Source organism: Actinoplanes teichomyceticus ATCC 31121 (assembly GCF_003711105.1).
In the GTDB taxonomy this organism is placed as follows: Bacteria; Actinomycetota; Actinomycetes; order Mycobacteriales; family Micromonosporaceae; genus Actinoplanes; species Actinoplanes teichomyceticus.
Window position 1 is genome coordinate 5,823,904 of record NZ_CP023865.1, and the last position, 57,671, is coordinate 5,881,574.

Annotated in this window: 48 protein-coding genes (2 of these 48 only partly in view); 26 read left to right on the forward strand and 22 right to left on the reverse strand. The window is 71.0% G+C overall.

What is annotated here, in order from left to right; translation table 11 throughout:
- The 5 genes in view from ACTEI_RS25490 to ACTEI_RS25510 are tightly spaced (at most 41 nt apart) and all read right to left on the reverse strand, a layout consistent with a single transcriptional unit that may run on beyond the window.
- Positions 1–439, reverse strand: the 5' portion of a protein-coding gene (locus ACTEI_RS25490; protein WP_122979975.1) for a GMC family oxidoreductase. The gene continues 1,139 nt to the left of window position 1, outside the view; the window shows 439 of its 1,578 coding nt (coding positions 1–439); it begins with the start codon at positions 437–439; its stop codon lies beyond the left edge, outside the window.
- Between the two features lie 19 nt (positions 440–458).
- On the reverse strand, positions 459–932 hold the full coding sequence (locus tag ACTEI_RS25495) for an SgcJ/EcaC family oxidoreductase (RefSeq protein ID WP_122982408.1): 474 nt from the start codon (positions 930–932) through the stop codon (positions 459–461).
- A 17-nt stretch (positions 933–949) separates the two neighbouring features.
- A complete protein-coding gene (locus ACTEI_RS25500) occupies positions 950–1,402 on the reverse strand; it encodes an SgcJ/EcaC family oxidoreductase (RefSeq protein ID WP_122979976.1) in 453 nt (150 codons plus the stop codon).
- 41 nt (positions 1,403–1,443) lie between these two features.
- Entirely contained in the window at positions 1,444–1,920 is a 477-nt protein-coding gene (locus ACTEI_RS25505) for an SgcJ/EcaC family oxidoreductase (RefSeq protein WP_122982409.1), read from the reverse strand.
- A gap of 26 nt (positions 1,921–1,946) precedes the next feature.
- Positions 1,947–7,184: a type I polyketide synthase gene (locus ACTEI_RS25510; RefSeq protein WP_122979977.1), complete on the reverse strand. Its 5,238-nt coding sequence runs from the start codon at positions 7,182–7,184 to the stop codon at positions 1,947–1,949.
- 227 nt (positions 7,185–7,411) lie between these two features.
- Here ACTEI_RS25510 and ACTEI_RS25515 point away from each other — a divergent pair, with 227 nt between their 5' ends.
- Genes ACTEI_RS25515 through ACTEI_RS25535 form a run of 5 tightly spaced genes read left to right on the forward strand, consistent with a single transcriptional unit; the run spans position 7,412 to position 12,801 of the window.
- The gene (locus tag ACTEI_RS25515) at positions 7,412–9,067 is read left to right on the forward strand and encodes a (2,3-dihydroxybenzoyl)adenylate synthase (RefSeq protein WP_122979978.1); all 1,656 of its coding nucleotides are present in this window, start codon (positions 7,412–7,414) and stop codon (positions 9,065–9,067) included.
- A 28-nt stretch (positions 9,068–9,095) separates the two neighbouring features.
- Positions 9,096–9,530, forward strand: a complete 435-nt coding sequence (locus tag ACTEI_RS25520) for an SCP2 sterol-binding domain-containing protein (RefSeq protein ID WP_244940647.1) — start codon at positions 9,096–9,098, stop codon at positions 9,528–9,530.
- 30 nt (positions 9,531–9,560) lie between these two features.
- Positions 9,561–10,574: a dTDP-glucose 4,6-dehydratase gene (gene rfbB, locus ACTEI_RS25525; protein ID WP_122979980.1), complete on the forward strand. Its 1,014-nt coding sequence runs from the start codon at positions 9,561–9,563 to the stop codon at positions 10,572–10,574.
- Positions 10,575–10,594: 20 nt separating this feature from the next.
- Positions 10,595–11,878: a class I SAM-dependent methyltransferase gene (locus ACTEI_RS25530; protein WP_122979981.1), complete on the forward strand. Its 1,284-nt coding sequence runs from the start codon at positions 10,595–10,597 to the stop codon at positions 11,876–11,878.
- The gene (locus ACTEI_RS25535) at positions 11,875–12,801 is read left to right on the forward strand and encodes a hypothetical protein (RefSeq protein ID WP_122979982.1); all 927 of its coding nucleotides are present in this window, start codon (positions 11,875–11,877) and stop codon (positions 12,799–12,801) included. Before ACTEI_RS25530 ends, ACTEI_RS25535 begins: the two co-directional genes overlap by 4 nt.
- 443 nt (positions 12,802–13,244) lie before the next feature.
- Here the strand turns inward: ACTEI_RS25535 and ACTEI_RS25540 are convergent, their stop codons facing one another.
- Positions 13,245–15,833, reverse strand: a complete 2,589-nt coding sequence (locus ACTEI_RS25540; protein WP_239082675.1) for a tetratricopeptide repeat protein — start codon at positions 15,831–15,833, stop codon at positions 13,245–13,247.
- Positions 15,834–16,018: 185 nt separating this feature from the next.
- Here ACTEI_RS25540 and ACTEI_RS25545 point away from each other — a divergent pair, with 185 nt between their 5' ends.
- The gene (locus tag ACTEI_RS25545; RefSeq protein WP_145830936.1) at positions 16,019–16,336 is read left to right on the forward strand and encodes a hypothetical protein; all 318 of its coding nucleotides are present in this window, start codon (positions 16,019–16,021) and stop codon (positions 16,334–16,336) included.
- Between the two features lie 41 nt (positions 16,337–16,377).
- Positions 16,378–16,563, forward strand: a complete 186-nt coding sequence (locus ACTEI_RS25550; protein ID WP_122979985.1) for a hypothetical protein — start codon at positions 16,378–16,380, stop codon at positions 16,561–16,563.
- A 213-nt stretch (positions 16,564–16,776) separates the two neighbouring features.
- Here ACTEI_RS25550 and ACTEI_RS25555 read toward each other — a convergent pair whose 3' ends face one another.
- Positions 16,777–18,210 (reverse strand): MFS transporter, encoded by a 1,434-nt coding sequence (locus ACTEI_RS25555; protein WP_122979986.1) that lies wholly within the window; start codon positions 18,208–18,210, stop codon positions 16,777–16,779.
- 145 nt (positions 18,211–18,355) lie between these two features.
- On the opposite strand from ACTEI_RS25555, the gene ACTEI_RS25560 reads away from it, so the two are divergent.
- On the forward strand, positions 18,356–19,261 hold the full coding sequence (locus ACTEI_RS25560; RefSeq protein WP_122982410.1) for a helix-turn-helix transcriptional regulator: 906 nt from the start codon (positions 18,356–18,358) through the stop codon (positions 19,259–19,261).
- A 288-nt stretch (positions 19,262–19,549) separates the two neighbouring features.
- Here the strand turns inward: ACTEI_RS25560 and ACTEI_RS25565 are convergent, their stop codons facing one another.
- Entirely contained in the window at positions 19,550–20,305 is a 756-nt protein-coding gene (locus ACTEI_RS25565; RefSeq protein WP_122979987.1) for a GbsR/MarR family transcriptional regulator, read from the reverse strand.
- A gap of 260 nt (positions 20,306–20,565) precedes the next feature.
- Here ACTEI_RS25565 and ACTEI_RS25570 point away from each other — a divergent pair, with 260 nt between their 5' ends.
- On the forward strand, positions 20,566–21,759 hold the full coding sequence (locus tag ACTEI_RS25570; RefSeq protein WP_122979988.1) for a serine hydrolase domain-containing protein: 1,194 nt from the start codon (positions 20,566–20,568) through the stop codon (positions 21,757–21,759).
- A 523-nt stretch (positions 21,760–22,282) separates the two neighbouring features.
- On the opposite strand, the gene ACTEI_RS25580 is transcribed toward ACTEI_RS25570, so the two are convergent.
- The gene (locus ACTEI_RS25580) at positions 22,283–23,311 is read right to left on the reverse strand and encodes an aldo/keto reductase family protein (protein ID WP_122979989.1); all 1,029 of its coding nucleotides are present in this window, start codon (positions 23,309–23,311) and stop codon (positions 22,283–22,285) included.
- A 187-nt stretch (positions 23,312–23,498) separates the two neighbouring features.
- Between ACTEI_RS25580 and ACTEI_RS37370 the strand changes: the two genes are divergently transcribed.
- The 5 genes from ACTEI_RS37370 (at position 23,499) to ACTEI_RS25610 (ending at position 28,469) form a co-directional block, all read left to right on the forward strand.
- Entirely contained in the window at positions 23,499–23,663 is a 165-nt protein-coding gene (locus ACTEI_RS37370; RefSeq protein WP_170292267.1) for a hypothetical protein, read from the forward strand.
- Between the two features lie 519 nt (positions 23,664–24,182).
- Entirely contained in the window at positions 24,183–24,356 is a 174-nt protein-coding gene (locus ACTEI_RS25590) for an ATP-binding cassette domain-containing protein (protein ID WP_372443306.1), read from the forward strand.
- Between the two features lie 138 nt (positions 24,357–24,494).
- Entirely contained in the window at positions 24,495–26,225 is a 1,731-nt protein-coding gene (locus tag ACTEI_RS25595) for an endo-1,4-beta-xylanase (RefSeq protein ID WP_239082676.1), read from the forward strand.
- Positions 26,226–26,741: 516 nt separating this feature from the next.
- Positions 26,742–27,224: a hypothetical protein gene (locus tag ACTEI_RS25605; RefSeq protein ID WP_145830938.1), complete on the forward strand. Its 483-nt coding sequence runs from the start codon at positions 26,742–26,744 to the stop codon at positions 27,222–27,224.
- A 591-nt stretch (positions 27,225–27,815) separates the two neighbouring features.
- Positions 27,816–28,469, forward strand: a complete 654-nt coding sequence (locus tag ACTEI_RS25610; RefSeq protein ID WP_122979994.1) for a LysE family translocator — start codon at positions 27,816–27,818, stop codon at positions 28,467–28,469.
- Between the two features lie 195 nt (positions 28,470–28,664).
- On the opposite strand, the gene ACTEI_RS25615 is transcribed toward ACTEI_RS25610, so the two are convergent.
- The 3 genes from ACTEI_RS25615 to ACTEI_RS25635 form a co-directional block, all read right to left on the reverse strand.
- A complete protein-coding gene (locus ACTEI_RS25615; protein WP_239082677.1) occupies positions 28,665–29,039 on the reverse strand; it encodes a DUF4326 domain-containing protein in 375 nt (124 codons plus the stop codon).
- A 296-nt stretch (positions 29,040–29,335) separates the two neighbouring features.
- Complete coding sequence (locus ACTEI_RS25620) at positions 29,336–29,575, reverse strand: hypothetical protein (RefSeq protein WP_122979996.1); 240 nt, start codon at positions 29,573–29,575, stop codon at positions 29,336–29,338.
- A gap of 1,323 nt (positions 29,576–30,898) precedes the next feature.
- Positions 30,899–31,495 (reverse strand): TetR/AcrR family transcriptional regulator, encoded by a 597-nt coding sequence (locus ACTEI_RS25635; RefSeq protein WP_164466106.1) that lies wholly within the window; start codon positions 31,493–31,495, stop codon positions 30,899–30,901.
- A gap of 49 nt (positions 31,496–31,544) precedes the next feature.
- On the opposite strand from ACTEI_RS25635, the gene ACTEI_RS25640 reads away from it, so the two are divergent.
- Positions 31,545–32,528: a DUF2867 domain-containing protein gene (locus ACTEI_RS25640; protein ID WP_122982411.1), complete on the forward strand. Its 984-nt coding sequence runs from the start codon at positions 31,545–31,547 to the stop codon at positions 32,526–32,528.
- Between the two features lie 414 nt (positions 32,529–32,942).
- Here ACTEI_RS25640 and ACTEI_RS25645 read toward each other — a convergent pair whose 3' ends face one another.
- The 6 genes from ACTEI_RS25645 to ACTEI_RS25670 form a co-directional block, all read right to left on the reverse strand.
- The gene (locus ACTEI_RS25645; RefSeq protein ID WP_122979999.1) at positions 32,943–34,046 is read right to left on the reverse strand and encodes a phosphotransferase; all 1,104 of its coding nucleotides are present in this window, start codon (positions 34,044–34,046) and stop codon (positions 32,943–32,945) included.
- A gap of 1,453 nt (positions 34,047–35,499) precedes the next feature.
- Positions 35,500–36,021 (reverse strand): SMI1/KNR4 family protein, encoded by a 522-nt coding sequence (locus ACTEI_RS25650; protein WP_122980000.1) that lies wholly within the window; start codon positions 36,019–36,021, stop codon positions 35,500–35,502.
- Positions 36,022–36,240: 219 nt separating this feature from the next.
- Positions 36,241–36,726, reverse strand: coding sequence for a hypothetical protein (locus ACTEI_RS25655; protein ID WP_145830939.1), 486 nt, complete (start codon positions 36,724–36,726; stop codon positions 36,241–36,243).
- Positions 36,723–37,697 (reverse strand): tyrosine-type recombinase/integrase, encoded by a 975-nt coding sequence (locus tag ACTEI_RS25660; RefSeq protein WP_122980002.1) that lies wholly within the window; start codon positions 37,695–37,697, stop codon positions 36,723–36,725. Before ACTEI_RS25660 ends, ACTEI_RS25655 begins: the two co-directional genes overlap by 4 nt.
- A gap of 275 nt (positions 37,698–37,972) precedes the next feature.
- Positions 37,973–38,293 carry a hypothetical protein gene (locus tag ACTEI_RS25665; RefSeq protein WP_122980003.1) on the reverse strand — a complete coding sequence of 107 codons (321 nt, stop codon included), beginning with the start codon at positions 38,291–38,293 and terminating at the stop codon, positions 37,973–37,975.
- Positions 38,248–41,439: a hypothetical protein gene (locus ACTEI_RS25670; RefSeq protein WP_211344341.1), complete on the reverse strand. Its 3,192-nt coding sequence runs from the start codon at positions 41,437–41,439 to the stop codon at positions 38,248–38,250. The genes ACTEI_RS25665 and ACTEI_RS25670 overlap by 46 nt, the downstream gene beginning before the upstream one ends.
- A gap of 147 nt (positions 41,440–41,586) precedes the next feature.
- On the opposite strand from ACTEI_RS25670, the gene ACTEI_RS37375 reads away from it, so the two are divergent.
- The 4 genes from ACTEI_RS37375 (at position 41,587) to ACTEI_RS25690 (ending at position 46,911) form a co-directional block, all read left to right on the forward strand.
- Entirely contained in the window at positions 41,587–41,727 is a 141-nt protein-coding gene (locus ACTEI_RS37375) for a hypothetical protein (protein WP_164466108.1), read from the forward strand.
- A 704-nt stretch (positions 41,728–42,431) separates the two neighbouring features.
- Positions 42,432–45,527, forward strand: a complete 3,096-nt coding sequence (locus tag ACTEI_RS25680; protein WP_122980006.1) for a GAF domain-containing protein — start codon at positions 42,432–42,434, stop codon at positions 45,525–45,527.
- 15 nt (positions 45,528–45,542) lie between these two features.
- On the forward strand, positions 45,543–45,968 hold the full coding sequence (locus tag ACTEI_RS25685; protein ID WP_122980007.1) for a response regulator transcription factor: 426 nt from the start codon (positions 45,543–45,545) through the stop codon (positions 45,966–45,968).
- A gap of 229 nt (positions 45,969–46,197) precedes the next feature.
- Positions 46,198–46,911, forward strand: coding sequence for a GAF and ANTAR domain-containing protein (locus ACTEI_RS25690; RefSeq protein ID WP_239082754.1), 714 nt, complete (start codon positions 46,198–46,200; stop codon positions 46,909–46,911).
- A gap of 396 nt (positions 46,912–47,307) precedes the next feature.
- Here ACTEI_RS25690 and ACTEI_RS25695 read toward each other — a convergent pair whose 3' ends face one another.
- The gene (locus ACTEI_RS25695; RefSeq protein ID WP_239082755.1) at positions 47,308–48,024 is read right to left on the reverse strand and encodes a hypothetical protein; all 717 of its coding nucleotides are present in this window, start codon (positions 48,022–48,024) and stop codon (positions 47,308–47,310) included.
- A 316-nt stretch (positions 48,025–48,340) separates the two neighbouring features.
- Here ACTEI_RS25695 and ACTEI_RS25700 point away from each other — a divergent pair, with 316 nt between their 5' ends.
- Complete coding sequence (locus ACTEI_RS25700) at positions 48,341–48,751, forward strand: hypothetical protein (protein ID WP_145830941.1); 411 nt, start codon at positions 48,341–48,343, stop codon at positions 48,749–48,751.
- A 47-nt stretch (positions 48,752–48,798) separates the two neighbouring features.
- Here the strand turns inward: ACTEI_RS25700 and ACTEI_RS25705 are convergent, their stop codons facing one another.
- Positions 48,799–49,197 (reverse strand): hypothetical protein, encoded by a 399-nt coding sequence (locus ACTEI_RS25705; RefSeq protein ID WP_145830942.1) that lies wholly within the window; start codon positions 49,195–49,197, stop codon positions 48,799–48,801.
- A gap of 833 nt (positions 49,198–50,030) precedes the next feature.
- Between ACTEI_RS25705 and ACTEI_RS25710 the strand changes: the two genes are divergently transcribed.
- From ACTEI_RS25710 to ACTEI_RS25720, 3 genes are all read left to right on the forward strand, one after another.
- Entirely contained in the window at positions 50,031–50,273 is a 243-nt protein-coding gene (locus ACTEI_RS25710) for a hypothetical protein (RefSeq protein WP_145830943.1), read from the forward strand.
- Positions 50,274–50,347: 74 nt separating this feature from the next.
- Positions 50,348–51,442: a helix-turn-helix domain-containing protein gene (locus tag ACTEI_RS38590; protein ID WP_122980012.1), complete on the forward strand. Its 1,095-nt coding sequence runs from the start codon at positions 50,348–50,350 to the stop codon at positions 51,440–51,442.
- Between the two features lie 185 nt (positions 51,443–51,627).
- The gene (locus ACTEI_RS25720; RefSeq protein WP_239082757.1) at positions 51,628–52,392 is read left to right on the forward strand and encodes an alpha/beta hydrolase; all 765 of its coding nucleotides are present in this window, start codon (positions 51,628–51,630) and stop codon (positions 52,390–52,392) included.
- 82 nt (positions 52,393–52,474) lie between these two features.
- On the opposite strand, the gene ACTEI_RS25725 is transcribed toward ACTEI_RS25720, so the two are convergent.
- Both ACTEI_RS25725 and ACTEI_RS25730 read right to left on the reverse strand, forming a co-directional pair.
- The gene (locus tag ACTEI_RS25725; RefSeq protein ID WP_122980014.1) at positions 52,475–52,699 is read right to left on the reverse strand and encodes a hypothetical protein; all 225 of its coding nucleotides are present in this window, start codon (positions 52,697–52,699) and stop codon (positions 52,475–52,477) included.
- Between the two features lie 220 nt (positions 52,700–52,919).
- On the reverse strand, positions 52,920–53,366 hold the full coding sequence (locus ACTEI_RS25730; protein ID WP_164466110.1) for a hypothetical protein: 447 nt from the start codon (positions 53,364–53,366) through the stop codon (positions 52,920–52,922).
- A gap of 464 nt (positions 53,367–53,830) precedes the next feature.
- Here ACTEI_RS25730 and ACTEI_RS25735 point away from each other — a divergent pair, with 464 nt between their 5' ends.
- From ACTEI_RS25735 to ACTEI_RS25745, 3 genes are all read left to right on the forward strand, one after another.
- Entirely contained in the window at positions 53,831–54,523 is a 693-nt protein-coding gene (locus tag ACTEI_RS25735) for a hypothetical protein (RefSeq protein ID WP_203723872.1), read from the forward strand.
- Between the two features lie 49 nt (positions 54,524–54,572).
- Positions 54,573–54,935, forward strand: coding sequence for a hypothetical protein (locus ACTEI_RS25740; RefSeq protein WP_122980016.1), 363 nt, complete (start codon positions 54,573–54,575; stop codon positions 54,933–54,935).
- A gap of 484 nt (positions 54,936–55,419) precedes the next feature.
- On the forward strand, positions 55,420–57,671 hold the 5' portion of the coding sequence (locus ACTEI_RS25745) for an ATP-binding protein (RefSeq protein WP_164466112.1). The gene runs 406 nt beyond the window's last position; 2,252 of the gene's 2,658 nt are visible here — the first part of the coding sequence; its start codon is at positions 55,420–55,422; its stop codon lies off the right edge, out of view.

The window sequence follows — 57,671 nt, forward strand, 5'->3', positions numbered from 1 at the left end:
GATTGCGGGTGCGCGGGTCGGACACCGCGAGCGGGCCGCCGGTGCCGTGGTACGCCGATGCGCCGCGCTCGTTGTCCTCCGAGCGTTTGAAGTAGGGCAGCATCTCGTCGAAGCTCCAGCCGGGCTGCTGCCAGCCGTCGAAGTCGTTGCGCGCACCCCGGATGTAGATCATGGTGTTGGTGGAACTGGTGCCGCCGAGGACCCGGCCGCGGGGCAGGTAGACGCGGCGGCGGTCGAGGGCGGGTTCCTCGTGGGTGTCGTAGTCCCAGTCGAGCTCGGTGCGGAACAGTTGCCCGAAGGCGACCGGGACGTGGATGTTGTCGGCGGTGTCGGCGGGGCCGGCTTCGACGAGGCAGACGCGGACGCCGGGGTCCTCGGACAGCCGGGCGGCGAGCACGCAGCCCGCCGAGCCGGCGCCGACGATGATGTAGTCGTACACGCGAGGTCTCCTTGGATCGTCAGCCGTGGACCGGGCTGCTCTGGTGCGAGACCAGGGCCGGGGTACCGCCGCGGCGGGTGATCACCCAGGTGGCGCGGATCTGATCGGCGGGGGCGACCGCCCGCTCGCCGGGGCGGACGATGCCGCCCTCGGTGATGACCATGGCCACCTCGGGGGTGAGGAAGCTGACGTGCACCGGGCCGCCGAGCACGCGGGCGCCCTTGAGGCCGCCGGCGAAGCCCCGGGCCATGTGGTCACGGATCTGCTCGCGCGAGGTGAGCTGGGTGTCCTGCAGCAGCAGGCTGCCGTCGTCGGTGAACACGTCGGCGAACGCGTCGGCGTCGTTGGCGGCCCAGGCGGCCTGGATGCGCATGGCGACCGTGAGCGCCGCCTTCTCGTCGGGGGCGGTGAAGCCGCGGTAGTAGCCGGTGTCCTCGGCGACTCCGGCCGCGGTCAGCAGCGCGGTGGCGTCACCCCAGCTGGTGGACGTCATGGCGGTCTCCTTCCGGGTCATCCGGTGACGGGGCTGCTCTGCCAGGACGCGACGCGCCAGTCGCCGTCCCGTTTGACCACGACCCACATGGTGCGCAGCGCCGCGCCCGGCTCGGGTTCGTCGCGCCCGGCGGGCACGATCGCGCCCTCGCCCACCGCGAGGGCGACGGTGCCGGACAGCTCGGTGATGTCGCGGATGTCCTCGACCAGGCGCGAGCCGCGGTAGTCGCCGGCGAACGCTTCGGTGAGATAGTCGCGGATCTCGTCGCGGCTGGTCAGTTGCCGGTCGCCGAGCAGCATGCTGCCGTTGTCGACGAACATCGCGGCCAGCGCCTCGGCGTCGCCGGTGTCCCAGGCGGCGCGCACGCGCAGCGGAGCGGTGAGCACGGCGCCGGCGCGCCCGTTGGCGTGCTCGCCGTAGTAGGTGGCCCATTTCTTGGCGCTCGAAACCAGAGCGGCGGCGTCACTCACGGCCGTTTCCCTTTCTGCCTTTGATTCGGTACGGGCACAGGTCACCAGCGCAACGTGGCGCCGGCGCCACGCGGGCTGTTCTGGTAGCCGGCGAGCTGCCACTGGCCCTCCCGGCGCACGCAGACCCAGGTGGAGCGGACCGCAAGCTCGGGTTCGATCTCGGTCTGCCCGGGGGCGAGGATGCCGCCGTGGGTGCGGATCAGGGCGACGTCGTCGGCGACGAAGCGAAGGTCGACGGGGCTGCCGGTGACGCCGGTGCCCTTGAACGGCCCGGCGTAGGCGGCGGCCATGAACGAGCGGATCTCGTCGCGGCCCTTCTTGTAGACGTCGCCGGGCAGGATCATCGTGGCGTCCTCGGTGAAGACCTGCGCGACCCCGTCGGCGTCGTTGCGGGCCCACGCCTGCACGAGCCGGAGCGGTACGGACAGCACGGCTTTCTCGCGGTCGCTGGTGAACGGCCCGTAGTAGGCGTCGAGGCCTTTGCCCTCGGCGACGACGGGCGCGGGGGTGGTGGACATGTGCGGCTCCTTCACAGGGGTTGCGGTCAGGCCGGGGTGCCGAGTGCTTCGGTGATGTGATCGGTGAGCGCGGCGATGTGCGGCCGGCTCCAGAGGATGTTGGGTGGCAGGTCGAGACCGAAGGTGCGTTGCAGCCGGACCCGCAGCGCAACGGTCATCACGGAGTCGACGCCGAGCTCGACCAGGGGCCGGCGTACGTCAACGTCGCCCGCGGCCAGGTTGAGTTCGGCGGCGACCTGCTCGCCGACGGCGATGGCGACGCGCTCGCGCAGCTCGTCCGGTGTCAGCGCGGTCCAGTCGACGGCCTGCGGTCCGTTGTCCGGCGTGGACTCGTTGCGGGTGGCGTCCAGCTCGCGCAACATCGGCACCCGGGCTCCGGGGGTCGGCAGCACCCGCAGCACCGCCTGATAGGGGCTGGCGTAGCGGTCCGCGAACGCCCAGCAGCGCAGCGCCTCGGGTACCGACACGGCGTCCAGGCCGCGCGCGTTGGCCTCCAGCATGGTCATGGTGATGGACTCGGACATGCCGACGCCGCGCCACGCGGTCCAGCCGATGCTGCGGGTGCCCGTGTCGCCGGCGGCGTGCCGGTGCCGGGCGAGCGCGTCGAGGAACGAGTTCGCGGCGGCATAGGTGGCCTGGCCGGTGAGCCGGGCGAACTGCCCGCACGAGGAGAACAGCACGAAGAAGTCGAGCGTGCCGGGCGGGAACAACTCGTGCAGCACCATCGCACCGCGGGCCTTCGGGTCGAGCACGTCGCGCAGCTGGTCGCGATCGGTCTTGTCGACCATGGCGTCGCGGACCACCCCGGCGGCGTGCACGACCCCGCGGATCGGGGGCATGCCGTGCACGGCCGGGTCCAGCGCGCGGGCCACCGCGGACGCGTCGGTGATGTCGACGGCGACCGTGCGCACGGTCACGCCGAGCGCCTCGAGTTCGAGCAGGCCGTCGATCTGGCGGCGCACCCGCGGCTCGGTGACCTGGTCCCAGGCGGCCCGCGGGGGCAGGCTGCGCCGCCCGGCGAGCAGGATGCGCCGGGCGCCACGGTCGGCCAGCCAGCGGGCGACGAGCAGGCCGAGTGCGCCGAGCCCGCCGGTGATCAGGTAGGTGTCGGCGGGGCGGCACTGCAGCCCGGCGGACTCGGCGGGCCGGTCGATGCGGGCGAGCCGGGGTACGGCGGCGCCGTCCGCGGACAGGGCGATGACGTCCTCCTGCCCGGCGGCGCCGGCGAGCACTGCCGCCAGCGTGGTGCCGTCGAGGGTGTCGCCGTCGAGGTCGGTCAGGCCGCCCCAGATCTCGGGGTGCTCCCCGGCGATGATCCGGGCGGCCCCCCACAGCGGTGCGTGCGCCAGCGCGGCCGGGTCGGCAGCCTCGCGTACGCCGCGGGTGAGGCACCACAGCCGAGCCGGCGCGGCGGCGTCACCGGCCTGCTGGCGTTCGCTGAGGCATTGCGCGGCACGGATCAGCGTCCAGGCGGCCTCCTCCCCCGCGTCGGCCGGATCGCTCGCGCCGACCGGGCCGGCCGGGCCGGCGGTGGGGGCGACCACGACCAGCAGCGGGGTGCCGGCCGGCAGGGTGGTCAGTTCGTCGGGGGTGGTGAGACGGTGGCAGGGCAGGCCGGTGGCGGCGAGCCGGGCGGCGGTCGCGTCGTCGCCGAGCAGGGCGATCTCGGTGCCCTCGGGGTGGCCGCCGGCGGTCAGCTCCAGGGGCCGCCAGGTGATCTCGTGCACCAGGTCGTGGGGCGGGGCGGCAGCGGTGTGCTCGTGTTCGATGGCGGAGAACGTGAGGCCCCGCACGAGCCCGACGATGTCGCCGTGCTCGTCGCCGATGAGCACGTCCACGGTGTCGTGCGGGGACCTGGGCGAGCGCACCGAGTGCACGGTGATGCGGGCCGGTGGTTCGCCGCGGAACGCCACGGCGTCGATGTGCGAGGACATCCACTGGTGCTCGGAGTACTCCGGGGTGACCAGCACGGCGCTGATGGTCAGGGCGCCGTCGATGACGTGCGCCCAGCTGGCCGCATGCTGGGCGGGCGGCGCCACGATGGTGAGGTCGGCGAACTGCTCCTGGTCGTTGCGCAGCAGCTCGTTGACATCCCAGGGGAACGCGTACCCGCCGACGCCCATGCGGCGGAACATCGCGTCGACGCGCTGCCAGTCCCACTCCTGCGGGCAGCGCCCGCGGATCGCGCTCAGGTCCAGTTCGCCGGGTTCGACCTCGGTGACCCGGTCGATGGTGGCGGTGGAATGGGTGATCCACTCGTCGGGGTCACCGCTCGCGTCGTCGTCGTGCACGACGCGGGTGGACAGGCGGGCGGTGTTCTCGGCGAGCACGGTCTGCACGATGCGCGGCGGGGTGACGGCGAGCGGGGTACGCAGCACCACGTCGGACAGCGCGGGCAGCCGCCCGTCGTCGCCGGCCGCGGCGTGCACGAAGCTGTTGATCAGCACGGCGGCCGGGGTGATCTCGACGCCCACGACCTCGTGGTCCAGCGGGTACGGCCGGCACGACATGTCGAGGTAGGTCTGCCACACCTGCCGGGGCGGGGCGCCGCTGACCGTGGTGCGGCCACCGAGCAGGGTGTGCTGCCGGGGATCGTGGCCGCCGCCGGTGCCCGCGTCGGGCCCGCCCGCACCGAAGATCCAGTACGGGCGGTGCTGCCACGCCGCGGTGGGCAGGTCGGCGAGCTCGCCGCCGGGCTGACCGGCGAGATGCGCGCCGGCGCAGTACAGGGCGGCGCGGGCGGCCAGCAGGGTGCTCACCTCGTCGCGGTCGCGGCGCAGTGATCCGGTGACCACGGTGTCGTCGATGCCGAGCCCGGTGAGCGTCTCGGTGATGGAGTGCGTCACCACGGGATGGCTGGAGACCTCCAGGAAGATCCGGTGGCCGTCCTCGGCGGCGGCGCGCACGGCGGCGGCGAAGCGTACCGGGGCGCGCAGGTTGGTGGCCCAGTAGCGGCCGTCGCGAGGCGCCGGGTCGCGGGGGTCGTCCAGCGCGGTGCTGTAGAGCGTGCTGCGGGCGGGCCGAGGATGCAGGGCGTCGGCGGCCTCGGTCACCGCGGGCACGGCCGGATCAGCGTGCGGGCTGTGGAACGCGATGTCGGTGTCGACGCTCCAGACGGGCACCTGAGGGCTGCGCCACCGCTCGGCGAGCGCGGTCACCGCGTCACGGTCGCCGGACACGACGGTCGAGCGGGGGCCGGCGGCGATGGCGGCGACCACGTCGACGCGGCCGGCGAGCCGGTCACTCACCTCGTCGAAGGGCAGCCCGACCAGAACCATCGCGCCGTGCCCGGCGAGCGGGGCGAGGGCCTTGGCGCGGCGGCAGGCGAAGCGGGCGGCCTCGACCGGGTCGAGCACGCCGGCGCACACCGCGGCGGCGATCTCCCCTACCGAGTGGCCGATGACGGCTGCCGGCCGGCAGCCGTGCTCGCGCCACACCGCGATCAGCCCGATCTGGACCGCGACGGTGAGGGCTTGCACTTCGACGCTGGTCCAGGGTCCGCCGGCGGTGAGCGCGGCGCGCGGGGTCCAGCCCAGTTCGTCGTCGAACACAGCGTCGAGCGCGTCGATCGCGGCGCCGAACGCCGGTGCGTCGCGCAGCAGGTCGCGGCCCATGCCCGGCCATTGCGCGCCGTGCCCGGAGAAGACCCAGACGACGCCGTTCCCGGCGCCGGGCAGGGCGCGTCCGGCGGTGACCCCGGCGACTGTCTCCCCCGCCGCGAAGGCGCGCATCTTCTCGGCGGCTTCGGCGGTGCCGGCGGCCACGACGGCGGCGCGTTGCGGCAGGTGCGAGCGGCGCTCGGTGAGAGTGTGCGCCACCGCCGCGGGCGCGGCGTCGGGGTGCTCGGTGAGCCAGTCGGCGGTGCGGGCGGCGAGCGCGCGCAGCCCGGGCTCCGACATCGCCGACAGCGGATAGGTGCGCACGGCGGCGTCCGTGTCCGGCGCTGTGTGGGCGGTGGGGGCGGGTGCTTCTTCGAGGATGACGTGGGAGATCGAGCCGCCGACGCCGTAGCTGGACACCCCGGCGCGGCGGGGATGCCCGCCGGTGTCCCAGGCCGTCAGCTCGCCAACCAGCCGCAGGCCTGAGGCGGCCCAGTCGAATTCCGGGTTCGGCTCGGTGTGCAGGCTCGGCGGCAGCTGGCCGTGCTGCAGCGCCAGGACCGTCTTGATGACCCCGGCGATGCCCGAGCCCGCCTCGACGTGGCCGATGTTCGGCTTGAGCGAGCCGATCAGGCACGGGTCCCCGGGAGCGCGCCCGGCGCCGAACACCCCGGCGAGCGCCTGGGCCTCCTCGCGGTCACCCACGGGGGTGCCGGTGCCGTGCGCCTCGACGTAGTCCACGGTCGCCGGGTCGATGCCGGCCCGCTGGTACGTCTGCGCCAGCATGTGGATCTGAGCGTCGCCGCGAGGGGCCATCATGCCGTCGGAGCGGCCGTCCTGGAAGGCGCCGGAGCCACGGATCAGGGCCAGGACCCGGTCGCCGTCGCGGCGGGCGTCGGCAAGCCGCTTGAGCACGAGCACCCCGGCGCCCTCACCGCGGCCGTAGCCGTCGGCGGTCCTGTCGAAGGCCTTGCTGCGCCCGTCGGGGGCGGTCGCGCCGGCCGCATCGAGCGCGACCATCAGCGCGGGGGTGGCCATGATGTTGACGCCGCCGACCAGCGCGACCGGGGTCTCGCCGGTGCACAGGCTCCGGCAGGCCAGGTGCAACGCGGTCAGCGAGCCGGCACAGGCGGTGTCGACGGCCATGCTGGCTCCGCGCAGGTCCAGGAAGTAGGAGATGCGGTTGGCGATGCCGTAGTAGGTGGTGCCGTTGACCGCCCACGCGCCGGTGCGGGTGAGGTCTTCGAGCAGGCGGCGGCCGTAGTCGTTGGAGTTCGCGGCGACGTACACGCCGGCGTCGGTGCCGCGCAGCGACAGCGGGGGCAGCCCCGCGTGGTGCAGCGCCTCCCACGCGAGTTCCAGCATGATCCGCTGCTGCGGGTCCAGGAAGTCGGCTTCGCGCGGGGAGATGCCGAAGAAATCAGCGTCGAAGCCCTCGATGTCGTCGAGGAAAGCGCCTTTGCGGGTGGTGCTGCGCAAAATGGCGGTGGCCTGCGGATTGCTCGCGGCGTAGGGATCCCATCGTTTGGCGGGCATGTCGGCGACGGCGGTACGCCCGCCGGCGAGAAAGGCCCAGAATTTCTCCAGGGAGTCGAGATCGGGGGCGAACCGGCAACTCATTCCGATGATGGCCACGGCATCCGGGAATTCCCCATCCTGGCTCACGTTCCGGCTCCTCTCAGGGCACAAGCCGACCCGAAATGGTTCCCGGCCGGTCACGGTGTGCGGGGCTTGCGGCGCACCGACTGCGAAACATCGTGCGCCGCCGGCAACCGGCCGGGCATCTCCGTGAGTGCGCAGCAGCACGAGGCTGTCCAGCAATTCCGGAGACGCATTTTCGCGGTGCCTTTCCTAACGTTTGCGGTGACCCGCAGCAGAGAGGGAGACAGCACATGTCCGTGACTGCGTCGAGGGCCGGGCGGCCGGAGGTGGTGCCGTGGCCCGACGAGCTGGCGGAGCGTTATGTGGCCCGCGGTTACTGGGAACAACGGCCGCTGGGCGCCTATCTGGACGACGCGGCGGCCGGCCGCCCGGGGACGATCTGTCTCGTCGACGGCGACGTGTCATTGACCTTCGCCGAGCTGGTGTCGCGGGTGGACGGCGCGGCCCAACGGTTACACGGTCTCGGTCTGCGCGCCGGTGACCGGGTCATCGTGCAGCTGCCGAACTGCTGGGAGTTCGTGGTCATCGCGCTGGCCTGTTTCCGCAGTGGGGTGGTGCCGGTGATGGCGCTGCCCGCGCACCGGCGGCAGGAGCTGACCGCGATTGCCCGGCTCACCGAGGCGCGGGCGCTGCTGGTGGCGGGCACGGTCCGCGGTTTCGACCACGAGCAGCTGGCGCACGAGGTCGCCGCCGCGGTGCCCGGCCTGCGGCACGTCGCGGTGACCGGACGCCGGAACCGGCCGGACAGCCTCGACCTGGTGGCGCTGTGCGCGCCGGCCGGCGACACCAGCGCTCGCGCCGCGGCCCCGGATCCCGGTGACGTGGCGTTGTTCCTGCTGTCCGGCGGTACCACCGGGCGACCCAAGCTCATCCCGCGCACGCACAACGACTACGCGTACATGATGCGCACGGCCGCGCGGATCTGCGGCGCCGGGCCGGACACGGTGTATCTGGCGGTGCTGCCGCTCGCGCACGGCTATCCGATGGCCGGGCCGGGCATCCTGGGCACGCTGGTCAGCGGCGGGCGCATCGTGATCCTGGCCTCGCCCGCACCGCAGCGGGCGCTGGCCGCGATCGCCGAGCACCGGGTCACGATGACCTCGCTCGTGCCGGCTGCCGTCATCCGCTGGCTGGACCACCTGGCCGGCTCCCCCGCCGCCGACCTGGATTCGCTGGACCTGGTGCAGGTGGCCGGGTCGCGGCTGCCCGACGAGGTGGCCGCCCGGGTCACGCCCGCGCTGGGCGCCCGGCTGCAGCAGGTGTACGGAATGGCCGAGGGTTTGCTGTGCATGACCAGGCCCGGCGATCCCGACGCGGTGGTGCACCACACGCAGGGCCGGCCGATCTGTCCCGACGACGAGCTGCTGCTGGTCGACGAGGACGGGACGCCGGTGCCGATCGGGGAACCCGGGATTCTGCTGACCCGAGGGCCGTACACGCCGCTCGGTTACTACCGCGAGCCGGAGCTGACCGCGGCGGCGTACCCGCCCGGCGGCTGGTATCGCACCGGGGACGTGGTGCGGCTGCGCGCCGACGGCAACCTGGTGATCGAGGGCCGCGACAAGGATCTCATCAACCGCGGCGGCGAGAAGATCGCCGCGGAGGAGGTGGAGAACTTCGCCCACCAGCTGGCCACGGTGAGCCAGGCCGCCGCGGTGGCGATGCCGGATCCTGAGCTCGGCGAAGCCGTCTGCCTGTACGTCGTGCCGCGCGCGGGCAGCACGGTCACGTTGGCGCAGGTGCGCGACGTCATGCGCGAGGCCGGGGTGGCGGCGTTCAAGCTGCCCGAGCGGCTAGAGCTGGTGGACAGCCTCCCGGTCACCGCCATCGGCAAGGTCGACAAGAAGGCGCTGCGGGCCGACATCGCGCGGCGCCGGCACCCCTGAACCCCCGAGGAGAACGATGTTCACCGATGTGGACCCGGCGGATCTGGAGCCGCAGGATTTCGCCGCGCTGCTCCGGCGCACCCCTGCCGCGGAGCTGAAGGCGGCGATGGCGGGTGCGCACCGCCGTACCGTGCTGAACGGCATTTTCGCCCGGATGCCCGGACTGCTGCGCCAAGACCGAGCGGGCACCCTGTCCGCGGTCATCCACTGGTGCGTGACCGGGCGTCCCGACGGCGGCGCCGACACCTACGAACTGGTCATCGCCGATGGTGTGTGCACGCTGTCGGACCGGCCCCGCCACGAACCGCGGCTGACGCTGACCCTGGGCGCGATGGAGCTGCTCGGCTTGGTCGCGGGCCGCTCCAGTCCGGTGTCCATGCTGGTGCTCGGCCGGCTCAAAGCGCGCGGGGACATGGCGCTGACCGTCCGCGTACCCGCGCTGTTCGAAATCCCCGCGCCCTGACCCGGGCCGGGCTGAAACGAAGGAGAACAGGTGCGCATCCTGGTAACGGGTGGGGCGGGTTTCATCGGATCGCATTTCGTGCGCGCGACCCTGCGCGGGCAGCTGCCCGGATCGGCCGGCAGTCAGGTCACCGTGCTGGACAAGCTGACGTACTCGGGCAACCTGGCCAATCTCGCGCCGGTCGCCGGGGTGGACGGTTACCGGTTCGTGCACGGTGACACCTGCGATCCGGAGGTGGTCGACCGGGCGGTCGCGGGCCAGGACGTCGTCGTGCATTTCGCCGCGGAGACGCACGTGGACCGCTCGCTGGTCGCGGCGGACCAGTTCGTCCGGACCAACGTCCTCGGCACCCAGACCCTGCTGGAGGCGGCGCTGCGGCACAGGGTACGCCGGTTCGTGCACGTGTCCACGGACGAGGTGTACGGCTCCATCGAGCACGGTTCGTGGACCGAGCAGACCCCGCTGTCGCCCAACGTGCCGTACGCGGCGGCCAAGGCCGGCTCCGATGTGCTGGCGCTGGCGTATCACCGCTCGTTCGGGCTGGACGTGTGTGTGACGCGGTGCACCAACAACTACGGGCCGTACCAGTTTCCGGAGAAGGTGATCCCGCTGTTCGTCACCAATCTGCTCGACGCCCGGCGGGTTCCACTGTACGGCGACGGGCGCAACCGCCGCGACTGGCTGCACGTGGCCGATCACTGCCGGGGCATCCAACTCGTGCTGCAGGACGGCCGGGCCGGCGAGGTGTACCACATCGGCGGCGGCACGGAGCTGAGCAACATCGAGCTGACCGGGCGGCTGCTCGAGGCGTGCGGCGCCGGCTGGGACGCCGTGGATCGGGTGCCGGACCGGCAGGGACACGACCGGCGCTACTCGCTGGACACCACCAAGATCACCCGCGAGCTGGGGTACCGGCCGCAGATCGACTTCACCGAGGGGCTGGCCGCCACCGTCGCCTGGTACCGGGAGAACCGGGCGTGGTGGGAGCCCCTGCGTGAGCGGGCCACGGCCCGGCAACGACGCCCCGAACCCACCTTCCACTGAGGCACACAAAGGAGATCGCCATGCCGAGCATCATCCGGGACGTGGACCGCTGCCGGGTCTGCGGCCACCAGGACTGGCTGGACCTGCTGTCGCTGGGCCGCACCCCGCTGGCCAACAACCTGCTCGACCCCGCCGACCGGGACCGGCCGCAGCCGGAGTACCCCGTCGACGTCATCGTCTGCCGCTCCTGCCGGCTGATGAGCCTGCGCCACGTCGTCGACCCCGAGGTCCTGTTCAGCGACTACGTGTACGTGTCCTCGAACTCCGACCTGCACACCACGCACATGCACAGCATCGCGGACTGGTGCGTCGCCAAGGCCGAGCTGCTCCCCGGCGACCTGGTCGTGGAGCTGGGCAGCAACATCGGCTCCCAGCTCGCGCTGTTCGGCAAGCGCGGGATGCGTACGGTGGGGGTGGATCCGGCCCGCAACCTCGCCGCGGTGGCCAACGCCGACGGCATCGAGACGATCGCCGACTTCTTCGGCCCGAAGGCTGCCGGGCAGGTCCAGGCGCGGCACGGGCGGGCAGCGCTGGTGCTCGGCCGGCAGTGTTTCGCGCACATCGACGACCTCCACCACGTGCTCGACGGGGTGGACGCGGTGCTCGCCGAGGACGGGCTGCTGGTCATCGAGGTGCCGTACCTGCTGGATCTGCTGCAGCAGAACCAGTTCGACACGATCTACCACGAGCATCTGTCGTATCTGTCGCTGGGCACGTTCGCGCGGCTGTTCGCCGCGCACGGGCTGCGGATCGTGGACGTGGAACGCGCGCCGGTGCACGGCGGCTCGATCGTGGTGTTCGCCGCCCGCGAGACCGCCGGGCGCGAACCCGCCGCGGCGGTGGCGGACCTGCACGCCGTCGAGCAGGCCGCCGGGCTGGCCGGCGACCAGCCGTACCTCGCATTCGCCGAGCGGGTGGGGCGGCTGCGTCGCGAGATCGGGGACCTGGTGCGCGATCTGGCGGGCCAGGGCAAGCGGATCGCCGGGTACGGCACCCCGTCCAAGGGCACCGCGCTGCTGCGCGCCTGCGGGCTCGGCGCCGACGAGATCGCGTACTGCACCGACACGACCCCGGGTAAGCAGGGCCGGCTGATCGCCGGGTCGCTGATCCCGGTCGTCTCCCCGCAGCAGGCGCGGCGGGAACCCCCGGACTACTGGCTGCTGCTCGCCTGGAACTACGCCGACGAGATCATCAGTAAGGAGCAGGCGTTCCTCGACGCCGGCGGCCGGTTCATCATCCCCATCCCCCAGCCGCGCATCGTCGCCGCCGCCGACGTCACGTCGGCCACCGGGCAAGCAGCATGAGCGCCACACCTGAGCTCGCCATCCACGCCGCGGAGCCGGTGAGCCGGCGCCGCACCGGCCGGGTCGCGCTGCTCAGCGTCGCCGCCGGCGTCCTGCTGGCGGTGCTGTGGTCGTTCGAGTTCGTCGACCACACCATCGGCGACACCGTCGCCAACGCGCTGCTCGGGCGCGACGCGAAGGCCACCGCGATCGGCGGCGCCCTCGCCGGGCTGGTCTTCGCGTTCGTGTCCGGGCTGGCCGGCACATTCACCGCCTGCAACGTGGCGGTGATGGCGTCGATCGGCCCGATGGGGCACGCCGGGTCCGGTGCCCGGCGGCTGGTGCACGCGGCGCTGCGCCCGATCGGGTGGCTGGCGCTGGGCATGGTGAGTGTGTCGGCGGTGTACGGCTTCGCCGGGGTGCTGATCGGCGACGCGCTGCCGCAGCTGTCCACCGCCACCGCCGCCGGCATGCCCGTACGGCTGCTGCAGTCCGTCATCGTGTTCGGGGTCATCGGTCTGGCGTTCGCCTACCTCGGGCTGGCCTCGCTCGGCTTCGTACCCGACCCGTTCGCCACCCGGCCCACCGCCCGCGTCATCACCCTCGGCGCGCTGGTCGGCGGTTTCCTCATCGGCCGGCCCTACCCGCTGTTCAACGAGCTGTTCCACTGGGCCGCCGACCGGGGCAACCCGCTGTACGGCGCGGCCGCGTTCGTGCTGCAGTCGCTGGGCAACATCGTCGTGGTGTCGGCGCTGTTCCTGCTACTGATGCTCGGCACCCGGGGGCGTTTCCTGACCTGGTTGGGCAGCGACCGGCAGCGCACCCTGGTGATCAGCGGGGCGATGCTGCTCGCGCTGGGCGTCTTCGAGGTCGTCTACTGGGATGTCCGGGTGCCCGCCCTGTTCGGTCACGGCTGGTTCCCCACCATGCCCTACAACGAATAGCGCCTCCGGCCGGGCGCGCGCCCGGGTCCATCGTCCGCACCGCCAGCCACGCGCGCCGGACGCCACTCCGATCCGACCCGCACTCGCGGCGCTCAGTGATGGGCGGGGAACGCTCCCTTACCTCCCTGGTCGCGGGATACACGCTGCAAAAAGCAGGGAAAAATGTTCGTGAGTAAAAGGCTGACCTGCGGTTCCGCGGGTCAGCCTTGTCATTTTGCCGGGCCGACCGGACAACGCCGCTCGCGGGCGCCCGCCTGCTCCGGTGGCCCCGCCCCTGCCCAGGTCGGCGCACCGCCCGGCAACGGTCCGCCCGGCCGAACGCTCGCCCGACGACCACTCCTCGGTGAACGCGGGCAGCGCAGCATCAGTGAACGACATGATCGAGGACGCGGCGACGAAAGGCGGCCCCGTCACCTTCCCCGAAGGCAACCCGCAGGCGCCCGTCACCGCTGTTCGGCGCCGCTGTGGTCGAGGGCGGCGAGGCAGGTGCGGGTCTGGTCGGCTTCGGGTAGGCCGAGGTCGGTGTAGAGGGCCAGTGCGTGCCGGTAGGCCTCGCGCGCGAGGGTGAGATGGCCGAGGGTGTGGTGGACGTGGCCGAGTCCGGTGTGGGCGCGGGCCTGCTGGTCGGGGTCGCCGGTTTCGGCGGCGACGGTGTGGGCGGCGGTGTGGTGGGTGACGGCGTCCGCGACGTGACCAGCGGTGTGGGCGGCTTCGCCGAGGCCGTTGAGCGCCCAGGCCTCGCCGTACCGGTCGCCGGCCTCGCGGAAGATGGCCAGGGCCTGCTGGTGGTGTTCGGTGGCCTGGGCTGGCTCGCCGAGGCGGGCGTGCAGGGTGCCGATGCTGTCCAGCGTCCAGGCTTCGCCCGAGTGGTGGCCGAGTTGGCGGTGCAGGATCAGGGCTTGCCGGAGGTGGTCGCCGGCCGCCCCGTACCGGCCGAACCGCACCTCGACCTCGCCGAGGCCGTTCAGCGCGTCGGCCTCACCGACCCGGTTGCCGGCCTGCCGGTACAGGGTGAGGGCCTGCTCGTGGTACTCGACGGCCAGCTGGTAGCGGCCCGACCGCCCCTCGACGTAGCCGAGGTTGGTGAGCGCGCGGCCTTCACCGGCCCGGTCGCCGGCCTCCCGGTAGAGGATCAGGACCCGAGCGAATTGGTCAGTGGCCGTCCGGTAGTAACCGGACCGCACCGCGATGACGCCGAGGTTGTTCACGACGCGAGCTTCGCCGGCCGGGTCGCCGGCCTGCCGGAACAGTCCCAGCGCCTGCTGGAGGTACTCGCCGGCCGGCCCGTACCGGCCCAGCCGATAGTGGGCGGCGCCGAGGTCGGCCAGGGCGTGGGCATGTCCGGTCAGGTCGCCGCTGTTGCGGGCGGCACGGCCGGCGTGACCGTGCACGGTCAGCGCGTCGGTGTTGTGGCCGCCGTCGAGGTATCGGTACAGGATGCGCGAGAGCCGGATGGTGTGGCTCGGCCAGCCGTGGCCGGCGGTGTAGGCGGCGACCGTGACCAGGGTGAGTCGTTCGGTGTCCAACCAATCCCGCGCGATGTCCGGATCGGTGAGGTCCGGGGTGGCGGTGCCGGCGGCGGAGACCACGGGCCGGTAATGGGCTTCGGCGGGGTGCAGAGTGTTCATGGCGGTGGCGGTGGCGGCGAGGTAGTGGTCGAACAGGCGGGTCAGGCAGATGCGGCGTTCGGGTGGGCGGTCCTCGTCGGTCACCCGGACGGTGGCGTAGACGCGGACCAGATCGTGGAAGGTGTACCGCCCGGGCGTGCTCTGCTGCAGCAGATGGTCGCGGTGCAAGCGGTGCAGATGCTCCCGGGCGGTCGGGAGGTCGGTGCCGGCCAGGGCCACGGCGGCGTAGGCGTCGAAGTCCGGCCCGGGGTGCAGCGCCGCCAGTCGCAGCAGTCGTCGCCGGTCGGCGGGTAGGCGTTGGTAGGACAGATCGAGGGCGAGTTCGACGCCGGTGTCCAGGCGCCGCTGGTGGTGGCGTTCGTCGAGTCGGTCGGCGTGGTCGGTCAACGTCCAGCCCGGTGTGTTGCGGATGTGCCCGGTGATCAGGCACAGGGCCAGCGGCAGGTAGCCGCAGCGCCCGGCGATGCGGGCGGCGGCGTGCGGATCCGCGCCGAGAGGAACGTCGGGGACGGCGTGGGTGAGGAATGCCAGGGCCTCGTCGGGCGTGAACACGTCCACCGTGAGGTGGGTGGCGGGGTGCAGGTCGGCCAGGCTGCACCGGCTGGTGACCAGGGTGAGGCAGCCCGGTGCGGTCGGCAGCAGTGGGCGGACCTGCTCGGGGGTGGCGGCGTTGTCCAGCACCACCAGGATCCGGGTGCCGGCGAGGCGGTCGCGGTAGGCCGCGGCGCGGCCGTCGAGGGTGTGGGGGATCTGCTGGCCGGGCATCCCGAGCAGGCGCAGGAACCCGTCCAGGACCGCGGCGGGGTCGGCGGGCGGCTGTGCCGGGTCGGGGTCGAAACCGCGCAGGTTGGCGAACAGCACCCGATCGTATGCGTTCTCCCGGGCCAGAAGGTGTCCGGCGTGGACGGCGAGTTGGGTCTTGCCCACCCCGGCCATCCCCTCGATCACGGCGATCACCGCCGCCTGCCCGCCCCGTGCCGCGTGGCGGAGCCGGTCCAGTGCGCCGGTGCGGCCGGTGAACCCGGCCAGATCCTGCGGCAGGCTGTCCTGCACCCGGACCTGGGACACCGCCTCGATCTCTCCGCCGATCATGCGCAACGCCTGCCGCCACGCCGTCACGTATCCGGTGTCGGGATGCAGGGCCTGGACCACCGCGACCACCAGCTCGGTGTCCAGGCGGCGCCGGCCGGGCCGGAAGCAATACGCGACGGTGGACTTGCTCACCAGTTCACCGGCCGACCGGCCCTCCGCCGTCCAGGCTGCGGTGACCCGATTCTTGATCGTCTCGTAGGAGGGGTCACCGGCCCACACCTTCAACAGGCGCAGCCGCTCGACCAGGTCGTCGAGATTGCCCGCCTGCGCCGGATCGGGCGCCGTGACGAAAACACCTTCCGGCGCGGTCACCGCCACCCCCTCTGGCCTGACATCCCGGTGCTCGAGGCTAGCGGCTGCCCGCCGACGGCACCTGCCCACCGAAAATTCGGACATTCGTGCCGCGGAGGCCCCGCGTCCGAATTCGTGCGGAGTTCGCCCGCGCCGGGGATCCACCCCTCACTCTCATGAGCACTGCAACACGAATGGAGGAGACCATGACCTGGAGGAAGATGGCCGGGTCCGGATCCGCGGCGGCGCTCCTCGCGTCCAGCCTCGCCGGCGTTGTGAGCGCACGCCGGCTCAGGCCGACGACTGGGGCGGCTGTTACAGCTGGACGGAGAACAGCAACAAGACCGCGGTCGGGCCGGTGCGTCAACGTCAACCGCAAGTGGCGGGTCCGGGCCGCCCGCGACCGGGAGCCCGACGGGTCCAGCGACTGGGTCTACCAGCGGGGCGGCGATGTCACCGCCAGGTCCTGGCCCGTCTGCGACTTCGGCATCGAGCGTCACCGGATCGAGGAGAAGTCGCTGTAACGGACACATCCGACCACCCGTCTTGTCTCATAGGAGGAACCTTGAAGCGCAACTCCATCCGGGCTGCCCTCGGCCTCGGCGCGGCCACCGCCGCCACGGCCTGCCTCACCCTGGTCAGCCCGGCCGCCGCACAGGCCGTCTCGTGGAAGACCCACAGCGGCCCGTACGACACGGGAATCTCGTGCAGCTACGCGCAGAACCACTACTCCCAGTACTACGGCTGGTAGGACTCGCGTTGCCGGTACTACTCCGACCGCGGTCACATGCTGCAGTACTGGGGCTAGGCGGTGTTCCGTGGCGCCGCCGATGTTGCGGCGTGGCGGTGATCAACCACTGAAGAGGTCTCCGGTGTGTGGTTCGGCGACCATGCCAGACCTTCACACCGGAGACGTCGTGCCGAGCGTCTCCCGCCGGTCGGGCGGCGTGGGCATGGTCGCGCGTTACTCGCCCTGCACGGGGGCGGGCGAGTAACGCGGCGCCCGCAGGAACGCCGTCACGGCGAGTGCGGTGAGCACGCACAGGGCGGTGTTGACGCCGATGGCGGTGCGGACGGCGGTGAGGATGTGGTCGGCGGTCTCGCTGCCGAGTGCGGCGAGGGTCGCTCCGACGACGGCGGACATCACCGGGATGCCGAGGGTGATGCCGATCTGCTGGCTCATGGTCGCCAGTCCCGCGGCGAGGCCCTGCTCCTGGTCGGGCCGGCCGGAGGTCGCGGTGACCATGAACCCGACGATGGCGACGAGGTTGGCGACACCACCGATGAAGGTGGCGGCCAGCAGCAGCGGGGTCCCGCTCGAGGACGGCCCGAGCAGCACCAGCACCAGCGTCGCGGCCGCCTGGACCGCCATGCCGAGCGCCAGGGCGCGCGGCGGGTTGCCGAGGCGGCCGATCACCTTGGGGCCGAGGATGCCGCCGAGCACGGTGCCGGCACCCAGGACGGCGAACGACAGTCCGGCGGCCAGCGGCGAGTGGCCGAGGACCTCCTGCAGGTAGAGGGTGAGCAGGAAGACGAGCGAGGTCTCGGTCGCGAACGCGAGGACACCGGCGATGTTTCCCCAGGCGACGGTGCGCTCGCGCAGGATCCGGACCGGCAGCAGCGGTGCGGTGACGCGCCGCTCGATGGCCCAGAAGGACGCCAGCAGCGCGGCCCCGCCCAGCAGGCCGCCCCAGGCGCGGGGGTCGGCCCAGGAGTGCTCGCCGGCACTGGTCAGGCCGAAGACGACGGCGAGCAGGCCGGCCGTGACGGTGACGGCACCCGGGACGTCGAGGCGGGGGCGTTGGTCGGGGCGGCTCTCGGCGAGCACGAACGGGGCGACGGCCAGGACGACCACGGCGACGATGACGTTGATGAAGAACGCCCACCGCCAGCTGAGCAGGTCGGTGACGACACCGCCGAGGATCGCACCGGTGGTGAATCCGGCGGCCATCAGGGCGCCGTTGAGGCCGAGCGCGCGTTCCCGGCGGGGACCCTCGGGGAACGAGGTGGTCAGCAGGGAGAGAGCGGCCGGGGTGACGGCGGCGGTGGCCAGGCCCTGCGCGACGCGGGCGGCGAGCAGGACGGCCGGGTCGCCGGCCAGACCTCCGCCCAGCGAGGAGACGCCGAGCAGGGCGATGCCGGCGAGGAACATCCGGCGGCGGCCGAAGATGTCGGCGACCCGGCCGAACAGCAGGGTGAACCCGGCCGCGCACAGGGCGAAGGAGGTCGCGATCCATTGCAGGCCGGAGAGTGTGAAGCCGACCTCAGCGCCGATCACCGGGAGGGCGACGTTGAGGATGGAGAAGTCGACCGCCAGGGTGAAGCTCGCGGTCAGCAGGACGGTGAGGATGAGCCGGTCGCGGCTGGTCGTGCCGGTTGGCGTCATCGTAGTGGTCATCGAGATGGCCTCCGCGTCGTGTGGTTACGCCATGACCCTGACCTGGGACTTCGGCGGCAGCCAGACCACCGCGCTGCCTACGCGGCGCCAGGCTGGTACTGACAGGGACAGGCAGCGCCGCGGCCTGCTGGGCAGGATGAGATGCATGCGGAGTGAGAGCGGAGGACGGGGCGAGCTGGCGGACTTCCTGCGGAGCCGCCGCGCACGGTTGCGACCCGACGATGTCGGGCTGGTGTCGCACGGCCCGCGCCGGGTGCCGGGGCTGCGGCGCGAGGAGCTGGCCCAGCTGGCCGGTGTGAGCCCGATCTACTACACCCGCCTGGAGCAGGGGCAGAGCACGAACGCCTCGGAGTCGGTGATCGACGCCATCGCCCGGGCTCTGGCGCTCACCGACGACGAGCGCGCCTACCTGCACGAGCTGACCCGGCCGCGGCCGGCGAAGCGGCGCCGGGCGCAGCGGCCCGAGTCGGCGCGGCGCGGTGTGGAGCAGCTGATCGCGGCGATGCGTGACGTGCCGGCCATCGTGCTGGGCCGCCACAGCGAGGTTCTCGCGTGGAACGAGCTGGCTCATCTGCTCTTCGCCGGGCACTACGACCGGACGGCTCCGAACCGGCCTGCGGACCGGCCCAACCTGACGCGGATGCTGTTCCTCGACCCGCACACCCGTGAGCTGTACCGGCGGTGGGACGAGGAGGCCAGCCGGGCGGTGGCGTCGCTGCGGGTGGCCGCGGGCCGCTATGCCGACGATCCGGCGCTGACGGCGCTGGTCGGCGAGTTGATCGTCAAGAGCCCGGAGTTCGCGGCGTGCTGGGCGAAGCATCCGGTGCAGGTGTGCGGCGCGGGTACGAAGTATCTGCATCACCCGGTCGTCGGTGACCTGGAGCTCGACTTCGAGGCGCTGCACCTTCCGGAGGACGACGGGCATCGGGTGCTGACGTACACGCCGGTGCCGGGATCGGGGCATGAGGCCGCCCTGCAGCTGCTGAAGTCCTCGACCGGGACGGCGGTGGGCGTCCGGCATCGTGCCCCGGCGGTCGAGCACGCCGGCTGAGTCGCTCGCCGGATCAGACGTGTCGCGCCGGCACAGGCGCGGCCGGCGTTCTCGCCAGGGGCGGGCGTGGACCCGCAATGGGACGGCAAGGTCTTCCGCTACCCACCGCCGGGCACGCCGCGGATCGCCTCCGGGATCCCGGCGTCGTCGACGAGCCCGTCCACCTTCCGATAGGGCGGCCCCGAAACCGTGCCGTGCTCCGGAAGCGCACACAAGACCTCGTCGAGGGTCCGGGACATCCTCGGGAGGTGCTGATGAAGCCACCACCAGCACCGACATCCCTGACCGTCATGACCTACAGCGACCACTGGTCAGATCATGATTGTCGCTCGGCGCTACGGGCGGTCGGGTTTGCCGCCACTGTTGGATGACCTGCTGGAGAGCCTGGCTCACGAGGAGAAGGAGTTCGGCGGTGGAGTCGAAGCGGGCGCCGGCCGGGGTTTGCGAGCCGAGAATCTCGGCTCCACGCTGTGATGCGGCGGCAAGGGTCTCGTTCATCTGCAGGGTGGCGAGGAGGGACTGCAGCGGAATCTCGTCGTCGATGACGTAGCGTTCGCGGCGCATGCCGGGGATCCGTTCCCGCCTGAGCATTCCCTGCTGTTCGAGGAAGGCGACGGCGTGAGAGATCGAGGCCGGGCTGATGCCAAGTCGCTGGATCAGGTCGGCGGCGGTGAGGGCACCGCAGTCGGTGGTGTACAGGCAGACCAGCACCCTGGCCATCATTCGGGGCATCCCCTGCTGGACCAGGAGAGTGGTGAAGGAATCGGTGAAGTCCTGGACCACTTGGGGGTCGCGCCCATCGCCGCTGTCGTGGGTTGGCGGCGCCGCGGGCTGGGCCTGCTTGCGTCGGCGCGCACGATGCTGTGTGGCCAGCTGCGCCCGGTCCGCCCGGTAGTGGCGGGGTCCGCCGTTGCGGGTGACCTCCCGCATGATCGTCGAGGCGGGCCGGTCCAGGCGCCGGCCGATTTCTGTGTATCCCAGCCCGTCGGCCAGCCCCGCAGCGATGCGCTGACGATCCTCGTCGGTGAGCCGGGCTCCGGGCATCGGCGTTCCTCTCTGCCGTCGTGCGGGGTGCGGCGCCCACTCCCCCGCAAGTATGCCTCCACCCGGTCCCATTGCAATAAATGATCTTACTCGCCCTTGCATTCAGCCTCAGGCTCATTGCAATGGAATTGCTCTTATAGGCGCAGGTAAGCGGCGAGCAGCCGCTCTCTTTCATTGACGGATCATTGAATGCAATGTAGCTTCACGAGCGTTCATAGATCCCCAAACATCATCCGAGCCGGTAGGCAGGGAGACTCACGATGGGAAACGGCACCAGCGATTTCTCCGGAACCGGGCGCGACGGCGGCTACCCGCCGATCGCCGCTTCCGGGCAGGACCGCCCGGAGCTGCAGACGGCCATCCGCGAGATCGTCGATTCCGGCTTCGCCGGGGTGCAACTGCGCGTGCACGACGAGCGGGGCGAGTGGGTCGACAGTGCCGGGGTGCGCAGATTGGGCGAGGCCGCGAAACCGCCGACGAACGGGCACTTCCGGATCGGCAGCAACACCAAGACCTTCGCCGCGGCCCTGGTGCTGCAGTTGGTCGCCGACGGCAGGATCGGGCTGGACAGGCCGGTGGCCGCATACCTGCCCGAGTTCCCGCTGGATCGACGGATCACCGTGCGGATGCTGCTGCAGCACACCAGCGGGGTCTTCAACTTCACCGGCGAGTACTACCCCGATGGGACGGTCGTAGCGGGGATCCCCTGGCAGGGGCAGGAATGGGTGGACAAGCGGTTCAAAACCTACCGGCCACAGGAACTGGTACAGCTGGCACTGTCCAAACCGGCGCGGTTCGAGCCGGGAACGGACTGGAGCTATTCCAACACCAACTACGTGCTGGCCAGGCTCCTGGTTGAGCAGGTGACCGGCCGCTCGTTCGTCGAGGAGATGCAGCGACGGATCCTGCAGCCGCTCGGGCTGACGGGCACAGTGTCGCCCGAGTCCTCGCCGGAGATCCCCGAGCCACATGCCCACGGCTACTACACGTATCAGGACGCCGGCCGGTGGAAGACCGTCGACATCACCCGCGTGAATCCCTCCTGGGTCTCCACCGGCGGTGACATGATCTCGACCACGCGGGATCTCCACCTGTTCATCTCCGGGCTGATGGGCGGGAAGCTCCTGCCGGCCCCGCTGCTGGCCGAGATGTGCACGCCCCGTCCGACACCCGTCCCGAACATGGGCTACGGCCTGGGGGTATTCGTGCAGGACGCGGGCCCCGACGGCGGCACCCTCATCACCCACAACGGCGGCTTCGCCGGCTGGGCAGCACTGATGTACAGCACTCCCGACGGCAGCAGGACCCTGACCGCCTCACTGACCACCGGGGACGCCGAAATGGACTTCGCCGAGTGGGCGGAGGCGTTCCAGAAAGCGCAGCACAGGCTCGTCACCGAGGTGTTCTGCGGCGGACCGGCCCGCTCGGATGACGACGCCGCTCCTGTCCGATGACCCGATGCCGGCGACTTCTTCGGCGACGGTCCGATCCTGGAACCGGGCGCCATCTGTCCCGCGACGGAAACCGGTGCCGGGGTGACCGCCGGCACCGGGTGCGCCGTGAACACCATCAGATGGAGGCAGCGCCGCCGGAGCGTCGCGCTGTCCGGGATGGGCTCTTCGGGCCCGGCGAGCCGGGCGACCGCGGCGGTGCAACGCGCGCTCATGCCGCCGCTCCCCGAAGGCCTCGCATCGGCGTCCGCCGGCGCGCCCGGTCCACACCGAGGACGGCACGGCCGCCGCTGAGGTGGTCGAGGGTGGTGAGCTCCTTCGCGGCCTTCCATGGCCGCCGGGCCGGCGGAGGTGCCCGGGAGCACGCGTTCGGTGCGGGTGGCGCTGCGCTTCCGGACCTGCCAGGAATTCCGGAGCCGCCCGGGTCGAGCAGCGTGAGGCTCGCCGCCGCGCACACCCGGGCCGGCATCTGCCGAGCCGTCTCCATCCTCATGGCGAAGCCTGCTCATGGCGGTATGTTCCGCGGCTATGCCTGCTCCCGGCTCCAAGCCGGCTTCACGGCCATCATCTGAGCGGTTTTGGCGGGGTCCCGGTCCACCAGGTCGCCGAGTACCGCATCGATCTTGACGATCAGGTCGCCGGAGAGACGAACGCCGGCCGCCGCCGTGTTCTCGGTGACCTGTTCCGGACGAGTCGCGCCGATGATCGCCGAATCGACGCCGTCCTGCTGCAGTGTCCAGGCGATCGCGAGCTGAGCCATGGACAGCCCGGCTTCGTCGGCGAGCGGGCGTAGCTGCTGGATACGTTCGAGGAGCTGATCGCCGAGAACCCGGCGAATGAATCGCGGCGCGCGGCCGGCGCTCGAAGCGCGCGATCCCTCCGGCGGCGGCCGGCCGGGCAGATACTTACCGGTCAGCACGCCCTGAGCGAGCGGCTGGAACACTACCTGCCCGATACCCGCGCTGCGGCACAGCGGCAACACCTCCGGTTCGATGACCCGCCAGAGCATGTTGTACTGCGGTTGATTGGCGACGATACGGCTGCGCAGCCCCATGTCCTCAGCGAGGTCGAGAGCGGCCCGGATCTGCGGCGCGGTCCATTCGGAGACGCCCAGGTAGAGAACCTTGCCCTGGCGAACAAGATCGTCGAACGCGATCAGCGTTTCGTCCAGCGGAGTCCGTTCGTCGAAGCGGTGGGCCTGGTAGAGGTCGACGTAGTCGGTGCCGAGCCGGCGCAGCGAGGCGTGACACGACTCCATGATGTGCTTGCGAGACAGGCCCCGGTCGTTCGGGCCGTCGCCGGTCGGCAGGCACACCTTCGTCGCGATCTCCACCGATGAACGGCGTACCGGGCGCAGTGCTTCACCGAGGACTTCCTCGGCGGCGCCGAGAGCGTAGACGTCGGCCGTGTCGAACGTCGAGATACCGGCGTCCAGAGCGGCGCGAATGCAGGCCAGCGCCGAGTCGCGGCCCACGAGTTCGCCATGCGTCAGCCAGTTCCCATAAGTGATCTCACTGATGCTGAGGCCGCTGCGTCCCAGGCGTCGATGATTCATGGACAGCGATCTTAGCGACGCGTTTGCCGTTCACCCATCCGCCGCGGGCAGCGGGCGATCACGGCGCCTCAGGACACCCAGGAACGTCACGTAGGCCGCGCTCCTGTTCGACCGTCAAGTGCACCACGTAACAGTGCAGGGTGATCCGTGGGTGCTTGGCCGGCCACGCTTTGACGTTCGGGTGGTTGTGAGTGGCGTAGTTGTCGACCACGACGTGCCGCTTGACTCGCGGGTGGATCCGGACGACCAGCAGCGGTTCGCGGAGGCGTATGCACAACGGCTGCACGATGCTGGCATCGAGATTGCCGCGATCACTGACTACACGGGATCCGACAGCCGTGGTTCGATCTGATGCGCCAGGCTGCTGCTCAGCGCGGCGTTGACGTGCTTCCGGGCGTCGAGTTGAGCGTGAACGTGGGCCGCGGCGGCATCCACATCCGGGAACCGGCAGGTCAGCGAACCAACGTCGACTCAGCACCACGCCACTCTCGAACGCATGCCACCCATCCGGGTTGATTACCGGCATTCTGGCAGTGCTAACCCGCCGGAGGCTTTCGAGCGATCTCGCGAGTCACCGCCGCGAGTCGGACGACCGGGGCCGGCTGGCACGCACACGCGCGGTGTGCCGGCGCCGGAAACCGCATCATCGGGCCGGCCCGGCCAGCGCGAGCCCCAGGGCACCCTCGCGCTGATGACCGCCGGAGCGGGGCCTGGCCGGTCTGCCGGTAACTGACGTGCTGGCGGAGGGACTGTGCGCACCGCGTACGACTCAAGTCGTACGCCGCAGATCATCATCGGGGTGGACGCCGCCGCGTTCCCGGCTGCCTAGCGTCGAGGACGAAACCGATCCTCGTGTTCCCGGGAGTTGTCCGTGTCTGCACCACCCTTGCTCGTCGCTGACGATGTCAGCAAGTCGTTCCGTGCCACCCGTGCCCTGAACGGCGCGTCGTTGCGGGTCTTCGCGGGTGAGGTGCTGGCGTTGACCGGGCCGTCGGGTTCCGGGAAGTCGACGCTGCTGCACTGGCGAGGGCCTGTCAGATCGTGAGGCGGCTGGCCGGGCCTTGCTGCGGCGCTGGACCACCTACGACCCGGCGACACCCGTCAGGATCCTTGTCCTCGGCGCTCACGGCGCATGCTGTCGGTACTGTCGGGCGTTCCTTCATCGCCGACTCCAAGAGGACCCGTGCCGAACGTCTCGCGCGCCTGGCCGACCCTGTTCGTATCCGTGCTGTGTCTGCTCGCCGGCGGTGCCGCCGCCTGCGATCCATCCGGTGGCCGGGATGCCCGGCCGAGCGCATCCGGCGCCGCCCCGGCGTCCGGCCGGGTGGACCTGCTTGCCGGGGACTGGAGGCACCTGCCGGGAGGGACCGTCGGGTCCGGCGGCGTGCGTATCCACGGCCTGGGACGGCAGATCGTGCTTCAGGACGGCACGGGCGGGCAACCCCATCCGCCGGTGAACCTGCGCGGCCCGCGGCTCGAGGTTCGCGGCGACTTTCAGGTCAGTGCGACGTTGCGCCGTCCGGCCGGCCAGACCGCGTCGCTGTACCTGTACGGCGAGGTGCCGATCGTCTACGACGAGTGGCGACAGAACCGGCGGGGCCTGCGAGTCGCTGTCTCGGAACGCGAGCTGAGCCTGACCGTCTGGGATGGCCGTTCCGCCGCGCCGGTCGCGGACCGAACCGCGTCGGTCACGTCACCCGCCACGGTGAGCGTCACGTTCGAACGTCACGGCGGCGACCTGGTGCTGTCCGCCGGCGACACCCGCGTGTCCGTGCCGGATCCGGGGGTGTTCGACGCTGGTTCCGTCACGTTCGGGGTCGACGCCGTGCCCGGCGCGCCGGATTGGACGCTGGCAGCGCTGGAGGCGACGGCGCGCGACGGCGGCGGCGTCGCGGTCCGTGACACTCGGATGGCGGGGCAGCCGACCCAGCCCTCGGATTCCCTGCGTGGCCTGGCTGAGGCCACCGGCCGCCGGCTACCGATCGGGGCCGCGATGGCGGCCGAACCACTGGTCAGCGACGACGGCTACCGCACCCTCGCCACCACCCAGTTTTCGATGCTCACCACCGAGAACGCCCTCAAGCCCCAGTTCGTACACCCAGGGCCGGACACTTACGATTTCGCGGAGGGTGACCTGCTGGTCGACTTCGCGGCTGCCAACCGCATGACGGTGCACGGGCACACCCTGATCTTCGGGGAGGCCAACCCGCGCTGGATGCAGCAGGTCGCCCTCGCCGACCGGGAACGCGTGATGACCGGACATGTCAGGACCGTCGTCGGTCACTACCGGGGCCGGGTCGCGGAGTGGGACGTCGTCAACGAACCGTTGTCGCCGGACGATGACGGACCCGACGGCCGTCCCGGTCTGCGCGAGCACCTGTGGCAGGAAGCGATGGGCGAGTCGTACATCGACAAGGCGTTCACCGCCGCCCGCGCCGTCGACTCCGAGGCGAAGCTGTACCTCAACGAGTTCGGCGCCGAGGCCGACGGCCCCCGCTGGGACGCCTTGTACGCCCTGGTCGTCCGCCTCAAGGGACGTGGAGTGCCCATCGACGGGGTCGGCTTCCAAAGCCATATCCACGAAGCCGGTGACCACATCGACCCCGCAGTGCTCCGGTCCCACATCGCCGCGCTGGCCGAACTCGGCCTGTCCGCGCGCATCTCCGAGATCGACGTGTACGGCGAATCGCCACGCGTCCAGGCCACCCAGTTCGCCGGCGTGCTCGGTGCCTGCCTGTCCGAGCCGACCTGCACCTCGTTCAGCACCTGGGGCATCACCGATCGCTACGGCTCCACCGCCGAACACGACAGCTACCCACTCGAACCCGGCGACGAACTGCCGTGGGACCAGCGACTACGCCCGAAGCCCGCTGTCGCCGCCCTGCGGGACACCCTACGAGCCGCCCGCCGGTGATGACCCCCTAGCGCGTGCGCGGCATGCTCGGTGGGTCCGGCACCGCGGTGACCTTCTGCGCGTGCAGCCGGCCCTCGTCGGCCCTTGAGTCTGGTGAGACCGCCTATTCAACTGTCACGAGTTCTGCTGCGAGAACGGCTCCACTCCATCCGGATGGTGACGCATCGTGACATGTCTCCCCGGGGCGTCCGTGGCTCAGGCCGGCATGGCCCGGGCGTACTCCTCGGCAAGGGCCCGCAATCGTTCGGCATCGCCGAGGGGCGAGATGCCCAGGGACCCGACCGAGACATCGCGTGGGTCGAGCGCCGGGGTGGCTGCCAAGGCGGGAACGCTGTGCCCGGCGCGTTGGACCATGACGAGGGCGGTGGCGGTGAAGCCCACTTCTATCCGATTGGGGTGCGATCGATCTTGGCGATGAGCCGAAGGGCTGGATGCCGGTGGCCCCTTCGGCAGTCATGAGCTCTGTTAGGTCAGCGAGGCTGGGATCCGTGCAGGCTGTGACTAGATTGCTGTCTCATGGCAGCGCTCTACATCGTGCTCGTACTGGTCGCGCTGGGCTGGCCGTTGGTCGCAGTGGGCGCCTGTGCGCTGGTCATTCTGGCATTGGTACGCCTTCCTGGCGGACAAGTCGAACAGGGTGCATCGCCGATGCCGGGTCGGTGGGGATGGCCGCTGAGCGCCGGGATGGCGATGGCGGCGATCGCCTCCTACGGATACGGATTGGCCCGGACGACTTCCTTGTTGATGACCGACGCCGAGGACCGATGTGTGATCGCCTCGCGGAACGCCTTCGGCTACGAGCACCCCTTGTCATCCGACGGAGCAACGAGCCTGTGGCCGCTCCATGACACCACCTGCGGACCCGACCTGGTACCCGCCTTCCTCAACCCGCTGGTGGTCGCCTTGGCGGTGCTGTGCCTGACGCTCGTGGTCGTCACTGTTGCGGCGAGGGCCAGGAGGGCAGGAAAGGTTCCTCGACAGTTGCGAGCAGAGCCCTGAGCCGCGCCGCTGAGCAGCGCGGGCGGCACCCGGACAGCCGCAGACAGCGATCAACTCGATACGACCGGCTGGAAAGACCGTCGTCTTATCCGTGGGACACGGCACTTTCGCGGCTGACCTGCCGGTCGATTTTGAAGCAGTCACACCCGGCGACGCGGCACCCGCCCTGCGTGCCATCTCGGTGGACCACCCGCCCAACAGGCGCATGGCAATCGCCGAAGCACAGGAACACCTTGCCGCGATACCGCCGGACGATGACTGGCCGGCGGCCGCCGAGCGGGAGCTACAGGTACTGCATCAGCGGCTATCGGCCATCGAGATGAACCACGAGGCTGGTCTGACTCGGATACAGCAGACCTACGCCAGCGCGGTGAGGACGCGCCATATTCGTGTTCCAAGGAAGTGGAACGAAGCCTCAGCTCGCTGTTCAACCCTCCGGCTCCCGCCGAGGGTCGCTGTGGACCGGCTCGCCGAGTCACTACGGGTGACTCCGGTGCGTGCCGGCCGACGTGCACAGGTTTCGAGTTGAAAGATCATATTCGCGTGATCTGGGTCGCTGGCGGTGGGCGGTGCCGCACATAGGGTCGGTTCATGGTCACCCTTACCGCCGTCCTGGGCGTCGCCGCGATCGAGCTGGGCATGGTACTCATCCCCGGCCCGAACATGATCTATCTGGTCTCGCGGTCCGTTACCCAAGGCCGCCGAGCCGGCTTGATCTCGCTCGCAGGGGTGGCCTGCGGTTTCTTCGTCTACCTGGTCGCCGCGACGGCTGGCGTGGCCACGATCTTCGCTCTGGTGCCGGCGCTCTACACGGCGCTGAAGCTGGCCGGCGCCGCCTATCTACTATGGCTGGCGTTCCAGGCGGTGCGGCCCGGCGGCACGTCGGCGTTCACGCCCCGGGCGCTGCCCGCGGACCGGCCCCGGAAACTGTTCACGATGGGCCTGGTCACCAACCTGCTCAACCCCAAGATCGCCGTCATGTACGTCTCGTTGCTGCCCCAGTTCGTCGACCCGGCCCGGGGCAGCGTCGCGGCGCAGAGCCTCCTGCTCGGTCTGGTTCAGATCACCATCGCGATCACCGTGAACGGCCTGATCGCCCTGTCCGCGGGGTCGATATCCCGGTTCCTCGGCGACCGGCCGGGCTGGCTGAAGGCCCAGCGCTACGTGATGGGCACCGCGCTCGGCCTGATGGCCGTGCGGATCGCTGCGGACCGGTCCCGCGCTGTGGTCACCGCCACCCCATGATCACCGGCGATCAGGGATCTGGTGGCGGCCGGGAACGTCTACACCGGAGCCCCTCCTTCCCTAGTTGAAATCCCCTCCCGGAACCTCGGTCTGATCTCGAAGCACATCTCTGAACTGGCAGCATCACGTCGGGCAGTGACCGTGCCCCACTATCCGGATCTGCCGCGATCCGCGCGTCTCAGGATGCCGAGCTGATCAGGCGGCGATGAGCTTGGGTACTGCGGCCCGTCGACCATCCGCCCGCCCTGCTCCCTCAAGGAGCAGGGCCTCACCGACGGCGACCTCCAGCAGCACCTGCGCGTGGCACGGCTCGTCCGGCCGGCACCAGCACGCCAGGTCCCGGCCGGCGAGCCCGGTCCGGACCGCGTCCACGGTCACCGGCGGGTGCCCGGCTACGCCGGGCACCCGCCGTCCAGCAGCGCCCGCCGGTACGCCGCGACGGCGCCCGCCGTGCTCGTCGGCCGGGAACGGGTGGCCCCACCGGGTGAACCGGTCGACGCGAGCCGCGTCCGGGTGCTCGTCGCGCCACCGGGCCTGCCGGGCCATCTGCCCACGCCGGGCCCGGGTCACCGGCAGGTCGTCGCCGTCGTCCTCGGCGGCCGCGGCGCGAGGTGCAAGGCCAGCTCCATCTCTCGCAGGCAGACGCCCTGGCTCTGCTCGATGCCGTCTCGCGAGCACCGTTCAGCGACGCACTCGCACGCGCACGCTCGTGCCGTGAGGTGTTGGCCGGCCTCACCAGTGAGACGGCCCCGGGTACCGGCCGCTGACGACGCGACCTCATCGGCCAGCCGCCCGGAGCCCCCGGGCACGGGCAGACGCCCAGAGCCAGGGCTCTCCGCCCCTGCCAGCGCCGGACCCGGCAGTCGTCACGAGGCGGCTGCCGTCCCCGTTCCACCCCGGACGGCGAGGCCCGCCCGCGCCCGCACGCCCAGCATCGAGGAGAACTGATGCCACGGAACCACCTGCAAGCGCAGATCGTCCCGGCCGACCGACTGATCCGCCCGATGATCGGACCGGGCGGCATGACTCACGAGCAGGCCCACACCCAGGTCCAGACGGTGCTCGACCGGCTCCCACAACTCGCAGAGTTCACCAAACTCTGGCACGCGACGACCGGATCCCGGCCGCCAACGCGGCCCGTCAGCTGCCGGCCTCCGCCGGCGACCTGCTGGAAACCGTCGCCGGACTCGTGAACAGGCACGAGCTGGCGTTCGCCCAGCCCACCCGGCACCAGCTCGCCGGCCAGGACACGCAGACACCTACCGGCACGGCCGTCCCCCGGCCGCGGCACCGCCCCGGACCGGGGCGGCCGCACGGAATCACCGGCACGGCCGTGACAGCAACCCAGCCCTCGACACCCGGCTGCGGGTGCGCCCCGCGCGAAGGGCGGGTGTGCGCCCGCCACTGCTTGGGCTGTACGTGGCCCGACACCACCACGGCGGCCGAACACACCACGGACTGCCTCGCCGGCGCCCGATCACTGCTGGCCAGCCGGTCCGCCGCCGCACGGGTCACCTTCGCGCTCACCTACGCCAGGAGCCCGCTCCCTCGCCGGTTCGCCGCCGGGCTGCTCACCGGCCCGGACCTGCCCTGCGCCTACGACAGCGACGTGCGCGCCCCCGGCGACGGGAAGACGGCCAGGACGCCAGCGGCAGCGGCCCCGCCCGCGGCGAGGACGACTGGATCGACCGGTACGCCAGCTACGCGCTCAAGGAGGCCACTTACGAGGCCCTCGCATGGCTGCGGGTCGACGGCCAGCCCTGGCTCGACCCGCACGGCGACGCCGAAAAAGAGATCTACGCGCTCACCGACGACCTGTGCGCCCGTCTCGCTGTCCTGCGCCGCGCCCGCACACCCGGCGACCGCGAGCACCACGGACACCGCTGAGGACAGCCGGGTGATCGACCAGCGCCATAGGGCATACCGTCATGGACGACGCTGAGCCGTCATCATGGCGGTCGGTCCGATCCGCTGGCCGACCGGCGGGCGGCGGCGGGCCGGCGCCGGCGCGAGGCGGCGGCGCGAGGCGGCGGCGCGAGGCGGCGGCGCGAGGCGGCGGCGCGAGGCGGCGGCGCGAGGCGGCGGCGCGAGGCGGCGGCGCGAGGCGGCGGCGCGAGGCGGCGGCGCGAGGCGGCGGCGCCGAGTGGCTTCCGCCGGGCGCGGGGAGACCGAAGGTGGGTGGGTCACCGCCGACCGGTTCGGCCTGCTACTGGAGTTCCCGACCGGGGTCTATGGCCGGTGGGTGAGCAGCGACGGCGAGGAAGACGACCGACGCGGGGCGCAAGCTCCGGGCCTGTTTCGCCGAGCGCGCGTACCGCCGGCCGGTCACCCGGCGTCGGTCAGCAGGTCGGCGAGCCTCCGCGCGTGGCGGGATCGTCGCTACGGCCCACCGGAACGGCCCTTCCCGCGGGGTGCGCAGGATCTGGCCGTCAGCGGGCGGTGAGCAGGTCGATGAGCCAGTCGACGTAGCGGCGGCGTTCCTCGGCCGTGGCCGGCACGGTCCGGGGTGCGACGTGCGCGAGCTGGGCGTGGCCCAGGTAGGCGCTGACCGCCGTCAGCGCGCGGTCGCGGGCCTGGTCGGCCGGCAGGCCGAGGGCTTCGAACAACCCGGCGGTGTACGCGATACGCCGTTCCGTGACCCGGGCCAGCACCGGGGCCACGTGCGGGTGCCCGGCGGTGGCGAGCATGGCCAGTTCGATGGAGTCGGCGTGGGGGGCGGCGGTGGAATCGATGACCATGGCGATGAGGGTGCGCAGCCGGGACAGCGGGTCGGGCTGGGCGTCGACCAGGGTGATCACCGCTTCGGTGTGGTCGCTCTCCCACCGTTGCAGGGCCGCCTGGATGAGGGCGTCGCGGTTGGCGAAGTGCCAGTAGAAGCTGCCCTTGGTGGCGCGGAGGCGGGCGGCGAGCGGTTCGACGGCGACGGCGGCGAGCCCGCCCTCGCCCATGGCCTGCAGGGCGGCGGCCGTCCAGTCGTCGGCGGTGAGCCGGGTCGCTGTCTGCTTACGGGTGCGGCGTTCAACCATGTCCATACGGTACGGTACGGAAAACATACGCTACCGTATGGAGGGTGTCATGGCCGTCATCGACAACGTCCACGAACGTGTCCTGCCAGTCCCCGCCGACCAGGCCGGCCGCCTGCTCGACCGCGTCGGCGCACCCGGCGACCCGCTCTGGCCGTCACCCACCTGGATCCCGATGCGCTTCGACCGCCCGCTCTCCGTCGGCGCCGACGGAGGGCACGGACCGGTCCGCTACCACGTCAGCGGATACGAACCCGGCCGCCGCATCACCTTCACCTTCGACCCGCGCATCGGCCTCACCGGCACCCACACCATCGAGGTCGAACCCCGTGACCCGCACTCGTGCGTACTGCGGCACCGGATCACCGCCACCTCCACCGGCACCATGCGGCTGATGTGGCCGGCCCTGGTCCGGGTCTGCCACGACACCGTCCTGGAGCACCTGCTCGACAACGCCGAACTCGCCGTGACCGGCACGATCGCCCGGCCGGTGCGCTACCCGTGGCGGGCGCGACTGGCCGTGGCCGTGGAGAGCACCAGGCTTCGTACGGTGCCCGTACCGGAGAATGCCGTCCTGCTCCGGGCCGCGCTCCCCCACCCGGATCTCGCCGACGCCTTCGCCGTACGCGTACCCCCGGGCACCAGCACCGATCCGCAGACCTGGGCCGACGCGATCTTCCGCAACCCGCCGCCCGCCGTCGTCGCCCTGCTGCGGCTGCGCAACCTGCTCGTCGCACCGTTCGGCATCGAACGCGGCGACCGGTCCGCGTTCGGCACCGTCGGCCGCGGCGACCACGAGGTGCTGCTCGGCACCGACGCCGGGCACCTGGACTTCCGCGCCGCCGTCCTGACCGAACCCGACGACGACGGCACCACCGTCACCGTGGCCACCCACGCCACCGTGCACAGCCGGGCCGGCCGCGCCTACCTGGCCGTGGTGCGGCTGTTCCACCCGCCGGTGGTGAAGGCCATGCTGCGCCGTGCCGCCCGCGTGGCCGTCGCCCCGCGCCGGCGCGAGCAACTCGTCAGCCGGTGACGCGGAACCGGCTGCCGTCCTCGGTGTAGCGGGCCCCGCACCCTGTCGCCGGGCCGGTGACGCTGAAGAACGCCTCGGCGGGCACCCTGGCCCGGTCGCGGTGCGGTCCGCCGCGGGCGTCGGATAGCTGGTGGTCCGTTGCCCGGCGGTGTCGATGTGCTCGATCGCGAAGATCCAGCGGTAGCTGCGGCGCGGCCCGTTGACCGACACCCGCAGTGTCTCGCGTTCCTCGGCGGTCACGTCATGGTCGCGGTCGTCGAAGTAGGGCCGGCCCTTCTGCGCCAGGGTGGTTGCAGCCGGCCGGTGAAGAAGATCTCCACACCCGCGCATGACGACGCTCCCCTGGGAAACCTGATTCGACTCATGGGACCAGCTGCGCGGCCCCCGTCGGGGGAATCTGATGGGACGAGGCGATCACCAGCGGGCTACGGTCGGGCCGTGCCCGGGGCAGATCACCGAGCTGCTGCCTGGTGTGCGCCGATGCCGGTCAGCCGTCTGTCGACGGGCCGTGAACGCCTCGCTCACCGGCTCGCGGTTGCTGGTCCACCAGGCCAGCGACGCCTCAGCAGAGCGGAACAGATGATCGCAGGAGGGGTCCTGCCGCTCGTAGTGTCGCCGCAGCTGCCAGGTGTCACAGATCCGCTCCCACCACAGCCTGCCGACCGCGTCCACGATCGCCGCGTCCGGCAACGGCCGCACCGACCGGTATCCGGCGGCGAACGCCGTCACCCGCTGCAGATCCAGCGACCCGTCCGGCCTGCCGAACAACAAAGTCGCCGACCGGACGAGTTCCGCGGCGACCGGGCGCGGCTTGAGCCGGTCCCAGTCCAGGACCGCACTGACCCCGGCCGGGCCGTAGAGCACGTTGAGGTGCTGGAAGTCGCCGTGGATCCACCCGCACGGGCCGACCGGCGCGTCCTCGTCCGGGCGCAGATGCGCGACCTGGGCCAGCAACACTCGGCGGGCCGTCATCCGGTCGATGACGAACGCGTCGAACTCGTCCGGCTCAGGCCGGGCGGCGGCCGCGGCCGCGTACCGGTCGATGCCGTCCTTCGCGGCCGCCGCCTCCGCGGGCATCTCCCGGACCGTCTCCGGCACCGCGGGCAGGATCCGGCCGAGCTCGACCTGCAGCCGGCTGAGCAGGCTACCGAGGTCTTCGGTTTCGGCCGGTGACAGCATGGTCCCCCCGCGGTGTACCCCGGCAACCCAGCCGGTCACCGCGTACAACCGGCCCCGGAGGTCCAGTAGCGTGTCGCCGCCGGCGCTGGTGACGGTGCAAGCCGGCGGAACCGGCAGGCCCCGCTCCGCGAGGGCGATCGTCACCCGGTGCTGCCGACGCGCGGCGGCTGCGTCGACGTCCAGCACCCGCTTGACCGCCCACACTCCCCCAGTCGTGGTGACTCGCCAGTTGAGGTTCATCGTCCCGGCGGTGATCACCTGCGTCTCGGTGATCTCCCCGAGCCCGAACCGGTCGGCGACGACGGAGAGGTCCGCGGCCACGGGAGCCTCGTCGGTCACTTCTGCCCCACTACCGCCACTTCTGTCACCATGATCTATTCCTACCAGCGCGGGGCAGCCCGGGACAGCAGGCACATGATGCCGTTCACTCGTTCCGGGTGGCTGTTCGGTGCCGGAGGCTCGGACGGCGGCAGGCTGGCGCCCGGTAGAGGGCAGTAGCACCGTCAGCCCCGCGCAGAGCACCTACCTGGACTGGATCACCGCAGAACCCGCGCCTGAGCTCGTTCGTAGGCGTTGTGGGTGTGCGCGCTCGAGTAGCCGCGCAACCGCTTCCGCAGCAGCTGCTCAAGCTCTCGCGCGGCGGCGGCCGCTGTCCCCTCCACGGCCGGCGACGGGCAGGCCGTTGCTCACGAGTCGGCCGGTGGTCCGGGCCGGACAGGACAGCGATGTAGACCAAGCCCGCACCCGTGGGTGGGGGCTTGCGCGCGTGCTCAGACGGTCGGCACACCCTCCTTGTAGGCCCAGCTCTCCGGTGCGGGTGACCAGCTCAGCGGGAACGGCAGTTCAGGCACGCGGATCTCCATGCCGACCGTTATACCGGCCCGGCGCTGCCCACCAGGGGCAGCAGGCCGACCGGGTCGTCCACCGTGTACTCGCAGACCGCGTCATCGGGGTCGACCCGGGTACCGCGCCGCGCCCGGGACCAGCGCGTTCGTGGCGAGCACTTCTCAGGGTGGACGACGAGGCGCCGCGCCACCGGCGCATGGAGCCGCGGATCGGGCTTGCGGCATCGCTCCTGCCGGGAGAAGACGAGCGGGATGAACGCGGTGGAGCTCCAGCACTCCGCCAGCTCGGCACCGCAGTCGCCAGCAGGCCGATCCGGAGCCCCCGCCGCCGGAGTTCCGCCAGGACGCCGAACGCGTGGTGCCGCGGCTTGCGGAGGCGGGCATGACCGCTCCGGTGATGCGCGAGCGCGACGGGGAGCTGGGCGGATGACGGGTTCGCTCCGCAGGAAAGCGCCACCGCCCTCAGCGTGCTCTCCGTCCCGCCGTGGACCCCGATGGTGCGCTCGCCGAAGCTCCCGGCCAGCGCCTCCCAGAACCGTGGCCGGCAGACGCCGAGCAGCTCGCCGGTGCGGTGCGCGAGGGGCTCGCTGACTCTGTCGGTCAGTTCGAGCGCCGGATGTTGCTGATGTCTAGCGCCACCCCGATAGCGGCCGAGTTCGTGTCGCCCAGTTTCAGCGCCACTCCGGTGGGGCTGGTGACAGAGAGCTTCGAGAGGCTTCGGCCCGTGAAGGGCTCGGACGTCCCCAGGAGCTACATTGGCGATACGCGCCAGTGGATCAAGACGATCGGTGAGCGGGTGGGAGCCGGTGAGCTTGCATTACGATGGACACTTTCCGGCCTGCCGCTTGGCGTGCCGGGCCTGCTTGAGCGCCGAACACTAGCGCTTCTCCTGCGCCGCCGGATCCGGCGCGGTCGCCGCGTCCGGCGACGCCGCCAGAGCCGCGCCGCTAATCGATGCTGGGGTTCGGCCCCGGCCTGGGCGGCAGGCCACGATGCTCGACGGAGCCATCGATGAGGCCCACCAGCAGTGCCAGCATGCCACCGTCGTGTTCCCACCAGTCGCCGTTCGCCGTGTAGACGACGGCCGGCCACCGGTCGGGATCGGGACCGCTCTTGCGCCAGAAGAAGTGGTCGCCCCGGTTGGAAGCGCCCCAGGGGAACAGCCCGTCGGGCTCCGGATGGAACGTGTAGTTCTCGGTCATGTCATCCTCGGACAGGCTGACCATTAGTTCGAGGATCTCGGATATGGCGTCTACGTAACCGTTCTCGTCGCCGGGCCGGGGCGCCAAGACCGTCATGAAGTCGTCGAACGACAGGCCCCAGTAGCGCCCCGCATACTCGCGATAATCCGCCGGGAAGGTAATCCCGAGCGTGGCCTGCAGGGAGTCCCAGTCGACCGGGTGTACGACCGGCGATCGGTGCGGGAGAAGTGCGGGCGCGACGCGCTCCAGGTCCTCTAGTGTCAGCATGCCTTGCTCATGACCGCGGTGTTGGGAATGAAGCGGTCGAACACCTGACCGCGCTGGTTCGAGGAGGCGATCATTCGGATGCCGGTTCGACTCGGTCACAGCACCCGATCCTCGCCTACCGCGGCCCCGGCGGCCACGTCGAGCAGCACCTTGGCGCGGCACGGCCCGTCCGGCGGGTACCAGTAGGCCAGGTCCCGGCCCGGCGAGCTCGGTCCTGAACTATGCGCTGTCGGAGGTTTGAAGAAGCGTGAAAGGCGGCGCGGTGTCATCCAGCGGCTCGATGCTGCCGCCGGGCTCAGCGGCATAGGCATGGCCATCTTGAACGTAGAAGTTCAGCCAGGGATGCAGCGACAGTTCCTCACGCGCTTGACCGATCCACCCCTGCGTCAGCGACCACCGCGCTAACCAGGCTGGTACCAGCGATATCAGCTCGTACATGGCATCGTCGAGAACAAAGGTCCGCACGAACAATCCGAACGAACCCGGCTGGTTCGAGGACGGCTGGTGAGCAATCAACGATCGGACGCCGCCGCCCGGTAGAGCATCGTCCGGCTCCGTGACCAGGCAAGGCCAGTCGAGCTCCAGCTCAGCATCATCAGGCAACTGCTCGGCAAGACCGAGGTAGAAGCGGAGCTCATCCAGGAACGATGCGGGCACGTCCGGCCGTAGACGTAACGACAGTGTCCACTCGTAATGCAAGCTCACCGGCCATACCCGCTTACCGCTCGACTTGATCCACTGGTGTTACCCGCTGCCCGGGTCCTGCGCCGGGCGGCGCGGATCTCGTTGTCGGCGATCTTGTCGTCGAGCAGGGCGTAGAGCTGGGTGGTTTCGGTGGAGGCGTGTCCGAGGCGGCGGCGGACGGTTTCGATGGAGACGCCGGCGTTGATGAGTTCGGTGGCGTGGGCGTGGCGTAGCTGGTGGAGGTCGAGGTCGACGCCGGCGGTGGTGCAGTAGCGGGTCCAGCGGTGCTGGGCGGCGTCGTAGGACAGCGGGCCGCCGGCGCCGTTGATGCTGGCGCGGAACAGCGGGCCGTGCCGGTAGCCGGTGCGCTGCAGGTAGAGCTTGAGCAGGGCGACGTAGCCGCGGTCATCCAAGAGCACGGTGCGTACGGTGCCACCTTTGCCGTGGATGCGCACGTGTTCGTCGTCGGGGCGCAGGTCGAGGTCGTCGACGTCGAGGGCGCAGACCTCGCCGGCGCGGGCGCCGCAGACGTAGATGGTCTCGAACAGCACCCGGTCGCGCAGCCGGTCCAGGGGCAGGTCCTTGCGCGGGCGGCGCGGGCAGATCGCGGCCAGGACCTTGGCGACGTCGGCGGCCGCGGCCGGGCGGGGCAGCCGTTTGGGGACCTTGACCGTGTCGACGCGGTCCATCGGGTTGGCGTCCAGGAGGTCGTGGCGGACCGCCCAGCGGCAGAACGAGGCGATCGCGGCGCGTTTGCGTTTGCGGGTGGCCGGGGCCAGCCCGGTGGTCTCGGCCAGGAACGCGCGGACCGGGGCGACGGTCAGCTCGGCGGGGCCGGCGTCGTGGTGGGCGGCGAACTGCAGCAGGTCGCCGCGGTAGGCGCGGATGGTGTGCGCGGAGGCGTTGCCGTTGGCCAGGTCGGTGAGGAACGCGCCGAGCGCCGCGGCGAGGGGGTGGGCGGCGCCGAGCTGGTCGCGGATCGCCTCGTCCATGCCGTGATCCTCCAGGTTGCCTGATAACCGGGAATCGAACGCGCGCCGGCGCGACCGCGGTCGCGAGGTGGCGGGCCGGGCCCGGTGCCGATGTTGCCTGATAACCAAAGTTATCAGGCAACTCGCTCGGAACCCGGCGGCGACACGGGGCGCTGATACGAGACGCGTCATCGGCCGCAAACGACGGTTGGCCGTGAATCCGGCCGCCCTGAGAGCGTTACGAAGGCGCGGACACGGGTGGTGTCACAGAGTGGCCTAGCGAACGTCCTGCTGGGTCAGATGTCTCGCGAACGCTCGTTACCGGACAAAGCATCCACACACCGCAACACCACCTGCGGCCAATGCTTGGCCAACACCGACAGCAGCGCCAGCCACGAATCCGCCGCTAACACCTCACCCAGAACCCGGCCGGCCCGGCCGGGATCGGTGCTGGCGACCGCCCGAACCACCGCGGCCAGCGCCCGTGCCTGCAGGCCCGGGTTGATGATGGAGCGGGCCACGGTCTCGGCCCGGTCGGGATCGGTGCCGGCGACCGCCTGAACCACCGCGGTCAGCGCCTGCGCCTGCCAGTCAGGGTTGGTGATGGAGCGGGCCACGGTTTCGGCCCGGTCGGGATCGGTGCCGGCGACCGCCTGAACCACCGCGGTCGGCGCCTGCGCCTGCTGGTACGGGTCGGTGATGGAGCGGGCCACGGTCTCGGCCCGGGCGGCGAGTTGCCGGGCCCGGCCGGGATCGGCGCCGGCGACCGCTCCGGCCACTGCGGCCAGCGCGTGCGCCTGCCAGCCTGGGTCGGTGATGGAGCGGGCCGCGGTCTCGGCCCGGGCGGCGAGTTGCCGGGCCCGGCCGGGATCGGTACCGGCGACCGCCTGAACCACCGCGGCCAGCGCCCGCGCCTGCTGGTACGGGTCGGTGATGGAGCGGGCCACGGTCTCGGCCCGGGCGGCGAGTTGCCGGGCCCGGCCGGGATCGGTACCGGCGACCGCCTGAACCACCGCGGCCAGCGCCCGCGCCTGCTGGTACGGGTCGGTGATGGAGCGGGCCACGGTTCGGCCCGGGCGGCGAGTTGCCGGGCCCGGCCGGGATCGGTACCGGCGACCGCCTGAACCACCGCGGCCAGCGCCCGCGCCTGCTGGTACGGGTCGGTGATGGAGCGGGCCACGGTCTCGGCCCGGGCGGCGAGTTGCCGGGCCCGGCCGGGATCGGTACCGGCGACCGCCTGAACCACCGCGGCCAGCGCCCGCGCCTGCTGGTACGGGTCGGTGATGGAGCGGGCCACGGTCTCGGCCCGGGCGGCGAGTTGCCGGGCCCGGCCGGGATCGGTACCGGCGACCGCCCCGGCCACTGCGGTCAGTGCCTGCGCCTGCTGGTACGGGTCGGTGATGGAGCGGGCCACGGTCTCGGCCCGGTCGGGATCGGCGCCGGCGACCGCCCCGGCCACCTCGGCCAGCGCGTGCGCCTGCTGGCCCGGGTCGGTGATGGAGCGGGCCACGGTCTCGGCCCGGGCGGCGAGTTGCCGGGCCCGGCCGGGATCGGTGCCGGCGACCGCCTGAACCACCGCGGTCAGCGCCCGCGCCTGCAGGCCTGGGTCGGTGATGGAGCGGGCCACGGTCTCGGCCCGGTCGGGATCGGCGCCGGCGACCGCCCCGGCCACCTCGGCCAGCGCGTGCGCCTGCCAGCCTGGGTCGGTGATGGAGCGGGCCACGGTCTCGGCCCGGGCGGGATCGGCGCCGGCGACCGCCCCGGCCACCTCGGCCAGCGCCTGCGCCTGCAGGCCTGGGTCGGTGATGGAGCGGGCCACGGTCTCGGCCCGGCCGGCGAGTTGCCGGACCCGGTCGGAATCGGTGCCGGCGACCGTCCGAACCACCGCGGTCAGCGCCTGCGCCTGCAGGCCCGGGCTGGTGATGGAGCGGGCCACGGTCTCGGCCCGGGCGGCGAGTTGCCGGGCCCGGCCGGGATCGGCGCCGGCGACCGCTCCGGCCACTGCGGTCAGCGCCTGCACCTGCTGGTACGGGTCGGTGATGGAGCGGGCGAGGGCTTCGGCGCGGGCGGGTTGGTGCAGGGCGGCCCAGACGGCGGGCAGGCCGGGGGGGATGTTGCTGTTGCGGTCGGCGAGGTTGGTGCGGCGGATGCACAGCCGCAGCATCGCCTCGAGGTCGGGTTCCGGCCGGGCGAGGACGAGGTCCTGGCAGGTGGTGATCTCGGCGAGGGCCGCGGCGTCGCCGCCGGTCAGATCCAGCATCCGGTCGTGGCGGTCCGGGTCGGTGACCAGGTCGACCAGCCGGGACACCTCGCCGGCGGTGGCCAGCATCCGGGGGTAGCCGAGCAGCAGGTACTCCGGGGTGCCTTGCGGCCAGCGCGGACTGCCGTGACCGGGTCGGCGGTAGCGGCCGGCCCACTCATGCAGGCGGTTGCGGTAGCCGGTCAGCCGAGTCTCGCGGAGGTAGCGGCGGGCGGCGGCGTCGAGTTCCTCGTGACCGAGCAGATACACCACCGGGCCGTCCGCCGCGGACCACTGCTGCAAGCGGCGGGTGAACGTGCGCCCGGCCACGGTGTGCAGCACCTCTTCGATCTCCACCAGCCCGGCCCCGGTCAGCTCGCACAGGTCTTCTCCGGACAGGCCACCACGGGCCGCGGTCAGCAGACCGAGCAGATCGTGCTCGATCGGGCTGCCGGTGAGCAGCCGTTTCAGCTCGGTCTGCCCGAGCCGTTGCAGGTCACGGGCGTGCGGAGAGTCGGCCAGCGGCCGGATGATGCCTGGCTGGCGCAGCGGATGCCAGTCGGGCACGTCGTCCGGCACCGGCGGGTTGGGCCGGCCGGCCACGATGACCCGCATCCCAGCCGGCGCAACACCGGGCAGCAGCGCGGCGATGCTGCGCGCGTGCGGGCCGGTGGTGACGCCCCGGTCCTCGTCCAGGCCGTCGACGAGCAGCACCAGCCGCATCCCCCGCTGCCGGCAGCCCTGCGCGGCCTGCTCTAGCAGGTCCAGCAGCCACGCCTCCCGCAACGACTCGTCGATCACCGCCGGGACCTGCTGGCCGGTCAACGCGGCCAACTGTTCACCGACCACCGCGGTGAACGCGGCCCGGGTGTCCTGCGCTGCCTGCCGTGCGGTGATGAAGAACGCCACCACCTGTACCCGCGAGCGCACCGCCTCGGGCGGGTCCAGCACGAACGTCGACAACAACGCCGACTTACCCGCCCACGGCCCGGCCTGCCACCACACATACGCACCGGCCTGCTCGTCCAGGCAGAACCGGGCCAACTCCGCAAGTTCCGCCTCCCGGCCCACCAGCTCGGGCGGGGCGATCTGACGGACCTGCGCCAGATACGCCGAGCGCGGCGCCAGCAACGGCCCCGGCATAGCCGGCCGCTGCGGCGCGCGCATCCACAGGGTGACCTGCGCGTCGACCGTGTGCTCATCCCGGCCGCAGGCCCGCGCCAGGGTCCGGGCGACCGCGCGGACATCGTCCAGGTCCGCCGGGCCGCCCCGGGAGATGATTCGGTGGATCATGTCCTTCTTCGGTGAACCGTTCAGGCGGTCATCGCCGGCGATCTGTTTCTCCAGCTCCTCCAGCGCCGGTCTGCCCGCCTTCTCGTGCAGGTCGTAGAGCAGATCGCGGACATCCCGTTGTGGGCCGGCGTCGAGCTCGGGCCGGGCCAGATTCCGCGGGCGGCGCACCGGAGCGCGCTTGGCGGCCGCCGCGAGTGGGCGGCGCACTGGTCGGGACTTGTCGGCATCCATCGCCGACCGATGATGCCTCACCGCTACCGGTCGTGGACCGCTCGACACCCGTCGGCACTCAGGTCGGCGCCCTCGCGAGGACCTGAGTCTGAAAGCGCAAGCCGGCGCCGGCTCCGCCTTTCGTCTCAGACAACCAGGGAGCACCCGATGACCCGACCCCCGCAGCACCCCAGCAGCCCCGAGCCGCGCCGCACCCGGATCACCCTCGCCGTGATCAGCGGCGTCCTCGCCGGAGCCACCCGCGCGCTGACCGGCTGGCTCCTCGACCACCTGAGCACCGGCAACTGACCGGCCCGGCGGGATCCCGCGCTGTACCGGCGGGATCCCGCCCCCAGGTCAGCAAGTGGTGATCTGAATCTGCCGGGTCAACAGCAGCCCGGTCCTGTTCAGGCCGGGACTGCGTGGGCAGCCGGGCTGCACAGCGGCCCGGACGCGTCCGGCGACCAAATGGTCGAGTAGACATACGGGTGGGGCTCAGGCGGAAGCCTCCGGCCTCAGCGGAAGCTTGATGCGAGCCTCGTCAACCAGCCGCACGACCTGGTGAGGGGTCCGGACCTCTACCGCGTCCGGGGCGATGTTGTTGCCGTACAGCCACAGCCCATACCCCCGTCGGGGACTCCACCGGGCGCGTTTGAGCGCGGTCCGCCACCGCTTCTCCTGAGCGCCAGTGCCCGGGGCGCTGTCCACGTCGGCCGCGGCCATCAGCGCGGTCCTGATCTCTCGCTCGTACGGCGATCCCGGCGACGGGTAAAGGCCCGTCCGGGCCGCTGGGAACGTACGCCGCTATTGCCTGGCGTCAGCGACTCGCTGGTAGCCCGGAACGGGGATACGCTCGGAGCCTGTGGTACGGCGGTCTAGGTGGGCCCCGTCGGAACCGGCGTCAAACGGCGCGGATCCCGGACTGCGATGGAACAGGCGGTCCTGCAGCGATCTGCGTATCACTGTTGTCCCTTTCCGGGGTTGGTGGTTCGCCCTTTCGAGGGGCCGTTGTCATGACAGACGTCGAAGCCATCGATCTGCGTGAGGCGTTCGCGGAGCTGGGCCGTATCCGCCTGGCTGACGTCGAACTGGACGTACTGCTGAGCAAGGTCACGCAGCTGGCCAAGCGCACCATTCCGGGTGCGAGCGAGGTCAGCGTCACCCTGATGCGCGGCGATGCCGCGCACACTGTCGCGCTCACCGATGAGTTCGCCCGGCGACTCGACCAGATGCAGTACGACCTGGGCCACGGCCCCTGCCTGGAGGCCGCCCTCAGCGGCGGCACCGTGTCGGTGCCCGACACCGGCAGCGAGGACCGCTGGCCCGATTGGGCGACGACAGCGCGGCAAGCCGGCGGGCACAGCTCTCTGTCGATCGGCCTGCCGACGCAACGAGGGGTCACCGGTGCGCTGAACCTCTACGCCACCGAGACGCACGCCTTCGACAACGATGCGGCCGCGTTGTCCGTCGCGCAGACGTTCGCCGGGTTCGCCGCCGTCGGGCTGGCCAACGCCCGCCTGCTCGAGACGTCGGCCACGCCCGCCGATCATTCGCACGAGATCGTTCAGGCTCGGCCGGGCACCGGTCAGATCGCGGTTGAGGATGAGGCGGTGCTCGGTGACGCCCGGCGGTTGGCGGCGGTGGACCGGGCCCGGCGGGCCCTGCCGGCGTCGGCGATGCCGTTGGACGCGATCGCCGGGCTGGCGGCGCGGCTGCTTCGTGCCCCGATGGCAGTGGTCACGTTCGTCGGCCAGCAGGACGAGTATTTCGCCGGAATGCACGGCCTGCCGGCGCGGTTGGCCGACGGCGGGCAGGCGCCGCTGACGTATTCGGTGTGTAAGTACGTGGTCAGCGCGGACGCCCCGGTCTGCAGCCCGGACATGGCAGCCGACGAGGATCCGAGGCTGCGCGAGCACCCGCTGCACACCGAGTACGGAGTGCGGGCCTTCCTCGGGGTCCCGCTGCGCGACGCCGACGATCAGCCGGTCGGGTCGCTGTCGGTGCTCGACCCGGCGGCGCGGCAGTGGAACGACGCGGATCTGACGACGCTGGCCGAGATCGCGCACCTGCTGGATCGCCGGCCCGGCACGACCGAACAGCCGGCCGCGACCACGGCGGCGTTGGATCCCGTCGCGCTGGTGCAGGGCATGACGGAAGCGTTCGTCGCGGTCGACCCGCACGGCGTGGTGGTGGCGTTCAACCCGGCCGCGCAGGACCTGCTGGGCTGGCCGGCCGACGAGGTCTGCGGCCGGCATCTCGACGACACGATGCTGCCCGACTACGACGGCCGGCCGATCGACGAGGCGCTGGGCCGGCTGTTCGCCACCTCGACCACCGCCCGTGCGGTGCCGCGCCGGGTCATCCTGCGCCACCGCGACGGGCACCGGCTACCCGCCCAGATGGTGCTGTCCGTGGTCCCCGGGGCGGCCGGAGCGCTGGCCTGCGCCTTCCTCACCGACCTGTCGCAGCAGGCCGCGGCCGAAAGCGAGGCCGAACGCCAGCACCGGGTCCTGACCGCCTTGGTGGATAACCTCGACGTGGCAGTGGCCGCAATCGACCCGGACGGCGTGCCGCTGGTGCTCAACCGGGCGCTGCGCCACGTGCACGGGATCGGCGACGACTGGAACGCCACCCAGGTGTGGCAGGCGATCACCGACAGCATCTGCAACCTCGACGGCACGCCCCTGCCGCTGCACGAGACACCGCTGCTGCGTGCGCTCCGCGGTGAACACGTGCGCGACGTCGGCGTGCTGGTCGGAAGGACCGGCCTTCAGGACCGGATCCTTCTCGCCCACGCCCAGCCCATCACCACCGGTGACGGGACACGACTCGGGGCAGTGGCGGCCCTGCACGACGTGACCGCCCTCCGCCGCGCCGAAGCGTTCCGGGCCTGTGAGCAGGAGGTCACGCACATCCTGGCCGCCGCGGCCACCGTCGGCGACGCCGCCGCGGCGCTGCTGCGCACGGTGACCGAAGCCCTGGGCTGGCCGCACGCGCAGCTGTGGCTGCGCGACTCCCTCACCGACACCCTGCAGCAGATCGGGCACTGGAGCTGCGCCACCGGCCAGTGCGGCGACCCGCGGCCGGAGCCGATCGCCCGAGGCGTCGGCATCATCGGCGCCGTATGGGCCACCGGGCGACCGCTGTGGATACCGGACGCCACCGATATCAGCGATCCGGCCGGTGCGCAGCATCTGGCTCTCGCGCAGGCCTGCGCCGAGACGGGGTTGCGCACCGTCCTGGCCGTGCCGATCCGCGACGGCGACACCGTGTTCGGCGTGCTTGCCTGCTACAGCGACGCCCCCGACCAGCACCAGGACCTGCTCACCGTGCTGGTCTCCGGGGTGGCCGCCCAGGTCGGGCTGTCCCTCGCGTTGCGCAGCGCCACCGACCTCAGCGTCCAACTGGCACGCACCCGCAACGACTTCCTCACCTTGGTCGGTCACGAGCTGCGCACCCCGCTGACCTCGATCATCAGCTACGCCACCCTGCTCATCGAAGACCTCACCATCCGCGCCGACGAGGGCCGGCAGATGCTGCAGGTCATCGCCCGCAACGCCGGCAGCCTGCGCACCATCGTCGACGACCTGCTCGACCTGTCCGGCCTGGATGCCGGGCACCTGCAACTCGACGTCACCGAACACGACCTCACCGACATCGTCGCCGCCGCGGTCGCCGCCGCGGAACCGGCCGCCGCGGCCAACGGCGTGCGCCTGCACACCCGCCTGCCCAAACGACTACCGATGCACGGTGACCCCCACCGGCTGTGCCAGGTGGTGACCAACCTGATCTCCAACGCCATCACCTACAGCCCGGGCGGCGGCGACGTCCGCATCCGCCTCACCGCACACCCCGACACGGCCGAACTACGCATCACCGACACCGGCATCGGCATCCCCGCCGGTGAACAACAACATGCGTTCAACCGGTTCTACCGCGCCAGCAACGTCGCCCACCAGGAGTTCCCCGGCGCCGGCCTCGGCCTGGCCCTCGTGCACACCATCACCGAGCTGCACCACGGCACCGTCACCTTCGACACCAGCCCCCACCAGCCCGGCACCAGCGTGCTGGTACGGCTGCCGCGGCACCGCCCGGCCCTGCAACACTGACCTGAGGGACAAGCCATGGCCACCATCCTCGTCGGCGAGAACATCCCTGACATACGAGATCTCCTCACCCAGCTCCTGCGCCGTGCCGGGCACCACGTCCAGACCATGGGCACCGCCGACGACACCCTCACCGCAGCCCTGGCCGCACCCTTCGACCTACTGCTGATGAACCCCGCCCTGCCCGGCAGCGACAGCCTCGACGGCCTGCAGGTCTGCCGCCGGCTCCGCACCGACACCACCACCGCCCACCTGCCGATCCTCATGCTCTCCGTGCGGCAGTACCCCGCCGAGATCGCCGCCGCCCACGCCGCCGGCGCCGACGACTACCTCGGCAAGCCCTTCGACAACACCGAACTGATCAACCGCGTCACCACCCTGCTCACCCGCCCTCGCACCGCCACCTGCTCAAGGGAGACCTCTGACCGGTACAGGGCACCTTGATCCGAGTACGTCTCAACGATCTTGGCCGTGCGGGCGCGTGTCGATGGCGTGAGCCCCGGGTAGGCTGGAGTCCTGTGGTGCGGTGCCTTCCCTGGCGTCGCCGAGACCAGCGTCGAGAAGCGGCGCGGATCCCGGGCTCCTGGATCAGGAGTCCTGCAGCGATTCGCGCATCAGCATCCCCGGTCACCCCTGGGTGGTGGTACGCCCTTTGGTGAGGGAAACGTTTCTCATGACGCACGTCGAACCTATGGACCCGAACGAGGCGTTCGCCGAACTCGGCCGCATCCGACTCGCCGACGTCGACATCGACACCCTGCTGGACAAGATCGCTCAGCTGGCCAAGCACACCATCCCCGGCGCCGCCGAGGTCAGCGTCACCCTGCTGCGCGGCGACAACGCCCACACCGCCGCCTTCACCGGCGAACTCGCCCGCAATCTCGACGAAGTCCAGTACGAACGCGGCCACGGCCCCTGCCTGGACGCCTCCACCGGCACCGCCAGCCTGTCGGTACCCGACACCAGCAGCGAAGACCGGTGGTCGGACTGGGCCCGCGACGCGCAGCAAGCCGGCGCGCTCAGCTCGTTGTCGATCGGCCTGCCGGTGCAGGAGAAAATCACCGGTGCGCTGAACATCTACGCCACCAAGCCGCACGCCTTCGACGACGACGCGATCGCCCTGGCGCAGACGTTCGCCGGTTTCGCCGCCGTCGGGCTGGCCAACGCCCACCTGTACGACACACAAGCCACCCTGGCTAGTCACATGCAGAAAGCGATGGAGAGCCGGGCCGTCATTGAACAGGCCAAAGGCATCATCATGGGCCAGCGCCGCTGCACCGCCCCCGAGGCCTTCGCCATCCTCACCAAGTTGTCGCAGGACAGCAACCGCAAACTGCGCGACGTCGCCACGGCGCTGGTCGACAAGGCAGCCTCACCCGACAAGTGATCACGGCGGTCCGATGCTGCCCCGTTCCACTTCCGAAGTCTGGAACGTTCCCCAACCAAGGAAGTGGAACGCCCCCGTCGGACGAACGGTGGAGCACCGCGGCGGCTACCGGAGCCGATGAGTGATGGCGCGGAACTGCTCGTCGTCCATGACCTGGGTCATGGCCCGTCCTGCTGTGAAAGTCAGCCGTGGTCGTCCCAGTCCTCAACCCAGAACCGCGCCCCGCTGATCACCATGTCGCCCGCTCGGACAGCCGTTACCGCCATGTTGAGCCCGAGGACGGCGGGTTTCCGCCCGGGCCCGCCGTCTCGCGGCGGACCCTCGGCATGGTTCAGCCATACCTCCGGGTCGCCGCAGACGGGCCCCGGCGCGAGGTCGCCAGGTACGGGGACCGGGCTACATGAACTGGCCCATCTGCCGGGTGGCCTGTTCCATGCGGGACACCGCGCGCGGCAGCGTTTCCGCGGCGTGAGCCAGGCTCTGGACGGTGCTGCTGAAGCTGTGGGTAGTCAGCACCGCGGCGGCCTCGGCGAGCAGCCGGACGTCGCGGTGATCGGGCCCGGTATCGGAGAGCACGCCGACGATCGCCTTGAGCTCGGCCACGGTGCCGGCACCGATCTCGCCGGTCTTCTCCAACCGGTCGGCGATAGCCTCCAGGCGCTTGAGCGGCGGCTCGGTCATCTCGGTAAGCAGGTCCAGGAGCGCGTCGCCGTTGTAGACCTTGAGGTTGTTGAGGACCCGGTTCTGGGCGCCCTCGTGCCGGATCTTCCACTCGCGCAGCACCTCGGGCGTGTACAGCCGCTCGCCTTCTTCGCTGTCGACCTCGTTGTGGTGGGCCGTGCACAGCAGTAGCAGGTTGGCGAAGGAGTCCCGGATCGCCGCGGGCATGTCCTTCCTGTAGCGCCGGGCGCCGGACTTGACGCCGAAGATGTGCGCAATCTGGGCGTTCTTGCGGAAGTGCCCGGGCCGGACCTCGTACACCACCGGGAACGGGCAGTCGGGTGCGTAGCAGCGACCGTTGCTGATCGCCCACAGGGCGGCGACCATCGGCGCAGACAGGGCCTTGCGTTCGCCGGCGCCCTCGGCCGGCGTATCGATGGGAGCGTTTGTCATCCCCCCACGATGAGGCAGGGGTATGACAGGAATTCCGTCGCCGGGTCGGGAACCGCGCGCCCGGCCGGTCCTCACGGCCGGGCGCGGGCCTACGAACGGCAGGTCGCCGCAGAAACGGGCCAATCTCCGGCACGCCGGGCATCGGGACGGGTTTCGGGATTCCAGTGATCTTGTCGAGCTGTGAGAACGCGAGCCCGGCTCGGCCTTCTCGGAGGTGTCCCGGAACTGGTCGTTTCCGGGACACCCACCGGAGAACGCTCCAGCCGGGCCACGATGCGGAGCCCGGCCTGGACGGTGCGGGCGTACGGTGACGCTCGTGTCCGCACCACCACCGGCCGACTGGGGCACCCTCACGCCCCGGCTGCACGCCGGCGACCGGGTCTGCATCACGCACGGCCTGGTCACCGCCGAACGCGCGCCGATCGGTATCCCGATCTGCCCGCACTGCCGGCAGATGCTCAGCACCGTGCGGACCGACCGGCAGGGCCGGATCACCGGCTTCGCCGAGCCGATCCCGCCCCGGTGCGCCGGCCCGCAGCAGCATCCGCTCGGCGCCCGGACCGTCCTGCTCGGCTGGCGGGCCTGCCTGTGCGAGAACACCCGGCTCGGCCCGCAGGGTCACCGGCTCTGGAGCTGTCGCCGATGCCGTGAGCTGGGCCGCCCGCAGGAGAGCACCGTGCAGTCGTGGCCGCCCTGCGCCGGCCCTGATGGCGCGGCAGCAACCTGATTCGGGCGGATCGCCACCACGACCCGGGCCGGCACGCTCGTTCGCGGCTATCGCGGCGAGGCTGACGCCGACGGCCGCAGCGATGGGGCGACCACGGCGGGCAACGAGTTGGGTCGGTCCATGCAGCCGTTGATGAACGACAGGCGGCGTAGCTCCTGGAAGTTGACGTCGTTGGCCCGGTTGTTGCGCGTCGTGTCCATGTCGTTCTCGGCGTCCTTGGCGCCGCTGGTGACCCAGGAGCTGCCACAGGACGTCTCGTCCACGATCACGCCGAGCTTCTCCATCTTCTTGCGGGACTGTTTGCCCTGCTCGTACACCGCGTCGAGGGCTTCGGCCCGGTCCTCGAAGCTGTCGCCGCTGTCCGTGACGTCGGCGATCATGCTGCACCCGGTGAGACAGATTGCCGTGACCGCCGCCGCGGCCACCTTCACTACATGTGCGCCCATGGATTCCGACCGTAGTTCGCCGATTTGAGGGCACTCATCGCCTTGCTGACGTGTCGGCGTGAGTGAATATGCCAGGCTCGACGGCCTGTCTCCGGCAACTGGCCTACGGCGGGCCGGCGAGCACCCGGCAGCTACCGGTGGCCGTGGCAGGAGGCGGGCGCAGACGCCGGTGGCCAGCAGGCGCGCGGCGCCGGACGTTGCTCGAAAGAGTAAATGTGGGACGCCGCCGCGACCCGCTTCCTATCCGCCCGGGAAGCGGTCACGGCGGCGTCTGGGGATCGGGCGGAACGAGTGAATGCGGCAGCCGCTTCCCCGGTCAGCTACCTCGTTCCGTGGAGGCGTCCTGGGACCAGCAGGCACCTCACGCGCGCTCATCCAGCTCCGGATGGAGACCTCCGCCTGCGGAAACCGACCCGACCGGCATTCCGTTGGAGATTCTCTGCGCCACGCCATTGTTAGGGGACCCGCCACGGTATGGAAGTGGGTTCGCAGTTCACTCTGGCTGTTCGCCCGGCCGATGGACCCCCGTTCTGTTCCGACGTTCGACCCGTTATGCACACGTTTCAGCGCCATAAGGATCACTAAAGCCGCTGAAACACCCAAAACATCCTCTTCACAAGATCCGCACAGAAACCGCGAACGTGAGGGTCTGGGCCGGGCGAGCCGGGATTGGTACTCCTATGTGTCGGCTCCCCTGTCATCGCTGCCCGCCCGGGACGGACCATCCCGCACGGACCAGCGGGGGAGCTGCGTGGAACACGGGGGGAACCGCGCTAACCAGCTCCGCAGTGAAGACCCGTCTCGTTCAAGGGAGAACGACTGTGCCTCTGAGCATGCCCATTTCCTCGGCCACCGTGTCGTACGCCGGTGCGCTGCTGGTCGCCGCGGTGGTCACCGCGGTCGTGCTGCGCCGGCCCCGCCGTTACCCCGTCACGGTGATCGTCTTAGTCATCATCCTGGTCTTCGCGCTGGTGTTCGCCACGGCCGGAGCCGAGCCCACGGCGATCGCCGCCGTCGTCGGATGCGCCGGCGTCGCCGCGGCACGGCTGGGCGCCTCTCGGGGCCGCCGGATCTGATCCGGCGCTGCCGCTGACCACCCGCCGCGCCCAGCGTGGCGGGCGGGAAGCAGCGTGCCCGGCAAGGACACACCATGCCGAAAAAGCATCGAGAGCCGGCGGATCCCGGCAGCAGCCCCATCGCCGCGTTCGGATTCGATCTACGCCTGCTGCGCCAGCAGGCCAGCCTGTCCTACACCGCGATCGCGCAGGCCTCGTTCTTCTCCAAGAGCGCGATCCACTCCGTCGACCAAGGTCATCATCTGCCCAGCGTGAGCAGCCTGAAAGCGTTCGTGGACGCCTGTGGCGACGATCCGCAGCCATGGATCGCGCGCCGCGCAGTGCTGGCAGCCCAGCTGGCGGCCAGCAAGGAATCACCGGAGAAACTGAGCCCCCGCGAACAAGGCCTGCCGGCGCCGGCACCCACCGCGCTCGGCACCGCGGCCGAGTTCAACGACGGGCTCAAGCGACTACGCGAGTGGTCCGGGCTGACCTACCGGATGATTGCCGCAAGAAGCACCCCGGGGGCTCGGGTCGCACCGTCCACCCTGTGCGGCGCGTTCGCCCGAGGCACCCTGCCACGCCGGAACCTGACCGCCAGCTTCTTGCAAGCCATCGGCCTACCCGACGCCGATCAGCAGGCCTGGCTCGACGCCTGGCAAGCGATCAAGGACGGCCAACCCGTCCGCGTCGCCGCGCCGGCACCCCTCCTGCCCACCGTGCAGGACCTGCTCGGCGCGCCACCCTCGGACACCATCTCGTCGAACCCGTGGACCACCCACCGGCGGGCCCGGCTGATCCTGCAGTCCTGCCCACCGCCGGAGACCACCGGCCTCGCGGCCACCCCGCACCACGGGCCTGACCACGCCACCGTGCCACCGCCCTACGAAGCTGAGCAGGACCTGCTCGGCTGCCCGCCCGCCGACGCCGTCTCACCAGGGCCCTGGCCCGCGCCGAATGGCAGAACATCGACAACGCTACGTGGGTCGGTGGCGACAATCCCGTCATCCCACGGCGCGACATCAACGAATCGGAGGTGCCCGCAGCAACCGAAACTCCGGCGAACATCGCCGCATGGTGGCGTGGGCTCAATGGACTGCAGCGGCAATACGCACTCGACAAGTTCCCGCAGCTGTTGGGGGACCTCGACGGCCTGCCTGCCACCGTGCGGGACCAGTCCAACCGGGTGATGATGGCACGGGAAGAGGGACGGATCACGCCAGAGCTGAACCAGTACTCGGACCGCGTGGACTACATCGGGAGCATGGTCGAGCAGGACCGGGTAACCGAGCTCTACCCGGACGAGTCTGATCCGCAAGCAGCCAAGTTCAGGGCCGACGCTGAGATGTACGACCTGATGGAAAAGATCCGGCCCATGCAGGACGCTCTTGACGGGATCAAGGCCATCCATGACCGTATCGCCGCACCCGGGCCCGCGGTTTACCTGCTGAAATTCAGCACCGAGGGTCGTGGCCGAGCGGTCGTCGCCATCAACAACCCGGACACCGCTGACAACGTCATCACCTATGTCCCCGGCACCTTCGCCAAGCTCGGCGAGGGCACCGCTACCGACATTGAACGCTCGCACAAGATGGTCGCGGATGCAGGCCTCGCCGCGCCGAGCAAGAAGACGTCGTCGATCACCTGGGAAGGCTATGACGCCCCGCAGTCTCTGATACCCGGAGCAGCAGAAAGCGGATTCGCCGACGACGCGGCACCGGACCTTCGCCGCTTCCAGACCGGCCTGCGCGCGAGTACCCATGCCCACCTCACCGTGCTCGGGCACAGCTACGGAACGACCGTGGTCGGGTTCACCGCCAGGGACACGGCCGGTATTCAGGCCGACGACATCGTCTTCGTCGCCAGTCCCGGCGTGGGCGTCGCGTACGCTGTGCAACTCAACGGCGTACCACTCGGACACGTCTGGGCGACAACGGCCGTCTTCGACATCATCCGCATCGTCCCCGACGTGCGATACGGGTACAGCCCCGTCGACCCGCAATTCGGGGCACACCAATTCACAATGGATTGGAATCCGCTCGACGGCCACACCACCTACTGGGACGGCACGTACGACGACAACCCAGCTCGTCGGGGGATCGCCGCCATCGCAACAAGCAAGTACTCGTCAGTCCAGTAGCCGAAAACTGTAACAATCCGGGCTCCAGCCACTGCGCTGGAGCCCGGATCTATACAAGCCGCCAGAAGCGTTCCGGCCGCACTCAGTCCCAGGTGCTGCCATTGCCAACAACGAGCATCGCCAGCACGACAATCAACGTCCCCACCAGCGTACTGATCACCAAACCCGACGATAACGGCCGGAAACGCGTCGCCCTCAAGACGAAGGCTGCGATCAAAGCGATCGGAACCACATATAGCTCGAAAAGGCCAGCCAGCGCCGCATACCCGCGGTCTGTCCCTTCCGCGTTGAGGATCTCAAGAACCATCAACGCAAGTATGAGTACGTGAGGTGCGGCACCCAAGGCTAGCCCAAGGCCGCGGCCAGCTCTCTTCGATGCAGAGGACGGCGAGGGCCGATGATCCATTACTTGCCTCCGCCAACACGGTAGCCCGATATCAATCAGCGCGCCCGTAACTCGGTGCAGCAGACCCGTCTGACGGCCCCGCGCTTGGGTAGCTGACCCACGGGGCGGAGTTACCGGCGAGTCATTTGCTGGCTTTGCCCGGCGCTCGGTCTTCGGGTAGTTGGTCGACGCCGTGGGCGACTTCGGCATGGCGTTCCGCGACGGCGGGCCAGGTGTTCACGGCCGGGCAGACCGGGCAGCGGTAGCCGGCGGCCTCGTGATCCCACCACCCGGCGATCCGGGTCGGTCCGCCGTTCGGCGGGACGATCAGCAGGGGCGGGCTGGTATGCGCGCGGGCGCGGGCGGCCATCTCCCTGGACCGGGCGGCGGCGGCTCGGTGGCTGGCCGGCTCGACGCCGGCGTCAGCGAGCCGGTCTTCGAGGGCGGCTTCGCGGTCGTACAGCGGCGCCAGCTGCTCGGCGGGATAGATGTGATCGGCTCTGGTCGACCGCACGCAGGCCATCTCCGGGCCGGGAGCCTGTTCCGGGACAGATGGCCTGTCCGGGACAAAGCTGTCTGAGCTGGTCACGGCAACTTCTTGTCCGGGACAAGCGGGCGGCATTGAGCTCCCGCATCGAATGCTGAAGCATCGATCCCGCGACCCACTCCTCACGACCACGCGTTTGGGTTCGGGCCAGGGCGAGGAGTGGCTCTCCGGCGGGTGCGGCGGTACGGCCGACGCTCGTGCGGTGGCTGGCTCACGGATGCCGACGGATGGGGAGGAACGGGATGCGACGAATCGGTGGCGGTGCGGCGGGAGCAGCCGTGTTCCTGCTGTGCTTGGTCACAGGATGCGGTACTCACCAGAGTTCGGGGAACTCGTTGCGATCCCTGCCTCCCGTACCGCCGCTCCGGCCGGGAACCGTAGTTCCCCTGGACGGGTACCTGCCATCGCCCGACGCGCAGGCACGGTCGGACCGTGCTCAGGCGGCGCTGGAGCGCGCTTGTCTGACCCGATACGGGCTGCGCTGGGAGGGGCCGGAAGAGTCGGCTTTGGACTTCGGCTCACGGTCGATCGCGTCGAAGCGTGCCGCGCGGCTGGGGGTGGTGGACGAGGGCCAGGCTGCGCAGTACGGATACCACGCGCCGCCGTGGAGTACAGGCCACCCTGGCGTGCGCGCTGCTGTGGCCGAGCACCACCACGACACGCCAGCCGAGCTGAACAAGGTGCTCTACGGCCTCGCATCGCAGTACGGCGGTCAGCGCGTCCCCACAGGCGGGTGCCGGGCCGAGGCAGCCGCACGGCTCATGAAGGGTGTGCCCAGGGTGGACCGGGGTCTTCCAGGCCGGTTGGAGCAGCAAGCGGCGGCGGCGAGCGCCAAGGACCCCCGACTTGCCGCGGCCCTACGTGCATGGGCCTCTTGCATGGAGCGCGCCGGATACCGGTACGCCTCACCCAAGGCCGCCGCGGACGACCCCCGGTGGGAGGACGCCAGTACTGCCACCGAAGAGGAGCGAGCCGTGGCGCTGGCGGACGTCCGATGCCAGAACGAGACCCGCTACCTGACCACCCTCATCGACGTGACGGCGGAGCATCAGCGCGAGCTGATCAGCCGTCATGCCACCGAACTCGGCCGACTGAAGAGCTTCGAGAACACCCGGGCACGGAACGTCGCCGAAGCGCTCTCCACGGAACCGACGGCCCTTTCCCCTTCGGGGGGAGGCGAGCGGGACAGCTCCCCATGAGCGGGGCAGAAAAGACAGCAACGATCCGGAAGCGAAGAGAGGACCTGACATGCGACGTAACCTCAAGACCGGGCTCGGCGCCTTGGCTATCAGTGCAACCTTTGTCGGGCTGTGGGCCGCGCCGGCGAGCGCTCACAACGTCAATCAGGGGAGCGACTACGCGTGGCACTCCTACGACGGGATGTCGTTCGAATATTGCGACTACGAGGGCGACAACCACTCCGTGTGGGTCAACTACTACACCAATGCGTCGACCAGCATGCAGTCGACGGAATCGGTCAACGGCGTCGCCAAGTGCAACCAGTATTACCTCAGCAGCGTGCTGACCAACCTTAGGGTGGTCGAGGACAACCCCTCCAGCAGCACCAACTACTACGGCGCCTGGCACGGCTACCCGGTCGCACGTTCGTAACCCCGGCACGAGGACGATGCGACGGCGAGGACGGCGGGTTCCACGGGCCCGCCGTCCTCACATGCACAGGCCGCAGCCCGGCGACCTCGCCGGCCCGCTGCAGGGCACGGGCCATCCCGGTGCCCGACGTCCTGGTCACCGGCGTGCGCAACTCTCCATTTGCGAGATGTAGCTGTCGGGGCTGCGGGAGTGCCGCCAGTGGCCGTACTGAAGCCCAGGTCCTCACGGATCGCACCGCAGAACCGCGACCAGGGGTTGAAGCCCTTGCCAGTGCGCCCAGGGCGGTGCGGCCGTCGGCGCCGAGGAACACGGTGCGGATGGTGCCGCCCTTGCCGCGGACGCGCCTCGACACGAGGACGCGAATTCCTGCTGTTCCGCGGCGACCGCATCGACGTGCGTGAGATGTCCGGCATCGAGGCGAGAAGCCGCAGCGGCGGTTGCAGTGATCGGCCGCATACCGAGTGTTATGCAATCATGCTCTTTCGTGGAGCCTGAGCAGATCTGTCCCGATGATGCCCGCGATGTCGTCGCCTTCCTGGCGATGCTGCTCCGGCTCCGGCAGCGGTCCGGCCTCACGTACCGCCAACTGGAGCAACGAGCCCGTGAGATAGGCGACGTACTGCCGCGCAGCACCGCGGCCGACATGACCCGCAGGCACACCCTGCCCAGGGCGGACCAGCTTGCCGCGTTCGTTCGCGCCTGCGGTGACGGTGCCCGCGTCGAATCGTGGCTGGCCGCCCGGCATCGGCTCGTCGGGCGATCCGCGTCCGTTGACGGCGCCCGCCCGCCGTCTCCCGGCGAGCGGCACCCGGACTCGACCGCCTCCGCGCCGGTGGCCCGCGACTACGCCGAGAAGCTGCTCGGTGCCGGTCGGCCGGGTGAGGCGGTCTCGCTGCTGGCGCGGGTGGTCAGTGACGCCCCGGCCGACGACGAGTCGCGGCGACTGCTCGTGCTGGCGCTGCACGCCGATGGGCGTACCGGCGATGCGGCTCGGATTTGCCAAGAGGGCGTCGACGCAGCCCGTGCCCGGGGCGCGGACTCGGCGCACCTGGCCGCCCTGCACCGCCTCGTCGTCGACCAGCAGCTGCCGGTGATCCACGCCAAGCGTCCACGACCAGCCCCGCCACGGATGCTCCCGTCGGACCCGGCCCGGTTCGTCGGCCGTGACAGGCAACTGGCCAGCGCGGCTGCGTGCCTGAGCAGCGCGCCGGACCGCAGGTCGATGATCGTGCTGATCACCGGCACGGCGGGCGTCGGCAAGACGAGCTTCGGCATCCGGCTCGCCCACCACGTCGCTGGCCACTTCCCCGACGGCCAGCTCTTCATCGACCTGCACGGCTTCTCACCTCGGCAGACCCCGGTGGCGCCCGTCGACGCGATCGGTGACCTGCTTGCCGCCCTGCAGGTGCCAGCCCACGCGGTACCGGCGACTTTACCCGGACGTATCGCTCTGTACCGCAGCCTGCTGGCCGGTCGCCGGATCCTCGTCCTGCTGGACAACGCCGGTGACGCCGACCAGGTCCGGCCGTTGCTGCCCACCCCGGCCGGGTGCGCCGCCGTCGTCACCAGCCGCAGCGTTCTCACCAGCCTGGTCACCACGGACGGCGCCCAGCCGCTGACCCTCGACGTCCTGACGCCGGCCGAGGCCCGGGAGTTGCTCGCCCAGCGCGTCGGCACGGCGCGGGTCACCGGTGATCGGGCCGCGGTCGAGGAGATCGTCGACCGATGCGCCCGGCTGCCGCTGGCGCTGTCCGTCGTGGCCGCTCGCGCCGCGGCACGACCCGATTTCACCATCCGATCGCTAGCCACCGAGTTGCGCGACGCCGGCGACGTCCTGGACGTGCTGCGCGGCGGTGACATCGGCACCGACGTACGCGCGGTCCTCTCCTGGTCGTACCGTGGTCTGAGCAGTGCCGCGGCCCGGTTGTTCCGGTTGCTGGCCCTGCACGTCGGTCCGGACATCGGTGTCGCCGCCGTGGCCAGCCTGGCCGGCGTCGCGCTGCGTGAGGCGACGTCCCTGATGGCCGAGCTGACGGCGAACCATCTCGTCACCGAATCGCAGCCCGGCCGCTACACCTGGCACGATCTGCTACGCGGCTACGCCGAGGAACTGGTGGAGACCGAACCCGCGGCGCAATGCCGGGCGGCGCTGCGGCGGCTGCTCGACCACTACATGCACACGGCATACACCGCCGACCGGGCCCTCTGGCCACAACGCCACGACATCCCCCCGCCGCCGCCCGCCGCCGACGTGATCGTGCAGGCGCACACCGAGTCAGCCGCGGCCATGCGCTGGTTCACCACCGAACAGGCCGCACTCCGGGCCGCGGTGGCCCACGCCCCGAGCGTCGGGCTGCCGGCACACGGCTGGCATCTGGCCCGAAATATGAGCACGTTCTTGTACCGTCGCGGGCGGTGGTCCGACCTGGTCACCATACATCGAACGGCGGTCACAGCTGCGGAGCGCGCGGGTGAGCGCGGATGGCAGGCGCAGTTACACCGAGAGATGGCACTCGCGTACGCGCAGCTCGACAGCTGCCCGGCCGCGCGTACCCACCTGAGCATCGCGGCCGACCTGTTCCACCAGCTCGGCGATGTCCGTGGGCAGGCCGAGACGCAGATCGCCCTCGGCTGGGTGTGTGAGGTCGAGGGCGACTACCCCGCGGCGCTGCAGCACGACGAAGCCGCCCTGCGCCTGTACCGTTCGATGGACGATCACTCCGGCGAGGCCCGAGC

Excerpts from the sequence above, each read along its gene's own strand:
- ACTEI_RS25640 (WP_122982411.1), top strand. The coding sequence starts at position 31,545 with ATGGCCGTCATCGACAACGTCCACGAACGTGTCCTGCCAGTCCCCGCC.
- ACTEI_RS25680 (WP_122980006.1), top strand. The coding sequence starts at position 42,432 with ATGACAGACGTCGAAGCCATCGATCTGCGTGAGGCGTTCGCGGAGCTG.
- ACTEI_RS25725 (WP_122980014.1), bottom strand. The coding sequence starts at position 52,699 with ATGGTTCTTGAGATCCTCAACGCGGAAGGGACAGACCGCGGGTATGCG.
- ACTEI_RS25635 (WP_164466106.1), bottom strand. The coding sequence starts at position 31,495 with ATGGTTGAACGCCGCACCCGTAAGCAGACAGCGACCCGGCTCACCGCC.
- ACTEI_RS38590 (WP_122980012.1), top strand. The coding sequence starts at position 50,348 with ATGCCGAAAAAGCATCGAGAGCCGGCGGATCCCGGCAGCAGCCCCATC.
- ACTEI_RS25555 (WP_122979986.1), bottom strand. The coding sequence starts at position 18,210 with ATGACCACTACGATGACGCCAACCGGCACGACCAGCCGCGACCGGCTC.
- ACTEI_RS25610 (WP_122979994.1), top strand. The coding sequence starts at position 27,816 with ATGGTCACCCTTACCGCCGTCCTGGGCGTCGCCGCGATCGAGCTGGGC.
- ACTEI_RS25695 (WP_239082755.1), bottom strand. The coding sequence starts at position 48,024 with ATGACAAACGCTCCCATCGATACGCCGGCCGAGGGCGCCGGCGAACGC.
- ACTEI_RS25565 (WP_122979987.1), bottom strand. The coding sequence starts at position 20,305 with ATGCCCGGAGCCCGGCTCACCGACGAGGATCGTCAGCGCATCGCTGCG.
- ACTEI_RS37375 (WP_164466108.1), top strand. The coding sequence starts at position 41,587 with ATGACCCGACCCCCGCAGCACCCCAGCAGCCCCGAGCCGCGCCGCACC.
- ACTEI_RS25605 (WP_145830938.1), top strand. The coding sequence starts at position 26,742 with ATGGCAGCGCTCTACATCGTGCTCGTACTGGTCGCGCTGGGCTGGCCG.
- ACTEI_RS25705 (WP_145830942.1), bottom strand. The coding sequence starts at position 49,197 with ATGGGCGCACATGTAGTGAAGGTGGCCGCGGCGGCGGTCACGGCAATC.
- ACTEI_RS25580 (WP_122979989.1), bottom strand. The coding sequence starts at position 23,311 with ATGAATCATCGACGCCTGGGACGCAGCGGCCTCAGCATCAGTGAGATC.
- ACTEI_RS25535 (WP_122979982.1), top strand. The coding sequence starts at position 11,875 with ATGAGCGCCACACCTGAGCTCGCCATCCACGCCGCGGAGCCGGTGAGC.
- ACTEI_RS25685 (WP_122980007.1), top strand. The coding sequence starts at position 45,543 with ATGGCCACCATCCTCGTCGGCGAGAACATCCCTGACATACGAGATCTC.
- ACTEI_RS25505 (WP_122982409.1), bottom strand. The coding sequence starts at position 1,920 with ATGTCCACCACCCCCGCGCCCGTCGTCGCCGAGGGCAAAGGCCTCGAC.
- ACTEI_RS25710 (WP_145830943.1), top strand. The coding sequence starts at position 50,031 with ATGCCCATTTCCTCGGCCACCGTGTCGTACGCCGGTGCGCTGCTGGTC.
- ACTEI_RS25530 (WP_122979981.1), top strand. The coding sequence starts at position 10,595 with ATGCCGAGCATCATCCGGGACGTGGACCGCTGCCGGGTCTGCGGCCAC.
- ACTEI_RS25570 (WP_122979988.1), top strand. The coding sequence starts at position 20,566 with ATGGGAAACGGCACCAGCGATTTCTCCGGAACCGGGCGCGACGGCGGC.
- ACTEI_RS25650 (WP_122980000.1), bottom strand. The coding sequence starts at position 36,021 with ATGCTGACACTAGAGGACCTGGAGCGCGTCGCGCCCGCACTTCTCCCG.
- ACTEI_RS25690 (WP_239082754.1), top strand. The coding sequence starts at position 46,198 with ATGACGCACGTCGAACCTATGGACCCGAACGAGGCGTTCGCCGAACTC.
- ACTEI_RS25545 (WP_145830936.1), top strand. The coding sequence starts at position 16,019 with ATGACCTGGAGGAAGATGGCCGGGTCCGGATCCGCGGCGGCGCTCCTC.
- ACTEI_RS25495 (WP_122982408.1), bottom strand. The coding sequence starts at position 932 with ATGACGTCCACCAGCTGGGGTGACGCCACCGCGCTGCTGACCGCGGCC.
- ACTEI_RS25560 (WP_122982410.1), top strand. The coding sequence starts at position 18,356 with ATGCGGAGTGAGAGCGGAGGACGGGGCGAGCTGGCGGACTTCCTGCGG.
- ACTEI_RS25720 (WP_239082757.1), top strand. The coding sequence starts at position 51,628 with ATGCAGGACGCTCTTGACGGGATCAAGGCCATCCATGACCGTATCGCC.
- ACTEI_RS25740 (WP_122980016.1), top strand. The coding sequence starts at position 54,573 with ATGCGACGTAACCTCAAGACCGGGCTCGGCGCCTTGGCTATCAGTGCA.
- ACTEI_RS25670 (WP_211344341.1), bottom strand. The coding sequence starts at position 41,439 with ATGGATGCCGACAAGTCCCGACCAGTGCGCCGCCCACTCGCGGCGGCC.
- ACTEI_RS25515 (WP_122979978.1), top strand. The coding sequence starts at position 7,412 with ATGTCCGTGACTGCGTCGAGGGCCGGGCGGCCGGAGGTGGTGCCGTGG.
- ACTEI_RS25660 (WP_122980002.1), bottom strand. The coding sequence starts at position 37,697 with ATGGACGAGGCGATCCGCGACCAGCTCGGCGCCGCCCACCCCCTCGCC.